At 51.4% G+C, this 57,671-nt stretch carries 42 protein-coding genes, 3 rRNA genes, 2 pseudogenes and 1 other annotated feature (1 of these 48 only partly in view); of the genes and pseudogenes, 36 read left to right on the plus strand and 11 right to left on the minus strand.

Features of this window, described 5'->3' with window-relative positions; genetic code table 11:
* Nucleotides 1–42: 42 nt before the first annotated feature.
* The 3 genes from tig (at nt 43) to yihA (ending at nt 3,365) form a co-directional block, all read left to right on the plus strand.
* Nucleotides 43–1,368, plus strand: a complete 1,326-nt coding sequence (tig, locus tag LJ046_RS05350; protein WP_002879078.1) for a trigger factor — start codon at nt 43–45, stop codon at nt 1,366–1,368.
* Between the two features lie 151 nt (nt 1,369–1,519).
* The gene (gene clpX / locus LJ046_RS05355) at nt 1,520–2,773 is read left to right on the plus strand and encodes an ATP-dependent Clp protease ATP-binding subunit ClpX (protein ID WP_002879077.1); all 1,254 of its coding nucleotides are present in this window, start codon (nt 1,520–1,522) and stop codon (nt 2,771–2,773) included.
* Nucleotides 2,763–3,365 carry a ribosome biogenesis GTP-binding protein YihA/YsxC gene (yihA, locus tag LJ046_RS05360; protein WP_002879075.1) on the plus strand — a complete coding sequence of 201 codons (603 nt, stop codon included), beginning with the start codon at nt 2,763–2,765 and terminating at the stop codon, nt 3,363–3,365. Before clpX ends, yihA begins: the two co-directional genes overlap by 11 nt.
* A 48-nt stretch (nt 3,366–3,413) precedes the next feature.
* On the opposite strand, the gene LJ046_RS05365 is transcribed toward yihA, so the two are convergent.
* Both LJ046_RS05365 and LJ046_RS10175 read right to left on the minus strand, forming a co-directional pair.
* Nucleotides 3,414–5,021 carry an Mbeg1-like protein gene (locus tag LJ046_RS05365; RefSeq protein ID WP_002879073.1) on the minus strand — a complete coding sequence of 536 codons (1,608 nt, stop codon included), beginning with the start codon at nt 5,019–5,021 and terminating at the stop codon, nt 3,414–3,416.
* A gap of 133 nt (nt 5,022–5,154) precedes the next feature.
* Nucleotides 5,155–5,295 carry an SPJ_0845 family protein gene (locus LJ046_RS10175; RefSeq protein WP_002879072.1) on the minus strand — a complete coding sequence of 47 codons (141 nt, stop codon included), beginning with the start codon at nt 5,293–5,295 and terminating at the stop codon, nt 5,155–5,157.
* A gap of 127 nt (nt 5,296–5,422) precedes the next feature.
* Between LJ046_RS10175 and LJ046_RS05370 the strand changes: the two genes are divergently transcribed.
* Nucleotides 5,423–6,085, plus strand: coding sequence for a nitroreductase (locus LJ046_RS05370; RefSeq protein ID WP_002879071.1), 663 nt, complete (start codon nt 5,423–5,425; stop codon nt 6,083–6,085).
* 274 nt (nt 6,086–6,359) lie between these two features.
* On the plus strand, nt 6,360–8,009 hold the full coding sequence (locus LJ046_RS05375; protein WP_002879070.1) for a peptide ABC transporter substrate-binding protein: 1,650 nt from the start codon (nt 6,360–6,362) through the stop codon (nt 8,007–8,009).
* A gap of 59 nt (nt 8,010–8,068) precedes the next feature.
* On the opposite strand, the gene LJ046_RS05380 is transcribed toward LJ046_RS05375, so the two are convergent.
* The gene (locus LJ046_RS05380; RefSeq protein WP_002879069.1) at nt 8,069–8,446 is read right to left on the minus strand and encodes a hypothetical protein; all 378 of its coding nucleotides are present in this window, start codon (nt 8,444–8,446) and stop codon (nt 8,069–8,071) included.
* A gap of 241 nt (nt 8,447–8,687) precedes the next feature.
* Here LJ046_RS05380 and LJ046_RS05385 point away from each other — a divergent pair, with 241 nt between their 5' ends.
* The 7 genes from LJ046_RS05385 (at nt 8,688) to LJ046_RS05415 (ending at nt 16,816) form a co-directional block, all read left to right on the plus strand.
* Nucleotides 8,688–9,680: a D-2-hydroxyacid dehydrogenase gene (locus LJ046_RS05385; RefSeq protein ID WP_002879067.1), complete on the plus strand. Its 993-nt coding sequence runs from the start codon at nt 8,688–8,690 to the stop codon at nt 9,678–9,680.
* A gap of 173 nt (nt 9,681–9,853) precedes the next feature.
* Complete coding sequence (locus tag LJ046_RS05390; RefSeq protein ID WP_002879066.1) at nt 9,854–10,810, plus strand: thymidylate synthase; 957 nt, start codon at nt 9,854–9,856, stop codon at nt 10,808–10,810.
* A 13-nt stretch (nt 10,811–10,823) separates the two neighbouring features.
* Entirely contained in the window at nt 10,824–11,312 is a 489-nt protein-coding gene (locus tag LJ046_RS05395) for a dihydrofolate reductase (RefSeq protein WP_002879064.1), read from the plus strand.
* 33 nt (nt 11,313–11,345) lie between these two features.
* On the plus strand, nt 11,346–13,754 hold the full coding sequence (locus tag LJ046_RS05400) for an HAD-IC family P-type ATPase (protein ID WP_002879062.1): 2,409 nt from the start codon (nt 11,346–11,348) through the stop codon (nt 13,752–13,754).
* 68 nt (nt 13,755–13,822) lie between these two features.
* Nucleotides 13,823–14,070 (plus strand) — a binding site (T-box leader).
* An 83-nt stretch (nt 14,071–14,153) separates the two neighbouring features.
* Nucleotides 14,154–15,014 carry a MetQ/NlpA family ABC transporter substrate-binding protein gene (locus LJ046_RS05405; protein ID WP_002879061.1) on the plus strand — a complete coding sequence of 287 codons (861 nt, stop codon included), beginning with the start codon at nt 14,154–14,156 and terminating at the stop codon, nt 15,012–15,014.
* A 36-nt stretch (nt 15,015–15,050) separates the two neighbouring features.
* Nucleotides 15,051–16,106 (plus strand): methionine ABC transporter ATP-binding protein, encoded by a 1,056-nt coding sequence (locus LJ046_RS05410; RefSeq protein WP_002879060.1) that lies wholly within the window; start codon nt 15,051–15,053, stop codon nt 16,104–16,106.
* A complete protein-coding gene (locus LJ046_RS05415) occupies nt 16,103–16,816 on the plus strand; it encodes a methionine ABC transporter permease (RefSeq protein ID WP_003613663.1) in 714 nt (237 codons plus the stop codon). The genes LJ046_RS05410 and LJ046_RS05415 overlap by 4 nt, the downstream gene beginning before the upstream one ends.
* Before the next feature lie 222 nt (nt 16,817–17,038).
* Here LJ046_RS05415 and LJ046_RS05420 read toward each other — a convergent pair whose 3' ends face one another.
* Entirely contained in the window at nt 17,039–18,262 is a 1,224-nt protein-coding gene (locus LJ046_RS05420; protein WP_072557701.1) for an IS110 family RNA-guided transposase, read from the minus strand.
* A 380-nt stretch (nt 18,263–18,642) separates the two neighbouring features.
* On the opposite strand from LJ046_RS05420, the gene LJ046_RS05425 reads away from it, so the two are divergent.
* The 5 genes and pseudogenes from LJ046_RS05425 to rrf all read left to right on the plus strand — a co-directional run bounded on the left by LJ046_RS05425 (nt 18,643) and on the right by rrf (nt 26,597).
* Complete coding sequence (locus LJ046_RS05425) at nt 18,643–20,040, plus strand: flavocytochrome c (RefSeq protein WP_002879929.1); 1,398 nt, start codon at nt 18,643–18,645, stop codon at nt 20,038–20,040.
* 177 nt (nt 20,041–20,217) lie between these two features.
* Nucleotides 20,218–21,204 (plus strand): annotated as a pseudogene (locus tag LJ046_RS05430) (hypothetical protein).
* A gap of 517 nt (nt 21,205–21,721) precedes the next feature.
* Nucleotides 21,722–23,285, plus strand: a 16S ribosomal RNA gene (locus LJ046_RS05435).
* Nucleotides 23,286–23,502: 217 nt separating this feature from the next.
* Nucleotides 23,503–26,410, plus strand: a 23S ribosomal RNA gene (locus tag LJ046_RS05440).
* A gap of 70 nt (nt 26,411–26,480) precedes the next feature.
* A 5S ribosomal RNA gene (gene rrf, locus LJ046_RS05445) occupies nt 26,481–26,597 on the plus strand.
* The 16S, 23S and 5S rRNA genes sit together here, the layout of an rRNA operon.
* 98 nt (nt 26,598–26,695) lie before the next feature.
* Here the strand turns inward: rrf and LJ046_RS05450 are convergent.
* Together LJ046_RS05450 and LJ046_RS05455 are read right to left on the minus strand one after the other, a co-directional pair.
* On the minus strand, nt 26,696–27,094 hold the full coding sequence (locus tag LJ046_RS05450) for a uroporphyrinogen decarboxylase/cobalamine-independent methonine synthase family protein (protein WP_002879182.1): 399 nt from the start codon (nt 27,092–27,094) through the stop codon (nt 26,696–26,698).
* A gap of 231 nt (nt 27,095–27,325) precedes the next feature.
* Nucleotides 27,326–28,531, minus strand: coding sequence for an aminotransferase-like domain-containing protein (locus LJ046_RS05455; RefSeq protein WP_002879184.1), 1,206 nt, complete (start codon nt 28,529–28,531; stop codon nt 27,326–27,328).
* A gap of 123 nt (nt 28,532–28,654) precedes the next feature.
* On the opposite strand from LJ046_RS05455, the gene LJ046_RS05460 reads away from it, so the two are divergent.
* The 7 genes and pseudogenes from LJ046_RS05460 to recQ all read left to right on the plus strand — a co-directional run bounded on the left by LJ046_RS05460 (nt 28,655) and on the right by recQ (nt 37,297).
* Nucleotides 28,655–29,569 carry a LysR family transcriptional regulator gene (locus LJ046_RS05460; protein ID WP_002879186.1) on the plus strand — a complete coding sequence of 305 codons (915 nt, stop codon included), beginning with the start codon at nt 28,655–28,657 and terminating at the stop codon, nt 29,567–29,569.
* Nucleotides 29,570–29,802: 233 nt separating this feature from the next.
* Nucleotides 29,803–31,500: an arginine--tRNA ligase gene (argS, locus tag LJ046_RS05465; RefSeq protein WP_002879187.1), complete on the plus strand. Its 1,698-nt coding sequence runs from the start codon at nt 29,803–29,805 to the stop codon at nt 31,498–31,500.
* 219 nt (nt 31,501–31,719) lie between these two features.
* Nucleotides 31,720–32,193 (plus strand): arginine repressor, encoded by a 474-nt coding sequence (locus LJ046_RS05470; protein WP_002879191.1) that lies wholly within the window; start codon nt 31,720–31,722, stop codon nt 32,191–32,193.
* An 11-nt stretch (nt 32,194–32,204) separates the two neighbouring features.
* A complete protein-coding gene (coaBC, locus tag LJ046_RS05475) occupies nt 32,205–33,404 on the plus strand; it encodes a bifunctional phosphopantothenoylcysteine decarboxylase/phosphopantothenate--cysteine ligase CoaBC (protein WP_002879192.1) in 1,200 nt (399 codons plus the stop codon).
* 128 nt (nt 33,405–33,532) lie between these two features.
* Nucleotides 33,533–34,502 (plus strand): annotated as a pseudogene (locus LJ046_RS09995) (amidohydrolase family protein).
* A gap of 1 nt (nt 34,503) precedes the next feature.
* Entirely contained in the window at nt 34,504–35,454 is a 951-nt protein-coding gene (locus LJ046_RS05490) for a 2-hydroxyacid dehydrogenase family protein (protein ID WP_002879194.1), read from the plus strand.
* 73 nt (nt 35,455–35,527) lie between these two features.
* Nucleotides 35,528–37,297, plus strand: coding sequence for a DNA helicase RecQ (recQ, locus tag LJ046_RS05495; RefSeq protein WP_002879195.1), 1,770 nt, complete (start codon nt 35,528–35,530; stop codon nt 37,295–37,297).
* Between the two features lie 56 nt (nt 37,298–37,353).
* On the opposite strand, the gene LJ046_RS05500 is transcribed toward recQ, so the two are convergent.
* The gene (locus tag LJ046_RS05500; protein ID WP_002879196.1) at nt 37,354–38,292 is read right to left on the minus strand and encodes a nucleoside hydrolase; all 939 of its coding nucleotides are present in this window, start codon (nt 38,290–38,292) and stop codon (nt 37,354–37,356) included.
* Nucleotides 38,293–38,564: 272 nt separating this feature from the next.
* Between LJ046_RS05500 and uvrC the strand changes: the two genes are divergently transcribed.
* From uvrC to LJ046_RS05555, 11 genes are all read left to right on the plus strand, one after another.
* Nucleotides 38,565–40,367: an excinuclease ABC subunit UvrC gene (uvrC, locus tag LJ046_RS05505; RefSeq protein ID WP_002879197.1), complete on the plus strand. Its 1,803-nt coding sequence runs from the start codon at nt 38,565–38,567 to the stop codon at nt 40,365–40,367.
* A 68-nt stretch (nt 40,368–40,435) separates the two neighbouring features.
* On the plus strand, nt 40,436–41,758 hold the full coding sequence (gene obgE, locus LJ046_RS05510) for a GTPase ObgE (protein ID WP_002879199.1): 1,323 nt from the start codon (nt 40,436–40,438) through the stop codon (nt 41,756–41,758).
* A 52-nt stretch (nt 41,759–41,810) separates the two neighbouring features.
* Complete coding sequence (locus LJ046_RS05515) at nt 41,811–43,754, plus strand: acyltransferase family protein (protein ID WP_002879201.1); 1,944 nt, start codon at nt 41,811–41,813, stop codon at nt 43,752–43,754.
* Nucleotides 43,755–43,790: 36 nt separating this feature from the next.
* The gene (gene rnz / locus LJ046_RS05520) at nt 43,791–44,720 is read left to right on the plus strand and encodes a ribonuclease Z (protein ID WP_002879202.1); all 930 of its coding nucleotides are present in this window, start codon (nt 43,791–43,793) and stop codon (nt 44,718–44,720) included.
* 10 nt (nt 44,721–44,730) lie between these two features.
* The gene (locus LJ046_RS05525) at nt 44,731–45,525 is read left to right on the plus strand and encodes an SDR family NAD(P)-dependent oxidoreductase (protein ID WP_002879203.1); all 795 of its coding nucleotides are present in this window, start codon (nt 44,731–44,733) and stop codon (nt 45,523–45,525) included.
* Between the two features lie 114 nt (nt 45,526–45,639).
* Nucleotides 45,640–45,831: a 50S ribosomal protein L32 gene (gene rpmF, locus LJ046_RS05530; protein WP_002879204.1), complete on the plus strand. Its 192-nt coding sequence runs from the start codon at nt 45,640–45,642 to the stop codon at nt 45,829–45,831.
* Nucleotides 45,832–45,898: 67 nt separating this feature from the next.
* Nucleotides 45,899–47,464 carry a bifunctional metallophosphatase/5'-nucleotidase gene (locus tag LJ046_RS05535; protein WP_002879206.1) on the plus strand — a complete coding sequence of 522 codons (1,566 nt, stop codon included), beginning with the start codon at nt 45,899–45,901 and terminating at the stop codon, nt 47,462–47,464.
* Between the two features lie 86 nt (nt 47,465–47,550).
* A complete protein-coding gene (locus LJ046_RS05540) occupies nt 47,551–49,452 on the plus strand; it encodes an SNF2-related protein (RefSeq protein ID WP_002879207.1) in 1,902 nt (633 codons plus the stop codon).
* Between the two features lie 212 nt (nt 49,453–49,664).
* Nucleotides 49,665–50,228 (plus strand): TIGR01440 family protein, encoded by a 564-nt coding sequence (locus LJ046_RS05545; protein WP_002879208.1) that lies wholly within the window; start codon nt 49,665–49,667, stop codon nt 50,226–50,228.
* A 95-nt stretch (nt 50,229–50,323) separates the two neighbouring features.
* Complete coding sequence (locus LJ046_RS05550) at nt 50,324–50,722, plus strand: UTRA domain-containing protein (RefSeq protein ID WP_002879209.1); 399 nt, start codon at nt 50,324–50,326, stop codon at nt 50,720–50,722.
* A 203-nt stretch (nt 50,723–50,925) separates the two neighbouring features.
* A complete protein-coding gene (locus tag LJ046_RS05555; RefSeq protein ID WP_072557712.1) occupies nt 50,926–51,975 on the plus strand; it encodes an IS30-like element ISL7 family transposase in 1,050 nt (349 codons plus the stop codon).
* 74 nt (nt 51,976–52,049) lie between these two features.
* On the opposite strand, the gene proC is transcribed toward LJ046_RS05555, so the two are convergent.
* The 4 genes from proC to LJ046_RS05575 form a co-directional block, all read right to left on the minus strand.
* Entirely contained in the window at nt 52,050–52,823 is a 774-nt protein-coding gene (gene proC, locus LJ046_RS05560; protein ID WP_002877626.1) for a pyrroline-5-carboxylate reductase, read from the minus strand.
* A 13-nt stretch (nt 52,824–52,836) separates the two neighbouring features.
* Nucleotides 52,837–54,084 carry a glutamate-5-semialdehyde dehydrogenase gene (locus LJ046_RS05565; RefSeq protein WP_002877618.1) on the minus strand — a complete coding sequence of 416 codons (1,248 nt, stop codon included), beginning with the start codon at nt 54,082–54,084 and terminating at the stop codon, nt 52,837–52,839.
* A gap of 38 nt (nt 54,085–54,122) precedes the next feature.
* The gene (gene proB, locus LJ046_RS05570; RefSeq protein ID WP_002877611.1) at nt 54,123–55,199 is read right to left on the minus strand and encodes a glutamate 5-kinase; all 1,077 of its coding nucleotides are present in this window, start codon (nt 55,197–55,199) and stop codon (nt 54,123–54,125) included.
* Nucleotides 55,200–55,315: 116 nt separating this feature from the next.
* A complete protein-coding gene (locus LJ046_RS05575) occupies nt 55,316–55,516 on the minus strand; it encodes a YjzD family protein (protein ID WP_002877609.1) in 201 nt (66 codons plus the stop codon).
* 119 nt (nt 55,517–55,635) lie between these two features.
* On the opposite strand from LJ046_RS05575, the gene dnaE reads away from it, so the two are divergent.
* Nucleotides 55,636–57,671, plus strand: partial view of a DNA polymerase III subunit alpha gene (gene dnaE / locus LJ046_RS05580; protein ID WP_035176460.1) — the 5' portion only. It continues 1,459 nt past the right edge of the window; 2,036 of the gene's 3,495 nt are visible here — the first part of the coding sequence; its start codon is at nt 55,636–55,638; its stop codon lies beyond the right edge, outside the window.

Raw genomic sequence — 57,671 nt, forward strand, 5'->3', positions numbered from 1 at the left:
CAAAGTAGCAAACCCAAAATAGACATTGGAGGTATTTAATTAATGTCTGCTAACTGGAAAACTACCGGTAAGACTACTGGTGAACTTTCTTTTGAAATTTCTCAAGATGAAATCAAGAAGAGCCTGGACAAGGCTTTTGACCGCGTAAAGAAGAGCTTGCGTGTACCTGGCTTCCGTAAGGGGCACGTTTCCCGTGTAATCTTCAACCAATACTACGGTGAAGAAGCTCTTTACGAAGACGCTTTGAACTTTGCTTTGCCAGAAGCTTACAGCGCTGCTGTCAAGGAAACTGGCATCAAGGCAGTTGGCCAACCTCAAATCGTTCCTGTATCAATGGGCAAGAACAAGGCCTGGGAAATGAAGGCAATCGTAACGGTTGAACCAGAAGTTGAACTTGGCCAATACACTGAAATTGAAGTGCCAAAGCAAAACACTCGCGTTTACCAAAAGGACATCGACGCTGAATTGACTAAGCGTCAAGAACAAAACGCTGAAATGGTTTTGAAGAACGACAAGGCTGAAAACGGCGACACTGTAACCATCGACTACGTTGGTACTGTTGACGGCGTTGAATTTGACGGCGGCTCAGCACAAAACTACTCCCTGGAACTGGGCTCAAACACCTTCATCCCTGGCTTTGAAGACCAGCTGGTTGGTCACGGCGCCGGCGAAGAAGTTGACGTTGTCGTAACCTTCCCTGAAGACTACGGCGCAAAGGACCTGGCTGGCAAGGAAGCTCACTTCGCAACCAAGATCCACGAAGTTAAGGCAAAGCAATTGCCAGAACTTGATGACGAATTTGCCAAGGATGTTGACGACTCAGTTGAAACCCTTGACGAATTGAAGGAAAAGATCAAGGCTGAACTGAAGTCCGAAAAGGAAGAAGCAGCCAAGGCAGCTATCCAAGAAGCAGCGATCACTACTGCAGTCAAGAACGCTACTGTTGAAGAAATTCCTGACGTGATGATCCAAGAAGACGTTGACAACCAACTCAACCAATACTTGGGCGACATGCAACGTCAAGGGATTGACCCGCAAACTTACTTCAAGTTGACTAACACGACTGAAGACCAACTGCGCAGCCAATTGTCAGCAAACGCTGCTGAACGCGTTAAGACTAACCTTGTTTTGGAAGCAATCGCTGCCAAGGAAGGCTTCGAAGCAAGCAAGGAAGAAATCGACGCTGAAATCAAGGACCTGGCTGACAACTACAACATGAGCGAAAAGGCAGTTCGCAACGCTTTGAGCGATGAAATGCTGGCTCACGACATCATCGTCCGCAAGGCAATGGACTTGATCACTGACAGCGCTAAGCAAGTAGCTAAGGCTAAGCTTGAAGAAGGCAGCGAAGACGAAGAAGACAAGTAATCGCCTGTCTATAGACTGAATCCCCCAGAAGTGGCAACTGCCCCTTTTGGGGTTTTCTTTTGCCAAGACTGATGAAAAATACAAGGCTAATTTCGCGCAAGTTGCCCGTATTTATGCTAATCTAGTCTTTAGCAAATAGAGGAGGGAATACATGGCTACTAAGTTTACAGATCCAGAAGAAGTGAAATGCTCATTCTGCGGCAAGTCTGCCAGCCAAGTAAAGAAAATGATTGCCGGCAACGGCGTATACATCTGCAACGAGGACATTGAACTCGCCAAGCGGATCATTGATGATGAGCTGCGTCTGGATTCACTGAAGGAAGCGCGCGAGCTTCCCAAGCCAATGCAAATTAAAGAAGAACTGGACCAGTACGTGATTGGCCAGGACCGGGCCAAGCGGGTTCTGTCCGTAGCGGTTTACAATCACTACAAGCGGATCAGTCAAATGGATGTTGATTCTTCAACCGAATTGCAGAAGTCAAATATTGCCTTGATCGGGCCAACTGGGTCCGGCAAGACCTACCTGGCTCAGACTTTGGCCAGGATTTTGAACGTGCCGTTCGCGATCGCGGACGCAACTACTTTGACTGAAGCTGGTTATGTCGGTGAAGACGTCGAGAATATCCTGCTTAAGCTGCTCCAGAATGCCGATTACGACTTGGAGAGAGCCCAGCGGGGGATCATTTATATCGACGAAATTGACAAGATCTCCAAGAAGTCAGAAAATGTGTCGATTACCCGGGACGTGTCCGGTGAAGGGGTTCAGCAGGCCCTTTTGAAGATCCTGGAAGGGACCATTGCTTCTATTCCGCCGCAGGGCGGCCGCAAGCATCCGCAGCAGGAAATGATCCGGATGGACACCACCAACATCCTCTTCATTGTCGGCGGGGCTTTTGACGGTATCGAAGAAATCGTTAAGAACCGGCTGGGCAAGAAGACCATCGGTTTTGGGGCAGAACAAGAATCTGGCAAGGTTGACGATGACAACTGGAACCGTTTCTTGACGACCGGGGACTTGGTCAAGTTCGGCTTGATCCCTGAATTCATTGGCCGGATTCCGATTATCACTACCTTGGACCGGCTGGACAGTGCTGATTTGGTCCGGATCCTGACTGAACCAAAGAATGCCTTGATCAAGCAATACCAGAAGCTGCTTTCCCTTGACGGGGTTGATCTGGAATTTGAACCTGCCGCCGTCAAGCAGATTGCTGACCTGGCTATTGAACGGAAGATGGGGGCCAGAGGCCTTAGAACTATCATTGAAAATGCCATGATGGACATCATGTACCGGGCGCCGAGCGAAAGCGACATCAGCAAGGTCATCATCACGCCGGAAACAATTACCGGGATGGGCGAGCCGAAGGTGGTCCGCCGCGAACTGGAAGAGGTTACCGATGATCATTAACCAATCAGAATTTTCCGTCAGCGCGGTTAAAGCCAGCCAGTACCCCGAAGGCGGCCTGGATGAAATCGCCCTGGCTGGCCGGTCAAACGTGGGCAAGTCCAGCTTCATCAACACCCTTTTGCAAAGAAAGAACCTGGCCCGGACCTCCTCGTCGCCGGGCAAGACCCAGACCTTGAACTTCTACCGGGTGGACAGCGACCAAGCTGACTTTTACCTGGTCGATGTGCCGGGCTACGGCTATGCCAAGGTCTCCAAGAAGCAGAGGGAAGAGTTCGGGGAAATGATCCAGGATTACCTGGAAACCCGGGCCTACCTCAAGGGCTTGATCCTGCTGATCGACGGCCGCCACGAACCAACCGCCGACGACATTGCCATGTATGACTATGCCCAGTATCTAAACCTGCCGATTTTACTAGTGGCCACTAAGATGGACAAGATCAAGAAGAATGCTTTTAACAAGACTGAAGCAGCCTTCAGAAAGCACTTGAACTTGAATAAGGACAATGTGACTTTCCTACCATTTTCATCAGTGACTAAGCTGAACGTTGACCAAGTCAAGGACTGGATCCAAGCCAGATTGGACGAAGAATAGCAGATAAAACAAAAATGCTCAAAGGATTTTCCTTTGGGCATTTTGCGTTTACCGGTGCTTTTTCGGCATTTGCGGCCGGTGGTTGAAGAGCTCAGCCACCAGCTTGAAGGCTCCGTAGATGATCAAGAGGATCCCGATTTCGATGATCGACTGGTGGTTGAAGTATTCTGGGTTGATGATCACGATGATCCCCAGGGCAAAAGAAATAACGGCTTCCGCCCCGGTGATGATCATGCGGAAGACCCCGGTCTGCCGCCTTAAGATAATCTTGCGGCTACGGCCATAGGCGTAAAAGAGCAGGAAGGCCCCCAGGAAGTAGTGAGCCAAAAAGACCAGGAGTTGGTTGCTCGATAAAAGGGCTATAGAGACCGCGAACAAGACCAGGTAGGTAATTAGGAAGAAGCGTTTCTGCTGCGGTTTAAAGGCCGAAACTGAGACCGTGAGGATATGGTTGACGCTGAAAATGATCCCCCCGACAGCAGCTAGCACCCCGAAGGCCTTGAAGGCATAGTTAGGTGCTGTCAGACTGATGATGCCGAGCAGAACCAGGAGCCAGCCGGCCATGGTGTCTCGGCTGAACAAGGCCGCTCCGATCTGCTGGTTCTTGATCAACTGCCAGATCGAGGAAAAGAGATTGCCCAAAATGAATTTGGTCCGCCTTGAGGAGTTAGTCACCGACAAAAGGATGGCCCCGAAGCCCCCGAAGCCGTTCTTGGCCAGCTGGTTGATCTTGCTCGAGCCGCTAGCCGCCAGGGCATCAAAGAGGTCCTGGGTCAGGGCTTCCCGCTCTTCCAGGCTGGCTGACCCGATCCATTGGTTGATCAGCTGGTTGTAGACCCGGGACTCAGGATTGGGCCGCTTGCGGGTCACGAAATGGCTGCCTTTGATCTGCCAGGAATAGGTATCGTGCTGGGCGATATTGCCATTGGTTGAGTAGACGATGACCGGGTCGACCTCTCTTGGTTCAAAGAGGCGGCCGATAATCGAAAAGTCGGGTACGTAGCGGCGGAGGACCCTTCGCAAAAAGTCCTCGTTGTAGTCGACTCCGGCTTCGCTGGCCAGGCCGGGGCTGTCAAAGGTGTAGACGGCCTTGATCCGGGCCCGGTAGTCTTCTGGGAGATTCAAGGCGGCGTATTCAGCCAGGTTGCCCCCCTTTGAGTGGCCGCCCAGGATGTAGTCAGCTGAGTCGCCGGACAGGAGGTCCTTGAGGTAGCGGGCACCTAAGATCTGGGCCTTGGTTTCTTTAAAAGAAATCTCAAAGTCTTCCCGCCAGCCAACCAGGGTGTCGTCGGTCCCTCTAAAGGCCACATAGTGGGTGCCGTCTTCAAGGACGATTTTCAAGGCGCTGAACTGGCACTGGTCAGTCAAAACGGTTTTGAAGTGGGATAAGCGGGCATCCTTAAAGCGGTCGGCTTCGCTCATTAAGTGGAAGAGCTCCTGGTACTGGCTGGCGTCCAGGCCGGTGTAGGAAGAGGCGAAGTATTTCTCGGCGGTTTCGCCAACTGTCACTTCTTTGTTGCCGGAAGGGATGTACTTTTCCAAGTTAAGATAAGAAAAAATTGCTAAGACTAAAGCGTCGATTTCGTTGAAAGGAGACTTTTCCAAGGGAATGTCGCCGCGCCATTCCAGGTAGGTCAGCAAATTGTTGTTGTCCAAGATGCTCACATCCTTAAAGAAAATAATTGCAAATGCTTACAAACTCATTTTAGCCTAAATAGGGCAGGGATGGGCAAATTTACCCGAAAATTTAGCGACTTTTATAAGATATAAAAAGCCGCCAACAAGCGGCTTACTTTGCCTCTTTGCCGGCAGCTTTGTCGTCTTCCTTTTCCTTGCCCTTGCCAGAAGCGGCTTTCTTCGGGTCGGGAATGCTGGCGAATTTGTCGAAGAGCTTGTCTAAGTCGTCTTGTCTTTTAAAGGTTAAACCCATTTGTCCACATCCTGCTTTCCATTGAAGTAAAAGATTTGCTTTTGAGTCAATTATAACGATATTTTTGCTATTCAGTCAATTTTGAACTATACTTAGCAAAAGAAATCAGCTTCAAGAGAGGTGTAAAATGACTGACGCGATTGATACAATTAAGAGCCGCCACAGCACGCGCTATTTTGACCAAGGCAAGGCGCCCAGCCGGGCAGACCTGGAAGAAGTAATCCGCTTGGCCGGCCTGGCTCCGTCTTGGGTAGATTCCCAGCCCTGGCGGGTTTATCTGGCTATGGGGGAAACAGCCAAAAAGATCCATGCCCGCCACCTGGCTTTGGCTGAAGCAGGGACGGCGGCATCCCCAGACTGGGAGACCTGGCACCGGGAGGACTGGGATCCTTATCCAAGAGAAAACATGGCCCGGCACAACCAGGCCAGCCAGGAATATCTGAACACGCCGGAATTGCTGGACCTTAGGACTAATATTTTGCAGAAAAATCTCTACTATGCCCCGGCGATTGCCTATTTAACTATTCCCAAGCAGTCCAATCTTTGGTCAGTCTATGACCTGGGAGCCTTTGCCCAGACTCTAGCGCTTGCCGCCAAGGCCAAGGGGATTGACAGCATGCCGGCCTATGAATTTGTCAAATACCCAGCCAGTGTCCGGGAAATTATGGGGATTCCAGAAGACCAGACCCTGGCCATGGGAATCGGCCTGGGCTATGGCAAAGATGAGTACATCAACGGCTACCAGGCTCCCCGCCGGGATCTGCCTGACTTCTTGACAATTAAGGATTAGGAAAAAAGTTATATAAAATCGTTGACTTATAGTAAGTGAGTCTGTAAGATTAAATTAAATCAAATTGAGAAAGGAGCTAAATCATGTTTGCAATGCAAGAAAACCAAACTATGTGCGTTTGCTGTATGTCACTTATGTCATACGACTGTTTTGTGTTGCCTAAACTGGATTTAGCTCAGACCAAGTAATTTGCCAAGTAATTATTAGCTTAGTGGCAAATGAAGCAGCTGTTTCCTTTAGGGAGCAGCTGCTTTTTTGTCTTAGGAGGAAAAAAATGCAAAAGATCAAGAAATTCACCCTTGCCGCCGTCAGCGTCAGTGCCGCCTTCCTGCTGGCCGCTTGCGGCAGTCAGCAGAGCTCAAGCTCAGCAAGTAAGGATAAGCAGGTTTTAAAGCTCAGCGCGACTGCTCCGCTAGATACGATCGACATCAGTAAGGCAACCGGCTACGGGCAGACGGGGAACGTTTTTGAAAGCTTCTACCGTTTGGGCAAGAACGGGCAGCCAGCCGCCGGCTTAGCCAAGTCCGGCACTGTATCCAAAGACGGCAAGACCTGGACCTTCAAGCTGCGGTCTAACGCCAAGTGGTCCAACGGGGAAAAGATTACCGCCCAGGACTTCGTCTACTCCTGGCGGCGGACGATCAACCCCAAGACTGCTTCGCCTTATGCCTACCTTTTCTCCGGCATCAAGAACGCCGATGAAATTATTGCCGGCAAGAAGTCTCCGTCCAGCCTGGGCATCAAGGCTTTGAACCAGGAAACCGTGCAAGTTAAGCTCAACCGGCCGATTGCCTACTTCAAGGTTTTGATGGCTTACCCGCTCTTTGGGCCGCAAAACGAAGCCTTTATCAAGAAGACGGGCAAGAAGTACGCGACCAGCTCCAAGTACATGCTTTACTCCGGCCCATTTAAGATCACCGGCTGGAAGGGGACCAATGATACTTGGTCTTTTGTCAAAAACAACCAGTACTGGGACAAGCAGGCAGTCAAGTTGAGCAAGATCAGCTACCAGGTCGTTAAGACTACCAACACCGGCTACCAGCTCTACCAGCAGGGCAAGCTGGACCTCACCCCACTGTCCAGTGAACAGGTTAAGCAGCTGAAGAAGAACAAGGACTTCAAGACCTACCCATACTCCTACGTTGCCTTCTTGGCCTACAACTTCCAGGCCAAGGACGCGACGGTTAAGAAGGCTTTGAACAACAAGAACATCCGCCTGGCCCTGTCTCTGTCACTTGACCGGAAGATTCTGACCAGCAAGGTCTTCGGTGACGGGTCAAGCGTGCCAACTGGCTTCGTGGCTTCTGGTCTGGCCTATGATCCGGCTAACAAGGAAGACTTTGCCAAGGAGCAAAAGGTGGCTAATACCGTTGACTACAATGAAAAGCTGGCTGAAAAGTACTGGAAGACCGGGTTGAATGAACTGGGCTTAAAGAAACTGAACCTGACCTTGCTGGCTTCAAACGAGAGCACCAACGCCGACGCTCTGACCCAGTACCTGCAGTCCCAATGGACTAAGGTTTTGTCCGGCATCAACGTGAAGGTTAACTCCATTCCAAGCAAGAACGCCTACACCAAGGCTTCAAGCGGGGACTTTGATATCTATGTTTCCGGCTGGGGCGGGGACTTCAGCGACCCGATGACCTTCATGCAGATCTTGCAGAAGGGGACTTCCTACAACTACGGCAAGTGGAACAATGCGGAATACAACCGCTTGATCAAGAAGGCTTTGACGACTGATGCCAACGACGTTAACAAGCGCTGGCAGGACCTGGTCAAGGCAGCCCAAGTGGCCAACGCCGACCAGGCAGTCAGCCCGATCTACCAGCAGACGACCGCCTACCTGCAAAACAGTAAGGTCAAGGGGATCATCCACAACAATGCTGGTACCCAGTGGAGCTACAAGTACGCCTACATTAAGTAGCTGGTAGTTAGCAAATTAAGATATGCAAATAAAAACGAGACCGCTTGGTCTCGTTTTTTTTAATGCCGGCTGGCCCGGTGGCTGGAGCTGGCCTTGATTTTGTGGGGATGCCGCTTGAATTTGACCTGGCCGCCCTCTGGCAGGAAGCGGAAGTGGCGCATTTTGGCGTTAAAGGGCCGGCCAGAGAGGCGGATGGCGGTCCAGTCCTTCATCAGCTTGATCATCCGGTCCAGTTCCTGGACTCTTTTGGCCTGGCCTTCTGCTTCAGCCGCCTGGTGGATGTCGCCTTCCAGGCGTTCGATTAGGTTCTGGTGGTAGGCAAGAAGTTCGGGAGTCAAGGGAGCCCGCCGGTACTGGTTGAAGAGTTTTTGGATCATTTCCATGGCCTCCAGGCTGTCATGTGGCTGGATATAGCGGGAACCATTATCTTCATTCATGGATTTTGTCCTTTCTATTATTTCTGCTTCTATTTCTTTATCAAGCTTTTTGCCTTTTTCTGGCTTTTTAGTTAAAAATTACAGGAGTATTAAAAATGCGATATATAGAAAATACTCTAGCCATCTTTTAATTTTTTTGTCATAATATATAAAAAGCATGAGGCTTTTAACCTAGGATACCAGAATCAGCATAAACGAGAAGATGTTTGACGAAATTTGTTAGTTATTGAGGAGAAAAAAGATGAAGGCATACTTGTTCGGCGTTACGCCGGTGGAAGAAGCTTTTTTAAAAAAGTGGCAGGACCAGCACCCAGATGATGAAATTTCTTATACCCACAGCCCTTTGACGGCCGATAATTTAGAGCTGGCCAAGGGTTTTGAGGCGGTTTCGACCCAGCAGGCGGAGCCCTTGACGGCGTCTGACCTTAAGCCCTTGGCGGCTGGCGGCGTCAAGCACCTGGCCTTGCGGAAGGTGGGGGCGGACAATATTGACCTGGAAGCGGCAGCTAAATACGGAATTACCGTTGCTAATGTGCCGGCTTATTCGCCGCGGGCAATCGCGGAAAACGGCTTGACCGGGGCCATGTACCTCTTGCGCAAGTGGGGTTACTACCACCGGAAGATGCGGCGGGGAGACTTCACCCGGTCAACGGAACTGATGAGCGATGAGATCTTCAACCAGACGGTCGGCATCGTCGGCCTGGGCCGGATCGGGGCAGCTGCGGCGGAAATGTACCATGCCCTGGGGGCCAGAGTTATCGGCTATGACCCGGTTTACAATGCTTCTTTAGAGCCCTTTTTGGACTTCGTCGATTTTGAGACCTTGATCAAGGAAAGCGACATCGTCCAGGTGCACATTCCGCTGACTCCGGAAAACAAGGGCATGTTCAGCGCCAATGAATTTGCCAAGATGAAGGACGACGCGATCCTGGTTAACCAGTCAAGAGGCGAACTGGTCGATACCGCGGCCTTGATCGTGGCCTTGAAGTACCATGAAATCGGCGGGGCCGCCCTGGACGTTTTGGAAGGGGAAGAAAAAATCTTCGGCCGCAAGTTTGAGGATGTGGGTTCTCTGCCGGACGAGTACACGGAGCTGATCAACCTGCCAAACGTGGTCATGTCCCCGCACTCTGCCTACTATACCAAGATGGCGGTCAAGAATATGTTCTTCCAGAGCATGACCGATATCGAGCGGACCCTGTCCGGGAAAAAGGCCTTTTTCAAGGTGAATTAGCGAAAAAGCAGTAAAATAAAGCGAAAAATGAAGAACATAGACAAGCCCTGGCATGATAATCCTGCCGGGGCTTTTTCCATCTGTTAAGCTTTTTGTAAAGATTAACACCCGGCAAAAAATTCTGTTAGACTTAAGGTGAAGTGAAGTAAAAAGTTTTTGCAAAGGACAAGGAAATGGCAAATCAAGACCAAGTATATTTAGATTTACTGAAAAAGATCATGACGGAAGGCAATGACAAAAATGACCGGACCGGGACGGGAACCAGAAGCCTCTTTGGGGCCCAGATGCGCTTTGACTTAAGCCAGGGCTTCCCGATCCTGACGACCAAGCGGGTGCCTTTCGGCCTGATCAAGAGCGAGCTTTTGTGGTTCTTGCGGGGGGACACCAACATCCGTTTCTTGCTTGAACATAAAAACCACATTTGGGACGAATGGGCCTTTAAAAATTGGGTGACCAGCCCGGAATACCAGGGCCCGGACATGACTGATTTTGGCCTTAGGAGTCAAAAGGACCCAGGGTTTAAGGCAGTCTATGACGAAGAAATGCAAAAGTTCTGCCAGCGGATTCTGGATGATGAAGCTTTTGCCCAAAAATACGGCAACCTGGGCGACGTCTATGGGGCCCAGTGGCGGCACTGGGGCAAGCGGGACGGCGGCTTTATCGACCAGATCGCGGACGTGATTGAGCAGATCAAGACCAATCCCGACTCCCGCCGCTTGATCGTAACGGCCTGGAACCCGGAAGACGTTCCTTCCAGCGCCCTGCCGCCGTGCCATGTCCTCTTCCAGTTTTACGTGGCTGACGGCAAGCTCAGCTTGCAGCTTTACCAGCGCTCAGGCGACATGTTCTTAGGCGTGCCCTTCAACATTGCCAGCTACTCTTTGCTCTTGTCCTTGATTGCCCGGGAGACCGGCCTGGAAGTGGGCGAGTTTGTGCATACTATTGGGGATGCCCACATTTACAAGAACCACTTTGCCCAAGTGGAAGAGCAGCTGAAAAGAACGCCGTTTGACGCGCCAACTTTGTGGCTGAATCCAGAGAAGAAAAAAGTGGCTGATTTTGAAATGGCTGATATTAAATTGGTCAACTACCAGCACGGGTCTACAATCAAGGCCCCGGTCGCCGTTTAGAAAGGGTGAAGAAATGCTTAGCTACGTTTGGGCAGAAGATGAAAAAGGCGCCATTGGCTACCAGGGCCGCCTGCCCTGGCACCTGCCAGCAGATTTAGCCCATTTTAAGGCAAAAACCATGGGCCACCCCATGCTGATGGGAAGAAAGACTTTTGAGTCCTTGCCGGGCCTGTTGCCTGGCCGGCAGCATGTCGTCCTTTCCACCAGGAAATTAGACCTGCCAGCTGGGGTTCTACAGCTGAAAAGCGAAGAAGAAGTTTCCGCCTGGCTGAAGGAGCAGGCGGGGGAAGTCTGCGTTATTGGCGGCTCCAGCCTCTTTGCCCTGCTGGCTAACCAGGTTGACAAGCTGGAAGTGACCCGGATCAAGGGAATTTTTCCCGCTGACACCTACATGCCAAACCTTGACTGGGCGGCTTTTGCCCTGGCAAAGAGTGAAGCCCACCAGGCAGACGGCAAGAATAAGTATGACTATGTCTTTGAGACTTACCTGCGTAAAAAATAGCAGGCAAGCAGTGAAAAGTGAGATGTGAGTGTTATGAAAACAAATTTGGAGACGGGCTTGACCGAGGAGGAGGTCGCGCAGAAAAGCGCGGCCGGCAAGGTCAACACCACCATTGATGATGAGTTCAAGACCAACCGACAGATCATCGTTGAAAACACCTTTACCTACTTCAACTTGATCTTCCTAGTTTTGACCATCCTGCTTTTGATTGCCGGGGATATCCGGGATATGACCTTTTTGCCGGTGATCATTTTGAACACGATCGTGGGGATCGTCCAGGAAATCCGGGCAAAATCTGTTTTAAGCAAGCTGCAGGTCTTAAACCAGACCAAGCTTTTAGCCCTGAGAGGCGGAAAAAGGCGGCAGGTGCCAATCGACCAGCTGGTTGAAGGAGACCTAGTCCTCTTGAAAGCTGGTGACCAGATCCCGGCCGACGCCAAGGTGGTCGACGGCAGCGTCCGGGTAAATGAATCCCTTTTAACCGGGGAAAGCGATGAAATTGCCAAGGAAGTTGGCGACGAGCTCTTATCCGGTTCTTTCGTCGTTTCCGGCGAAGTCATGGTCCAGCTGGTCAAGGTGGGCAGCGAATCCTACATCGCAAAATTGACGGCGGAAGCCAAGGCCATGGGCGGGGGAGAAGAGTCAAAGATGATCCGGGCCATCAACCGCTTGATCAAGTGGGTTGGCATCATCATTATTCCAATGGGGCTAGCCCTTTTTGCCCAGGCCTACTTCCTCAACCACCGGTCTTTTGCTGAATCCATCAGTTCCATGGAAGCAGCCATTATCGGCATGATCCCGGAAGGGCTCTACCTGCTGACAACTGTTGCCCTGGCCCTGGCCGCCATGCGCCTGGCACGCAACCAGGTCATGCTGCACGACATGAAGAGCGTGGAAACCCTGGCCCGGGTCAATGTCCTCTGCGTTGATAAGACTGGGACGATTACTGAGCCGAAGATGGCGGTGGAAAAAGTCGTCCCGGCCAAAAATTACCCGGGAAATGATTTGGAAGACCGGCTTGCCGCCTACGTTTCCAACATGCCTGTCGACAATATCACCGCTGAAGCCTTGAGCCAGAAGTTTGGCCAGGATCAGCCCCTGGTCAATGCCAAAAGGATTATTCCTTTTACCTCAGTCAACAAGTACAGCGGGGCGGTTTTTGCAGGCTACACCCTTTTGCTGGGGGCGCCGGAAATGATCCTGCGCTCGCAGCTGAAAGCCTGCCAGGAAGAATTTGCCCGCTACCCGGAAGAAGGCTACCGGGTCCTAGCCTTTGCCAAGTATCCGGCAGAACTGGCAGATGAAAAAGAGCGCCTGACCCAGGAGGTCGAAGTCCTGGGCTACGTCCTTTTGTCCAATCCGATCCGGAAAGAGGCCAAGGAGACTTTTGCATACTTTGCCAAGCAAGGGGTGGAAATCAAGGTTATTTCCGGGGACAACCCGGTCACTGTTTCCCGGGTGGCTGGCCAGGCCGGGATTGCCGGGGCAGAGAAGTACATCGATGCCCAGACGATCAAGCCAGGCGAATATGAGCAGGCCATGGCTGAATACAATGTCTTTGGCCGGGTTAAGCCGGAGCAGAAGAAAGAATTCGTCCAGGCCCTGCAGAAGATCGGGAAGACCGTGGCCATGACCGGGGACGGGGTTAACGACATCCTGGCCATGAAGGAAGCTGATTGCAGTATTGCCATGGCTTCAGGCAACAGCGCGGCTGTTCAGGCTTCCCAAGTAGTCTTGCTGGACTCAAACTTTGCCAAAATGCCCCAGGTGGTCAATGAAGGCCGGCAGGTGGTCAACAATATTGAACGCTCAGCTGGTCTCTTTTTAGTCAAAAACATCTTCTCATTGCTGATGGCGGTCTTTTCCTTGATCTTGACGATCAACTACCCGATCAAGCCGGCCCAGATCACCTTGATCTCCAGCTTTACGATCGGCCTGCCGTCCTTCCTTTTGGCCCTGGAAAAAAACCATTCCCGGATTCGGGGCAATTTCACGGTCAATATCCTGACCAAGTCGATTCCAGGCGGGATTACCGACTGGCTGGCCGTCAGCATCCTGGTCTTGACCAACAAGTTTACCAATATCGGGGACAATGAAGTCGCTACCGCGTCAACAGCTCTCCTGGTCCTGGTGGGCTTGATGGTCCTCTTCTGGATCTCCCGGCCACTTAACAAGTACAAGCTGGGCGTTTTGGCCCTGTCGGTGGTCTGCATCATCTTGTCAATTATCTTCATCCCTGGCTTCTTCAAGCTGAGTCCTTTGTCAGGCCGGGCTGTCTTCACGGTTGTCGTCCTTTTCTTTGCCGGCATGACCCTCTTCAGAATCATGTCGCGGATCTGCGACGGAATCAAAGACGTCAGCAACGTGCTGACGGAGAAGGGGAAAGACGCCAAGCTGCGGGACCTTTTAGCCGCTTATGGCAAGGACCGGGCCGAGCTTTAACAGTTTTTTTTAGAAAGAGGCTTGACTTGCTTAAAAAATAATGATAAATTTAGAGCGTCAAGTTAAGAAAAGTTATCTCGAAAAGCAGAGTAGTCGGGTGACGATCCTTTACAGAGAGGCGGCGGATGGTGAAAGCCGCCAGGAGAGTTCCGGTGAACATGGGCTTGGAATGATATGCCGCGGTGATATTTAGCCGCTGCCGGGGTTGCTCTCGTTAAACAAGCAAGCTGTTTCTATTTGTCAGAGACAGCTGGTGAGATTTATTACGCAAGTAATGAATGAACTAAAGGTGGTATCACGAGCGCTCGTCCTTTATCAAGGCCGGACGCTTTTTCTTTTCTGTTCGAATTTGACTGCCGCTTTTTCGGGATTGCTGCTGTGTTTCTGGAGGTATTAATCATGAGAAAAAAGAAACAAAGAAACATTATTATCGCTATCGTGTCCGTTGTGGTCCTTGCCGTTATCGCCTTCTTCTCCTTTGGCAAGAAGGGCAGCCAGCAAAGCCCCAAGACGGTGACGGTAACCGTCGGGACTGTCGGGGCAACCAAGGCTGAACGGGCCATCTGGAAGAGTGTGGCGGCAACTGCCAAGAAGAAGTATGGTATCATTGTCAAGACCAAGAACTTCTCTGACTACAACCAGCCAAACAGCGCCTTGAAGTCAGGGGATCTGGACCTTAACGCCTTCCAGCACTACAACTTCCTCAACAACTGGAACAAGGCCAACAAGAGCAACCTGGTTGCCATCGGCAAGACCTACATCGCTCCAATCCGCCTTTACTCACTGAAGTACAAGTCACTGAAGTCCCTGCCTAAGGGGGCAACGATCGCCATTCCAAACGACGCGACCAACGAAGCCCGGGCTCTTCTGGTTCTGAAGAACGCCGGCCTGATCACCCTGAAGGGGACCAGCGCTACCAAGCTGTACTCAGTTGCTGACATCAAGAGCAACCCGAAGAACTTCAAGATCAAGGAAGTTGCGACTGAACAAGTTGCCAGAGTTCTGAAGTCAGTTGACGCTGCTGTTGTCAACAACGACTACGCTAATCCAGCCGGCCTGGGCGACAAGCAAACCATCTACGTTGAACCAATCAACAAGGACTCATACCAATGGATCAACGTCATCGTTGCCCGCAAGAAGGACAAGAACAAGAAGGCTTACAAGGAAGTCGTTAAGGCTTACCAGACTGAAAAGACCAAGCAGCTGTACAAGAAGTACTACGGCAGCAAGCAAATTGCGGCTTGGGACGCCAAGTTCTAAGATTTTTAACTTAACCTAGAAAGAAGCTTTGATCATATGAGCATTATTCAACTGGACCACGTCAGTGTGACTTTTAAGCGGAAAAAGGCTGCCGATGTGCAGGCCGTGCAGGATGTGACTTTGCACATCGAAAAAGGCGACATCTACGGGATCGTTGGCTTTTCCGGGGCCGGGAAATCAACCCTGGTCAGAACCATCAACCTTTTGCAAAAGCCAACGGCCGGAGACGTCGTGGTTGGGGGTGTTGACTTTGTCAAAGACGGCAAACAGGTGATCAGCGGCAAGGACCTGCAGGCCCGCCGCCGGAAGATCGGGATGATTTTCCAGCAGTTCAACCTGCTTAATGAAACGACCGTTATTGAAAATATCGCCTTTGCCCTCAAGCACTCAGACCTGTCTGACGATGAGCTGGAAGAAAAATGCCACAAGCTTCTGAAGCTGGTTGACCTGGAAGACAAGGCCAATGCCTACCCGGCCCAGCTCTCCGGCGGCCAGCAGCAGCGGGTGGCGATCGCCCGGGCCCTGGCTAACGATCCGGAAATCCTTTTGTCAGACGAAGCAACCAGTGCCCTGGATCCGCAGACGACTATCCAGATCCTGGACCTGTTGAAGAAACTGAACCGGGAACTGGGCTTGACCATCGTTTTGATCACCCACGAAATGGCCGCGGTCAAGAAGATCGCCAATAAGGTGGCGGTCATGGAAAACGGCCGGGTTGTCGAAAACGGCAACTTGCGGGATGTCTTCCTGGCTCCAAAGGCTGAATTGACCCAGAAGTTCGTCGGCGGTTCTTTGGCTGTAGTTGACACCTTGAAGAGCCTCAACATCAGCCTGGCTGAAAACGAAGCCCTCTACCAGCTGGTCTACAGCTTGAACAATGTGGCCAAGTCAATCATCATCGAGCTTTACCGGGAAGTCGGCGTGGAAGCTTCGATGCTCTACGGCAATGTGGAAGTCCTGGCTGACGAACCGGTCGGGACCCTGTTGGTCACGGTCAAGGGGGATGCTGACAAGCAAAAGGCAACCTTGAAGTTCTTAAACGATGAGGGTGTCACGGTAACGGAATTAGACGAAAGAGGTAACCGCTTATGATTAATGGTTTGGTACACTGGATCGCGCAGAACTTCCCGAATATTTACAACTTGGGCTGGACCGGGGACACCGGGTGGGGCACCTCCATTCTGCAGATCATCTACATGACCTTCTGGCCGTCAATCTTCGGCGGGGTCCTGGGCCTCTTCTTCGGGGTCATCCTGGTTTTGACCGAGCCAGGCGGGATCTTGGAAAACAAGTTCTGGTTCAACTTCTGCGACAAGCTGATTTCCATTTTGCGGGCCATTCCTTTCATTATCCTTTTGGCCTTCATTTCACCTTTGACCCGCTTGATTGTCGGGACGGAAATCGGGGACACGGCTGCCTTGGTCCCGCTGACTTTAGGGATCTTCCCATTTTATGCCCGCCAGGTCCAGGTCGCTTTGGAAAGCTTGGATCCGGGCAAGGTTGAAGCAGCCCAGAGCTTGGGTGCAAGCAACTGGGACATTATTTTTGACGTCTACCTCAAGGAAACGCGGTCAGAAATCATCCGGGTGTCAACTGTTTCCATCATCAGTTTGATCGGCTTGACTGCCATGGCCGGGGCCGTTGGGGCCGGTGGTCTGGGTACGACCGCCATCCAGTACGGCTACCGCGACTTCGCTAACGACGTGACCTTCCTGGCCACTGTCTTGGTCGTCATCATGATCTTTATCGTGCAAGTGGTTGGCGACTTCCTGGCCAAGAAGCTGAACCACCAGCACCGGTAAGAAATTTTTGGAAAGAATCTTCTCTTTGCAGGAGATTCTTTTCTTTTTCTACTCTAAGTCAAGTGTTATCAACGATTTTAGCAATTTTATTTTGAAATAAGGGCCTAATCGGGAAATGGTTCCCGGAGAATCGAGTTAAATATCTGATTTAGGGCATGATAAATACAGCCACCTTCTGTAATTTCAAAAAAGAGGCTGTTATAATATCTATTGGATCAATTTTTATGACAAAAGTCTTTGGTTATGTTTGGCTACGTCATAGCTATACAATTGATCATTCTTAATTAAAGCGAAGATCGTCCGTAATAATTTATGGATCGATGCGATAGCGGCCTTCTTGTGACTTGCAGTCTCAGAAGACCGTTTTCGTTTCTCGTAATAATCCGCAATATGACAAGGGTTTCCCGCTTTCTTAGCCGACTGAATTTGGTTTATGGCCAAGTACAGCACCTTTCTGCCAATAGCTGTCCCACGCTTTGAAATTGACAGGTGGGCCGTGAGATTGCCAGATTCATAAACTTGAGGATCAACACCAACGAAGGCATTTAATTGGCTAGGGTTGTTAAAGCGTCTGATATCCCCAAGCTCACTAATGATTCTTAGAGCAGTGTTTTCGCCGATGCCTGGAATGCTTGTGAGGATCTCCAGATCCCGTTTAGGAGCCAGCTTAGCCATCTCCTGTAAAGCAGTCTGGCACTCTTCTTCAGCGCTCAGAATGTTGTTAATAGCCATTTTGAGGCCACGAATATGAGCACTGTTCTTTTTGACAGCTGGGCATGCGACTTTAGCCAACCGAATAAGACTTTGCGCTATGTCGTTAGCGCGTTTTTTACCAATACCGGTTAAGCCCTTTAAGAAGTCGATGATATCGACTTCTTTTGTTTCTAGTACGATATCTGGGTGTGGGAATCTGAGGACAATACTCCAGTAGTTTTTCCCTCTCGGATTAACCATTAAGTGCTCAATCTCTGGGAAAGTGAGCTGAATGGCTTTGTGCAGTCTATTCCTGTTGGTTATCAGATCGTGCGAAGCCTGCTCATAGATACGGTTATTGGCCATCAATTCTTGATATTCTTCGCTTTGAACGTAGGCCAGCCGCTGTGGGTGCTCAGATTGCAGCTTGGCAAGGTACAAGGCATCAAGCTTATCGGTCTTGTTCTGGTGCAGGTCATCCTTTGTCTTTCTTTTGGCTTCTAGCGGATTCATCATGACATAGCGCAATTCGTGTATGTCCAAGAATGCCTGGAGTCTTCTGGAATAGACGCCAGTTGCTTCAAAGATAATCTGTGGGTTAGTAACCTGCTTAAGGTCACCTAGCAGCTGATTGAAGCCTACCATATCGTTGGAGATGGCATAGTCATTAACTTTTTGGCCATTGACCATAATGCATACGTTAGACTTTCGGCTGCTAACATCAATACCGAAAACAGTTTTCAATAAATCCATAAGAATAAACCTCCGCTTTACTCGGAGATGAGCTACCTTCACCTAATCCAATCAGATCTAATTTTCTCAACAGGACTTTAACAGCCAACATACTTAGACGAGATTCACAATTGAATGGTGAAGCTGCCCGTTTTGCCTACGACATCGTGTGTCCAGAAAAGGAACGGCATTGGCTTCATCTCCACTTTACATAGTAAAAGAAAAAGTGTTGAACGACTACTCCGTCGAGTAATCATCCAACACTAGGTTAGTATGTTTTGCCTTTTTGAAAGTAAGAAAAGAATTTACATTTTTGAAAAATAGCCTTTTCAATTTTAAAAAGTTAAAAAATGGTTTATAATGTGGAGGTAAGTAATAAATAATTGAGTAGAGGAACTATCATGGCAAAATACGAATTTAAGTCCACTCCAATCGATTTAGTCAACCCAAGCTACGACTTGGTAGTTATCGGGGCCGGTGGTACCGGTTTGTCTGCTGCCTTGCAGGCACATGAACTCGGCGCCAGCGTGGCTGTTTTTGAAAAGAACGAAGTTTTGGGCGGGAATACCAGCAAGGCTTCATCAGGGATGAACGCGGCTGAATCCCTGGTTCAATTCAAGCACGGCATCATCGACAACAAGGCCGACTTTTACCAGGAAACCCTTAAGGGCGGCGGCAACTTGAACGATGAAGCAATGCTGAGCTACTTCGTTGACCACGCTGCTTTGGCAATCGACTGGCTGAAGCAATATGGCGTTGAGCTGGATGACTTGACGATTACCGGGGGGATGAGCAAGAAGCGGGCCCACCGGCCAGCATCTATGGCGCCAGTTGGCGGTTACTTGATCACTGGCCTTTTGAAGAGCATTGAAGCAGCCCGGATTCCAGTCTTCAACAAGACCAAGGTTGTTAAGCTTTTGCAAGACGAAAAGGGCAAGGTAACTGGCATCGACATTGTTGGCCCAGACGGCCGCCGGAAAGTTATGGCCAAGGCTGTTATCCTGGCAACTGGTGGTTTCGGCGCTTCTAAGGAAATCATTAAGAAGTACCGGCCAGACCTGGAAGGCTACAAGACGACCAACCAAGCCGGCGCTACCGGTGACGGCCTGATCCTGGGTGAAGAAGCCGGGGCAGAATTGGTGCAAATGGACTTCATCCAAGTTCACCCAACCGCGCAAACTGATGGTGAAAAGACCTTCTTGATCGGGGAAGCTGTCCGGGGCGAAGGCGCTATTTTGGTCAACAAGGCCGGCCAGCGTTTCATCAACGAACTGGACACCCGGAAGGTTGTTTCAGCAGCCATCACTGGCTTGAATGAAGATGGTGCCTACCTCATCTTTGACCAAGGAGTCCGTGACCACGTTAAGGCAGTTGAATTTTACGACCACGTCGGCCTGGTAGAACATGGGGCTACTTTGGAAGAACTGGCTGGAAAGATCGGCGTTGACGCTGCTGGTCTTGAAGCAACTGTTGCCAGCTGGAACGAAGCAGTCAAGGACCAAGACGACCAAGCCTTTGGCCGGACTACCGGGATGGACCGCGACATTTCAGTTGCGCCGTACTTTGCTATCCACATTCACCCAGCCATCCACTACACGATGGGTGGTCTGCACATCAACCTTGAAACCCAGGTTTTGGGCAAGGACGGCAAGGTGATTGAAGGCCTCTACGCCGCTGGTGAAGTTTCCGGGGGTCTGCATGGCAACAACCGGATCGGCGGTAACTCAGTTGCTGAAACTGTAGTCTTTGGCCGGCAAGCTGGTATTCAAGCAAGCAAGTTCGTGCGCGGCGAAAACTAAGCTGAAAAGAACAAGTTACAAAAGAATACTATTTTAGACAGCAGCTCTTAGGCTGCTGTCTTTTTTTACCAAAAATTAGAAAATTAAAGTTCACTCTTTCACATACCCGTGTTATCATAAAGGAAAATGATTGAAATCGCTTTATGATAATTGATGTGATGATGAAAGGAAGAGATCATGAGTACACGGGAACACTATCAGCAAAGTGAACTGGTCAAGGCGAACAGCAAGTTCAGCCGGGTCCGGGCGACTATTGAATCAGCTTTTTACGGCAACAATGTCCATGAAGTCAAGAGTGTAGCGGAAGCATATGAACTGGCCAAGCGCCAGCCTGGAGTAATTGAGACTGACCTGTCGATCCTGCACACCAGTGATTTGGGTCTGCCGGTCGGGGCCAAGCAATTGGTTTACAACCACGGCAAGATTTTGGGCCGGACGGCATCAGCCCGGCACTTTGTCGATGATTCAGAGGAAGACGCGACTGCTTTAACCAACAGGTTGTATGAAGACATTTATGCTGGCCATAAGCAGAAGTATTTGAAGACGACGGTACTGGTTGGGCTGGACCCGTCCTTTAGCTTAAAGGCCCACTTGATGCTACCGGAGGACCAGGCCTTCAACCTGCTCAGCTACATGCTCAACTTCCGCTTTTTTGATGAAAAGGCGGCTGAGATGTACGGGAAATCCAAGCTTTATGATGAAGGGGACTTGTACTTCTACTTTGCTGCCGGTATTGAAGGTGACTGATCCGGTTTTGACATGAACACTTTGGTCATCGAACCATTTGCTGATCCCTTCAGAGCTTACCCAGTTGGGGGCGACTATGGCGACTTCGAGGAACTTTTTACCAAGAGGGGAGCGGAATGCTACGTTTTAAACACGGATGCCTTCTGCGGGAAAAACATTCCTAAGGAACTGACTTTAGAGATCATTGAAAAGCTGGTGGATGATACTGACCAGTGGCAGGTCTTTGGCGATTTTGCCGGAGTCAGCTACATGCCGCTTGCTGACTATCCGGTTGACCTGGACTCCGCTGAATACAAGCAGAATCTCAGAGTCCGGATGCAGGACCGGCTGAACATGTACAACGGTGAGCATCCAAAGACGCCGCTGCCAGAAGAAGCCAAGGAATGCTTAGAGAAAATCGTTAGTGAACTGAAGTAAGCGTCTATCTATATTAGGCAAATAGCAGCCAATCTTTGAATAGACCTTAGGGTCTGTTTTTATTTTGAAAAAGAAAATAGAAAAAGTTTTATCTTTTTTGCCAGCAGAAATAGAGATAATCCGAACTATCGATTCTTTAAAAAATAATTCCTGCGGAAAGAAAAAACAAAAGAAAGAGTAAGCAAGTTTACTTTTATTACAACGGTCCCTGGTGAACCGGATATAAAACGAATGAAAAAGCAAATTTGACGAATCAAAAAAAGCTAGTATACTAATATTTGTTGCCGCGTGAGACAAGCAAGTCTCGCGGAGGCAAAAAGAAAATATCGAAAACTTGTTGACAAGGAGTCAACAAGCGAGTAAGATATAAAGCCTTGCGTCACTAAGACGCAAGTTGGTACTTTGAAAACTGAACAAAGTTTCGCAGTGTGCGGGTCAAACAATGTTTGATTCAAACAAATAAGCGAAGTCAATTCGCAAGCAAATAATCTGGAGCAGATTAAAAAAGCTCAATTTTCAAATTGAGAGTTTGATCCTGGCTCAGGACGAACGCTGGCGGCGTGCCTAATACATGCAAGTCGAGCGAGCTGAATTCAAAGATCCCTTCGGGGTGATTTGTTGGATGCTAGCGGCGGATGGGTGAGTAACACGTGGGCAATCTGCCCTAAAGACTGGGATACCACTTGGAAACAGGTGCTAATACCGGATAACAACATGAATCGCATGATTCAAGTTTGAAAGGCGGCGCAAGCTGTCACTTTAGGATGAGCCCGCGGCGCATTAGCTAGTTGGTGGGGTAAAGGCCTACCAAGGCAATGATGCGTAGCCGAGTTGAGAGACCGATCGGCCACATTGGGACTGAGACACGGCCCAAACTCCTACGGGAGGCAGCAGTAGGGAATCTTCCACAATGGACGCAAGTCTGATGGAGCAACGCCGCGTGAGTGAAGAAGGTCTTCGGATCGTAAAGCTCTGTTGTTGGTGAAGAAGGATAGAGGCAGTAACTGGTCTTTATTTGACGGTAATCAGCCAGAAAGTCACGGCTAACTACGTGCCAGCAGCCGCGGTAATACGTAGGTGGCAAGCGTTGTCCGGATTTATTGGGCGTAAAGCGAGCGCAGGCGGAATGATAAGTCTGATGTGAAAGCCCACGGCTCAACCGTGGAACTGCATCGGAAACTGTCATTCTTGAGTGCAGAAGAGGAGAGTGGAACTCCATGTGTAGCGGTGGAATGCGTAGATATATGGAAGAACACCAGTGGCGAAGGCGGCTCTCTGGTCTGCAACTGACGCTGAGGCTCGAAAGCATGGGTAGCGAACAGGATTAGATACCCTGGTAGTCCATGCCGTAAACGATGAGCGCTAGGTGTTGGGGACTTTCCGGTCCTCAGTGCCGCAGCAAACGCATTAAGCGCTCCGCCTGGGGAGTACGACCGCAAGGTTGAAACTCAAAGGAATTGACGGGGGCCCGCACAAGCGGTGGAGCATGTGGTTTAATTCGAAGCAACGCGAAGAACCTTACCAGGTCTTGACATCCTGCGCAACACCTAGAGATAGGTGGTTCCCTTCGGGGACGCAGAGACAGGTGGTGCATGGCTGTCGTCAGCTCGTGTCGTGAGATGTTGGGTTAAGTCCCGCAACGAGCGCAACCCTTGTCTTTAGTTGCCATCATTAAGTTGGGCACTCTAAAGAGACTGCCGGTGACAAACCGGAGGAAGGTGGGGATGACGTCAAGTCATCATGCCCCTTATGACCTGGGCTACACACGTGCTACAATGGGCAGTACAACGAGAAGCGAACCCGCGAGGGTAAGCGGATCTCTTAAAGCTGCTCTCAGTTCGGACTGCAGGCTGCAACTCGCCTGCACGAAGCTGGAATCGCTAGTAATCGCGGATCAGCACGCCGCGGTGAATACGTTCCCGGGCCTTGTACACACCGCCCGTCACACCATGGAAGTCTGCAATGCCCAAAGTCGGTGAGATAACCTTTATAGGAGTCAGCCGCCTAAGGCAGGGCAGATGACTGGGGTGAAGTCGTAACAAGGTAGCCGTAGGAGAACCTGCGGCTGGATCACCTCCTTTCTAAGGAAAACGGATGGATGGAGAGCAGAAATGCTAAGAGAAGTCCACCAGTTACGGAAGCACACTGCAAAAGAAACTTTGTTCAGCTTTGAGAGTATCAGCTCTCACTTGTACGTTGAAAACTGAATATCTTAATTCCAAGAAAAAACCGAGAATCATTGAGATCAATGAAAACATTGCAAAGCGACCGAGAGAGTTCGAAAGAACAAACTTGCAAGGTCAAGTGAAGAAGGGCGCACGGTGAATGCCTTGGCACTGGAAGCCGATGAAGGACGCGACTAACCGCGAAAGTCTTCGGGGAGCCGTAAGTAGGCTTTGATCCGGAGGTCTCCGAATGGGGGAACCCAGCATGTGCAGACATGCTATCCTTAAGTGAATACATAGCTTAAGGAAGGAACACGCAGCGAACTGAAACATCTAAGTAGCTGCAGGAAGAGAAAGAAATATCGATTTCCCAAGTAGCGGCGAGCGAACAGGAAAGAGCCCAAACCGGCAGATTTATCTGCCGGGGTTGTAGGACTGAAACATGGCACTTCAGAGGATAGCAGAAGCGTTTGGGAAAACGCGCCAGAGAGGGTGAAAGCCCCGTAAGCGAAATCCAAAGAAGGCCTATCAGTATCCTGAGTAGGGCGGGACACGTGAAATCCCGCTTGAATCCGCGAGGACCATCTCGCAAGGCTAAATACTAACCAGTGACCGATAGTGAACCAGTACCGTGAGGGAAAGGTGAAAAGAACCCCGGGAGGGGAGTGAAAGAGAACCTGAAACCGTGTGCCTACAAGTAGTCAGAGCCCGTTAACGGGTGATGGCGTGCCTTTTGTAGAATGAACCGGCGAGTTGCGTTAGTCAGCAAGGTTAAGTCAGAAAAGACGGAGCCGCAGCGAAAGCGAGTCTGAAGAGGGCGAGCAGTTGGCTGACGCAGACCCGAAACCAAGTGACCTACCCATGACCAGGTTGAAGGCGCGGTAAAACGCGCTGGAGGACCGAACCCACGTAAGTTGAAAATTGCGGGGATGAGTTGTGGGTAGCGGTGAAATTCCAAACGAACTTGGAGATAGCTGGTTCTCTCCGAAATAGCTTTAGGGCTAGCCTCGCAAAGAGGATGCTGGAGGTAGAGCTCTGTTTGGACTAGGGGCCCGTCAAGGGTTACTGAATTCAGATAAACTACGAATTCCAGACATTTATGTGCGGGAGTCAGACTGCGAGTGATAAGATCCGTAGTCGAAAGGGAAACAGCCCAGATCACCAGTTAAGGTCCCAAAATTCATGCTAAGTGGAAAAGGATGTGGAGTTGCGCAGACAACTAGGACGTTGGCTCAGAAGCAGCCATCATTCAAAGAGTGCGTAATAGCTCACTAGTCGAGTGACGCCGCGCCGAAAATTTACCGGGGCTAAGCATGATACCGAAACTGTGGATGTGCGTTTATGCACGTGGTAGGAGAGCGTTCTAGCGGCGGTGAAGCATGACTGAGAAGACATGTGGAGCTTCTAGAAGTGAGAATGCCGGTATGAGTAACGAAAGACAGGTGAGAATCCTGTCCGCCGCAAGACTAAGGTTTCCTGGGGCAGGCTCGTCCGCCCAGGGTAAGTCGGGACCTAAGGCGAGGCCGAGAGGCGTAGTCGATGGACAACAGGTTGAAATTCCTGTACTGCACCGAATCGTTATGAGCGATGGAGGGACGCAGGAGGCTAGCAGCGCGTGGTGCTGGATACCACGTTCAAGCGTCAAGTCTGAGAGCGAGTCAAATGCTTGCTTTCATAAGGACAAGGCGTGATGAGGAGCGAAATTAAAGTAGCGAAGGCTGCGACGTCACACTGCCGAGAAAAGCTTCTAGCCAGAAACGGTGCACCCGTACCGCAAACCGACACAGGTAGTCGAGGAGAGTATCCTCAGGTGAGCGAGAGAACTCTCGTTAAGGAACTCGGCAAAATGGCCCCGTAACTTCGGGAGAAGGGGCGCTGGTCGCAAGATCAGCCGCAGTGAAAAGGCCCAAGCAACTGTTTATCAAAAACACAGGCATCTGCAAAATCGTAAGATGAAGTATAGGTGCTGACACCTGCCCGGTGCTGGAAGGTTAAGAGGAGAGCTTAGCGCAAGCGAAGGTTTGAATTGAAGCCCCAGTAAACGGCGGCCGTAACTATAACGGTCCTAAGGTAGCGAAATTCCTTGTCGGGTAAGTTCCGACCTGCACGAAAGGTGTAATGATTTGGGCACTGTCTCAACGAGAGACTCGGTGAAATTATAATACCCGTGAAGATGCGGGTTACCCGCGACAGGACGGAAAGACCCCATGGAGCTTTACTGCAGTTTAATATTGGGTATCTGTCAAGCATGTACAGGATAGGTAGGAGCCGGAGAAGATAGGACGCCAGTCTTATCGGAGGCGCTGGTGGGATACTACCCTTGCTTGACGGATGCTCTAACTCAGGCCTGTGATCCAGGCCGAGGACAGTGTTTGACGGGCAGTTTGACTGGGGCGGTCGCCTCCTAAAGTGTAACGGAGGCGCCCAAAGGTTCCCTCAGAATGGTTGGAAATCATTCGCAGAGTGTAAAGGCAAAAGGGAGCTTGACTGCGAGAGAGACAACTCGAGCAGGTACGAAAGTAGGGCTTAGTGATCTGGTGGTACCGCATGGAAGGGCCATCACTCAACGGATAAAAGCTACCCTGGGGATAACAGGCTTATCTCCCCCAAGAGTTCACATCGACGGGGAGGTTTGGCACCTCGATGTCGGCTCGTCGCATCCTGGGGCTGAAGTTGGTCCCAAGGGTTGGGCTGTTCGCCCATTAAAGCGGCACGCGAGCTGGGTTCAGAACGTCGTGAGACAGTTCGGTCCCTATCCGTCGTGGGCGCAGGAAATTTGAGAGGAGCTGTCCTTAGTACGAGAGGACCGGGATGGACGCACCGCTGGTGTACCAGTTGTCTTGCCAAAGGCATCGCTGGGTAGCTATGTGCGGACGGGATAAGCGCTGAAAGCATCTAAGTGCGAAGCCCCCCTCAAGATGAGATTTCCCATTTCTTCAAGAAAGTAAGACACCTCAGAGACGATGAGGTAGATAGGCCGGGAGTGGAAGAGCCGTGAGGCTTGGAGCGGACCGGTACTAATCAGTCGAGGACTTGACCAAAAGAGCAAAGCAATGAGGTTTTGACTTGGAAGAGATATTCAGTTTTGAGCGTGCAAGCTCAAGCAAAGAGTGCGGTGGCAATGGCAAGAAGGATACACCTGTTCCCATGCCGAACACAGTAGTTAAGCTTCTTAACGCCGAAAGTAGTTGGTGGGAAACTGCCTGCGAGGATAGGAAGCTGCCGCGCGAATCAAGAGTCAGATGGAAGTCTGGCTCTTTTTGTTTTCTCTCTTTCTTCTTCTTACCAAGTAAAAAGCCCTCCATTTAGGAGGGCCTGAGAGTATATTAGGCATTAAGACTTTCGACCAGTTCATGAACCAGGTTGAGCTTACGCCACTGTCCTTCTTCGCTGATTAAATTGCCGGCTTCTGTTGAGGCAAAAACGTATTGGGTAGCAATGCAGATCTGCTTTGGATCAACATACTTATTGGCTTCCTCCGGGCGCTTAAGCAAGACTTCCTTGTCTTCCAACTCGTCTGACTGGGTGTTGACCAAGCCAAGCACGATCTTTTGCCCCTGCCGCTTTTCTAAAAGTGCGAAGTTACAGTATTTTTCATCATCGAATTCCATGAAGAAGCCGCTGAAGGGTAGCTGGAAGATGGTGTCGACCAGGCCATCATATTTGGCGTCATAGAATTTCTTTGACCGCAGGTTGCCCTGGCAGAAATGCAGGGTGATGTCCATGTCAGCTGGCTTAGAGGCCAGGATTTCCTTGGCAGTTTCAAAGAAAAACTGCCGTACTTCTTCCGAATCAAAGCCGGCCTGGTGGATCTTATTTTTTAAATGAAAATTAAGGTAAGATTAAAAGAATAGAAATTGCTTTTTAGCCAGAAAATAGCCTACAATAGATTGACAGATAGTTATCCGCAAAAAGCCGCCCAAGTCTTGGACGGTTGCAAATAGTATTTACTTTATCTAGATTGACATTTTCAGCTGGGCCGGGCTGAGGATTCTGCCTAAGCGCTCAGCTCCTTCATCGATCTGGCTGAGGCTAGAGCCGGTGAAGCTGACCCGGAGGCCGTTATTCTTGTCCCAGTTAGGATAGAAGCTAGCCGAAGGCACGTAGATGAGGTGCTCTTTTGGAACGGCTTCATTAAGCAAAAGCTGTCTGGTATCAATTTCATCGTCCAGTTCAACCCAGAAGAAGAAGCCGCCTTCCGGCTGGCTGATCTTGGCATCAGCTGGCAGGTAAGTCTTTAAGGCTTTAGCCATAGCATCCAGCTTGACCCGGTAGACCTGCTTCAACTGATCAATATGCTGGTCCAGGTCATTGTCTGCAAGGTAGGCAGCTACGGTACCAGCAGCTAAGTATGGCACTTCCAGGTCAGCTGACAATTTCAGGTTGACCAGCTGTTCCTTGATTTCCAGACCAGCTACCAGCCAGCCTAAACGGAAGGCTGGGGAAAGAATCTTAGAGAAGGTGGACAGGAAAATCACTCTGCCTTCCGTGTCAAAGCTCTTGATGCTTGGCAGACTTTCCCCATGATAGCACAGGTCCCGGTAAGGGGTGTCTTCCAAGATGACGAAGTTGTAGCGGTTGGCCAGGTCAACCAGGCGCTGGCGCTTGGTCAGGGACATGGTGATCCCGGTTGGATTGTGGAAGTCTGGCACCGTGTAGAAGAGCTTGATTGCCGGGTGCTCTTTCAGCACTTCTTCAAAGTAGTCCAGGTTGACCCCGTCGTCTTCCAAAGGAATTTCATGGTAGACTGGTTCGTAATTGTCAAAAGCAGCCAGGGCGCCGACATAGCTTGGTGCTTCAACGGCCATTTCGTCGCCTGCCCCCAGGAAAAGCTTGGCCACCAGGTCGATCCCTTGCTGGCCGCCAGCCGTCAGCAGGATGTCATCAGCGTTAGCCTTGATTCCCTGCTGCCCTGCCCGGTTTGCCAGGTAGTCGCGCAAGTTGCCTGGTCCCTTAACGTCGTGGTATTGGAAGGAGTGGGCCTGTTCCTGGTCAACGGCTTTCTGGTAAGCAGCTTGCAAAGCCTGGCTTGGGAAGAGGCTTTCGTCCGGGCAGCCGCCCCCAAAGGAGATGTTGTCGGAAAAATTGCTTTCCGGGAAGAGCCCTTGCAGGCGGGATGGATTTTGAGTTTTGATTCTTTTGGCAAAAAGCTTGCTTAACATTTTTCTTTGCTCCTAAATTATATTGCCATTTCCGCGTTGACTATATTATAATTGCTGGAGTAAGAATAATAAAACTAAACTTTTTCGGTTTTAAGTGAAATATTTTCATGTTAGGAGGGGCAAATGCTGCCATTTCCATATCTAGTCTTCCAGACAGTGATCGACCAGGGAACCTTCAACAAGGCTGCCGCAGTCTTAAACGTGACCCCGTCGGCCATCAGCCACTCGGTCAACCAGCTGGAAACCGAACTGGGCTTTCCGGTCTTTGTTAGGTCAAGAAACGGGGTTAAACTGACCCCGGATGGGGAGAAAATCCTTCCCTTGATCCAGGAAATCATCAATGACCAGAGCCGGCTGGAGCAGGTCGCCCAGCAGATCCAGGGCCTGGACACCGGGTTGATCCGGATCGGGGCCTTCTCTTCGGCCTGCATCAACTGGCTGCCGCCTTTAATCCGGAATTTTGCTAAAAAGTACCCCCAGATCAAGATTTCCGTCCGCCAGGCTGGCTTCAGTGAAATTACCCAGGCTGTGAAAAGCGGCCAGTTGGACCTGGGTCTGACCATGCTGCCGGAAAATGAGCAGGGGATTAGCTGCGAAAAAATTCTGGAAGACGAAATCTACTGCATTGCCCCCAAAGACTTCCAGGTCAAAAACGGCCACAGCGTCAGTGAGGAAGACCTGGTCAACTGCAACTTTATCCTACAGCAAAGCGACTACGACCTGGATACCAAGGCCGCGCTTGACCACTACTCAATTAAGTCAACGGCTATTCGCTTTTCCATCGACGACCAGTCAATCGTGGCTATGGTGGAAGCGGGCCTGGGGCTGGGGATCCTGCCGGCTTTGGCCCTGCAGAAGATGCAGGGGGAAGTCAGAATCCTGCCTTTCAGCACTCCCTTTTACCGGAAGATCGCCCTGGTAACCTCAAACCAGCAACGGCTGGCTCCTTCAAGCAGGCAGATGATCAAGAACGTGCATGAACTGATCAGACGCCAGTATCCGGGCGGGCGCTTGACGATGGAAGCGGAAAGCGCATAGAATGCATGCAGTCTGTATAAATAGTATAATGAAATTGTTAAAATTTGTTGTTATATCCTCTAATCTCTTGCTATAATATACAGAGTAAAAATAAATGAGACTACAAAGCGTTTTGTCACACTCCATGAGATTAATAGGAAGCATAAACTAAAATTTGCATCAGCGATGGGGCAAGCGGGCGCTGAGTAATTTTTATTCAATTTTTTAGACATAGGAAATAAAGAAGGTATTTTATGAACGGTAAACAACTTGTTGCAGAAGCTTTACAGACGGTTTTGCCTGACTGGTCACTGGATGACATTGATGTCAAGATTGAACGGCCAAAGGACGAAAAGCTGGGGGATTACGCTTTTCCAACCTTTACTTTAGCCAAGACCATGCGCAAGGCGCCAAACCTGATCGCGGCTGAACTGGCTGAGAAGATCGACCAAGGCAGCTTTGAAAAGGTGGAAGCAGTTGGCCCATACATCAACTTCTTCCTGGACAAGAGCCAGACCGGGGCGGCCATCCTGCGGGAAATCCTGGCTGACCCTGAAAACTACGGTGCCCGTGACCTGGGCCACGGCCGGAGCGTTTCAACTGAATACTCATCACCTAACATTGCCAAGCCAATGGGGATGGGTCACCTGCGGTCAACCATGATCGGTGAAGCTATTGCCCGCATTCTGGCCAAGGAAGGCTTCAAGCCGATCAGAATCGACTACCTGGGTGACTGGGGCACCCAATTCGGGAAGATGATGGCTGCCTACAAGATGTGGGGCAACGACGCCGACATCGAAAAGGACCCAATCAACACCCTTTTGTCTTACTATGTCCGAATCAACCGGGAAGCTGAAGAACACCCGGAATACGATGAAGAGGGCCGGGAATGGTTTTCCAAGCTGGAACACGGCGATGAAGAAGCCAAGCGCTTGTGGAGCTGGTTCAGAGAAGTTTCCCTGGAACGGTTCAAGAAGGTTTATAACATGCTGGACGTTCACTTCGACTCCTTCACTGGTGAAGCCTTCAGTGCCCAAATGATGGATGAACCAATCCAAATCCTGCGGGAAAAGGGTCTCTTGGTTAAGAGCCAAGGTGCTGAAATCGTCGACCTTGAAAAGTACAACCTGCCGCCTTTGATGGTTATCAAGAGTAACGGGACTTCAACTTACATCACCCGTGACCTAGCAACTGCCATGTACCGGAAGAAGACTTATGACTTCTACAAGTCCATCTACGTTGTCGGCCAGGAACAGGAAGTCTACTTCCAGCAGCTGCGTGCCTGCTTGAAGGAAATGGGCTTTGACTGGGCTGACGACATTGTTCACATCAGCTTCGGTCTGATGAGCATCAACGGCCAGAAGATGTCTACCAGAAAGGGTAACGTCGTTAACCTGGAAGACGTTTTGAACGAATCAGTTGACCTGGCCCGCAAGCAGATTTCTGAAAAGAACGTCGGCTTGAAGAACGCTGACGAAGTTGCCAAGCAAGTCGGTATCGGCGCGGTTGTCTTCCACGACTTGAAGAACTACCGCCGCAACCCAGTCGACTTCAACCTGGAAGAAGTCGTTAAGTTCGAAGGTGAAACCGGCCCTTACGTGCAATATTCCCGGGCCCGTGGCGAAAGCCTCTTGAGAAAGAGCGGCATTACCGACTTCTCAGACGCTGACTTAACCAAGATCGGTGCTGAAGAATGGGACCTGGTCTCCTTCATGGGCCGCTACGCCGACACCATCCAAAAGGCCATGGAAACCTACGACCCAAGCGCAATTGCCAAGTACGCCCTAGAATTGGCCAAGCGCTTCAACAAGTACTACGCTCACACCAGAATTTTGGTTGATGACGTTGACGAAGATGTCAAGAAGGCTCGTTTGGCCGTTGTCCAAGCGGTCAGCCATGTCATCAAGTCAGCCCTGGACTTGCTGGACGTCAAGGCACCAGACGAAATGTAGTTTTTCATTTTACATAAATGATGTTAAATGCCTTGAACTTGCTTCAAGGCATTTTTTATTGGCTAATGTCAATGTTGTTTGGGATAATTGCAGAAAAAATTGATCGAAGAAAGTCGGATAATTCAAGAAGAATTAAATAACAGCTTTATTGAAATATAAAAGTGCGTTAAAATTAAAGGTATCTAAAACGCTTAAATATAATATTAAGGGGCAATAATTATGAACTACAAAGAAAGAAGACAGCTGATTTACGAACTGATTCAGACCAACAAGATTGAAACCCAGGAACAATTGCTGCTCTTGTTGCAAGCCCATGGCGCGAACGCGACCCAGGCTACTATTTCCCGGGACATTCGCGCCTTGCACATCAGCAAGGTGCCAGATGATGACGGCCGCAGCTACTACGTCAAGGCGCCATCAGCTGCTGTTAACCGGGAAAGGCAGCTGAAAGACGCGATCCGCGAACGGGTGGCAACTGTAACTGCCGTTCAGTTTACCGTTGTCATTCAAACCAGCATGAAATTGACTTACGCGCCAATTTTGGCAGGATTAATTGACGATATTGACAACGATGACGTGGTCGGCACGATCGCCGGTACTGATACTCTTTTGGTTATCTTGAAGGACGCTGAAGCAGCTGCCAGCTTCGCGGACTGGGCACAAGCCATCGTTAAGGAACGCAAAATCTACTAAGGCGAGCGATAATGGCAAGAATTTCGGTCTATATGACTGGCGGCATAGCTGCCTATAAGGCCGTGAGCGTTGTCCGGGGCCTGCAGAAGGCGGGCCATGAAGTCCGGGTAGCGATGACGGCCAAGAGTGAACGTTTTGTTGGTCCGGCAACTTTGGCGGCCTTAACGAAATGGCCGGTTTTGGACGACTTGTTCAGTCCAGGCCGGCAGGCAGAAATCGCCCATATCGACTTGGCTGACTGGAGCCAGCTGGCCCTGGTCGTGCCGGCTGATGCTAATATCTTGGCCAAGATGGCCCAGGGGATCGGGGATGATGCCGTTTCAACCACCCTTTTGGCATTGCACTGCCCGCGCTTGATCGTGCCGGCAATGAATAGCCATATGTGGGAAAATCCTGCTGTACAGCGCAATCTCCGCTTGTTAAAGGAGGGCGGCGACCGGATCATGGAACCGGCCGTGGGCCGACTGGCTGAAGGCTATGCCGGCAAGGGCCGGATGCCGGAAGCTGAAGAGATCCTGGCCTGGGTTAATGACCAGCTTGACTTGCCAGCCAAAGGCAAGCGAATCGTCGTCACTGCGGGGGGCAACCTGGAAGCTATTGACCCGGTCCGCTTTATCGGCAACCGGTCAAGCGGCAAGATGGGCTTCCGCTTGGCAGAAGCCGCGGCCAAAAGAGGGGCCGAGGTGGACTTGATTTACGGCAACGTCTCAGTTTCCCTGCCAAGGGATGCCCGGATTCACCTCCATCCCGCCCTGTCGGCCCAGGCCATGCTGGAGAAGCTGGAAGAACTTTTCCCGGCTGCTGATGCCCTGTTGATGGCGGCAGCCGTCAGCGACTGGCGGCCAAAGGAAGCTGCTGACCACAAGCTGAAGAAGCAGGCCGGGGTAGAGGAAATGACCCTGCAGCTGGTCAAGAATCCGGACCTGTTAAAAACAATGGCCCAAAAGAAAAGGCCGGACCAAGTGGTCATCGGCTTTGCGGCTGAAACTAATGACCTTCTGGCCAATGCCAGCCGGAAGCTGGCAGAGAAAGGCGCTGACTTGATCGTGGCCAATGACGTCAGCGGGGATGCCTTTGGCGGCGACGAGGACCAGGTAACGATCCTGGAACAAGGCAAGGAGCTGGACCCTTGGCCGCGGATGAGCAAGCAGGCCGTGGCTGACCGCTTGCTCGAACTGACTTTGGCTAGGCTGGCAGAAAAGAAGAATTAAAAGAAATGAAGTAAGAGGCCTTTTACCTGGTGAAAGACCTTTTATTTTTTTCTGAAACTTTTACTAAAATGAACCGCTTTCACTATAATAAGGGTAAGAGTTTCGCGAAAAAGATTGGAAGACGAATAATGAAGAAAATTGATGCCCACCTGCACCTGGTGCGGGACCTGGCTAGCTACAAGGGCAATGGCCGCAGCAATGCCTTGGGAAATGGCCTGGTTGTCTGGGACAGCGGCTTTAAGACCCGCCTCTTTCCCGCCGGCTGGGGTGATGACGCTTTTCGAGCAGACGCCGCCAGGAAAGTAATGGAAGACCATGATGTGGCCAAGGCCGTCCTTGTGCAGGGAAGCCTGTATGGCTTTCAAAATTATTACAGCTGGCAGGCAGCCAAGGCCGCCCCGGACCGCTTTGCTCCGGCTTTTTCCGTTGATCCCTTTACCAGTGAAGCGGAAAAAATCGTCAAGCGCCATGTTGAAGACCTGGGCTTTCGGGCTTTGAAACTGGAAGTCAGCCAGGCCGGCGGCCTTATGGGCTACCATTTGCCTTTTGACTTGGCAGAAGCCGACCGCTTGGGCAAAATTTTGGACTATCTCAGTTCTTACCCAGGCTTCGCGGTGGCCGTGGACTACGGCGACAGCAGCCAGCCACCAGCCCCGGTCCTTGGCCCGGCTGGTTAAGCGTTATCCAGATTTGGACTTTGTCCTCTGCCATTTGTCCTTCCCAAAGCCTGGCAAGTTGGACTTGCTGGAAAAAGAACTGGCTCTTTTTGCTCCTTTGCCGAATATCAGCTTTGACCTGGCCGCCCTGCAAGACATCGCGGGTGAGCAGACTTATCCTTACCCCTTCTGCCAGGAAGCGGTGGGCCTGGCCAAGGAAATCGTGGGGGCCAAAAGGCTCTTATGGGGCAGCGACGCGCCCTGGTCAGCCACTTTCAATGATTACGGCCAGCTTTATTCCTGGCTGGAAGACGCAGGGATTTTTTCAGAAGCGGAACTGGCTGATGTTTATTATGGCAACGCGAAAAGAATTTATTTCAAGGCAGGCCACGTGGCGGCTTTAAGGGCCAGCCGCGATCCGCTGTTTGAGGGAGATGCTTAAGATGGAAAATGCGAAAGTTTTGGTGGCGGGCCTGGCGGTCAAGCAGCTGCCCGAATTGGAAAAAGTATGTGAAGTGACCTTTGCTCCGGCAGGTGCCGGCAAGGACTGGTACCTGGCTAACCTAGGGGATTTTGATGCCCTGATCACCGGCAAGCTGCCAGTTGACCAGGAACTTTTGGACGCGGGCAAAAAGCTCAAGATCGTTTCCGCGACCGGAGTTGGCTATGACCATATCGACGTGGACTATGCCAGCAGCCAGGGGATCATCGTCTCCAACTGCCCGGCCAGCGTCATGCAGCCGACGGCGGAAATGGCCTTTACCCTCCTTTTGGCTCTCAGCCGGAAATTGGCCCTCTACAATCAAGAGATGCGGCAAGGGAACTTTTTGGATACAGGCTTGCTCGAAAACCAGGGGCAGAGCCCGGTCGGCAAGACCCTGGGGATCTTCGGCATGGGGAGAATCGGCAAGACCCTGGCCAGCTATGCCCGGACCTTCGGGATGAACATTCTCTACCACAACCGCCACCAATTGCCGGAAAATGAAGAGCGGGCCCTGGGAGTCAGCTACGTGCCCTTTGCCGACCTGCTCAGCCAGGCCGACTATGTCAGCTTGAACGCTCCGGCCACGGCGGAAACCTACCACGTGATTGATGAAGCAGCCTTGAGCATGATGCAGCCGACGGCCTTTTTGATCAATACTTCCCGGGGCAGCCTGGTCGATGAAGCGGCGCTTTTGCGGGCCTTAAAGGGCAAGCGGATTGCCGGGGCGGGCCTGGACGTGTTTGAAGAAGAACCGGACTTCAATAAGGAATTCTGCCAGCTAGACAATGTGATTTTGACCCCGCATGCCGGCAGCGCCACCCGGGAGTCCCGGCGCAGCGTCTTGAAAGAAGCCAGCCACAATATTGTCTCCTTCCTGGTTGACGGAGTGCCGGTCAACCGGGTCAACTAAAAGATGCTTTTGCATCTTTTTTGTTATCATTAAGTGTTAGCTACTGTAAAGCGAATTAAAGGGGGTAGAGAGCTTGCTTGATCCACAGCAGGTCTTAAAGAAGTATTTTGGCTATGACAGTTTCCGGCCGGGCCAAAGTGAAATTATTGAAAAAGTTTTCCAGGGAAAAAATGTCCTGGCAGTCATGCCGACCGGGGGCGGGAAGTCGCTTTGCTACCAGATCCCGGCCTTGATGATTCCCGGTACGACTGTGGTGATCTCACCCTTGATCTCCTTGATGAAGGACCAGGTTGACAGCCTGCGCGAGTACGGGATACCGGCCGCGGCGCTTAACAGCTCCACAGCCCAGGAAGACGTCAATCCCATCTTAAGAGCCTGCTATGAAGGGAAAATCAAGCTGCTCTACGTGACGCCAGAACGGATGGAGATGGACTATTTCCGCTACCAGCTCAACTTTTTGGAGGTCAACCTGGTCGCCATCGATGAAGCCCACTGCATTTCCCAGTGGGGGCATGACTTCCGGCCGGCCTACCGGAAGCTAAAGGACGGGATAAACGCCCTCCATACCCATCCCAATGTTCTGGCCCTCACAGCTACGGCCACTAAGGCGGTCAGAGAGGACATCGGCCAGCAGCTGGACATTTCCGAGGAGAATTTCGTCATCACCAGTTTTGAAAGAAAAAATCTCCACTTCAAGCTGGTCAACGCGCCGAAAAACAGCCGGGCCTATATCGTCAACTACTTGAAGCAGCACCGGGGTGAGGCGGGCATTATTTATTCCAACACCCGGAAAAAGGTGGAGGGGCTGACCAAATTTTTGCGCCGGGAGGGCTTTAACGTTGCCGCCTACCACGCCGGGATGTCCAATGAGGAACGGGCCCAGGTCCAAGACGACTTCCAGTATGACCGGATTCCCTTGATCGTGGCTACGAATGCTTTTGGCATGGGGATCGACAAGAGCAATGTCCGCTTTGTCCTGCATGCAAACAGCGCCAAAAACCTGGAGGCCTATTACCAGGAAGCCGGCCGGGCGGGCCGTGACGGTCTGGAGAGTGAGGCCGTAATGCTTTTTCACCCCAGTGATCTTCGCCAGTTCCGCTGGTTTATCGACAATTCTGAAGCTGATGAGTCCTACCGGCAGGTCCAGTACCAAAAGCTGCAGACGATCAGCGACTATGCCAATACAGACGAGTGCCTGCAGCAATTTATCGTCCGCTACTTTGGCCAGGACTGCCCGCCCTGCGGCAAGTGCAGCAACTGCTTAAACAGCGGCGACTTCCAGGAGGTGACGGCCGAAGCCCAGGCTATAATCGGCATGGTCTATGACTTAGACGGCCGCTATGGCAAAAAAATCGTTGCCCAGGCTGTGACTGGGTCCAAAGTCAAGAAGATCAGTGAGATCAGGGCTGATGAGTGTGTCCACTACGGCCTACTCAAGGGAAAAAAGCAGGCTGATGTAAGCAGCCTGGTCGACTACTTGGTTTCAAAGGGCTACCTGCAGCTGGTGGGGGACCGCTATCCCTTGGTCCATGTAACCAACCGGGGCTGGGACGTTTTGGACGGCAAGGCCAGAGTCAAAAGGCGCCAGGAAGTCAAAAGTGAGCAGCTTGCTGAAACAGGCGGTGACCAGGTCCTCTTTGAAGAGCTCAGAAAGGCCCGCCGGATCCTGGCCCAAAAGCGGGGAGTGCCGCCATTTGTCATCTTTTCCGACTTGTCTTTGCGGGATATGGCAGCTAGGAAACCGCAAACGCCGGAAGAGCTGCTCCAGTGCAGCGGGGTCGGGGATGCCAAACTGGCCAACTATGGAAAGGCCATGCTGGCCGTAATCAAAAAATATGGATAAAAAACCTTCAGAAGGAAATCTTCTGAAGGTTTTAATCGTTATTACTGCTTTATTTTTTATAAAAGCTTGGCCTTTTCGCACAGGTCGTCAAAGCGTTCCCAGAACTTGTCGTAGTTAGCGGAAGTAACCAGGGTCATTGGCCGGCCATTTTTAGTTTCAAAGAAGCGGGCAGCCCGGTCGCCGTCAGTGTAGACGTCAGACTTGGTGTCACGGGTCGTGGCGATTTCCGGGTAAAGGGCGCTCATGGTGGTCAAAACGTCCCAGAGGTAGTAAGTTGAGTCGACTTCAAATGAGTTGACCAGGGCGTAGACATGGCCCAGGAATTCAAAGGCCGGGTACTTGCGGTTGGATGCAAAGTGCTGGCGCATTTCATCGGTCAGAGGCAGTTCTTCGGTTGATTCCAGGCCGACCTGCTGGATCTTGATCTTGGAGTCCCAGACCGTCTTGCAGGCTTCCGGGTCCCACCAGGCATTCCATTCCTGGGTCCCGTCAGCGCATGGGGCATAAACGTTACCGTGGGCGTTCAAAGACCCGCCCATCCAGTAAAGTTCCTCGATCTTGTCTTGGATGCTTGGGTCAATTTCCAGGGCCCGGGCCAAGTCAGTAAGCGGACCGGTAAAGACCAGGGTAACCGGGCCGTCAGCAGCATGGATCTTGTCGATCATGTCCAGGTGGGCCGGCTTTGCGGCAACTGGCGTTTCAACCGTGCCTTTTTCATTCAAGATCGGGAAGTGGTCCACGGAAAAAGCTGACACTCTCCAGGCTTCCGGGAACTGGTGGACTGCCCGGGAGTCGGACTTGGCCACTTCCAGCTTGTCGCCGCGCTGGTTGAAGCGGTCGATCAGCTTCCGGGAAGCGGAAACGCCTGGTTCAACGTAGCCGTCGGCGTCGGTTACCCCGACCCCGATTAGCTTGATTCCTGGTGCCAAAAGCATGAGCAAAAGTGAAGTAAAGTCATCCATGTTGCTGTCATGGTTCAAGTAGAAGTTCTTCATGAAATCTTGCCTTCCTAAATCCTATAGTCTTAACAAGATTATTATACGTGATACAGGGACAAAAGACAGCCGTTTTCCGAGAAAAAAGTTTATTTTGGACTAAAAGTAGAACAAGACTAGCTATAAAAGGATTATTGTTAAGAGGGCCTTATTTTGTCCCGGTTTGGTCATGGAAAATCATTAAAATATTTTTGCGATTATAGGCGGATCGGTGTTAGAATAATACGTTTCGTGATAAAATCGTACGGTAAATGAATCGCGGGGAGGCAGACATGGCGAGTCAATTGATTGAAAACAAATTGAAATTGCTGCCGGAAAAGGCCGGCTGTTATCTGATGAAGGACGTCAAAGGCAAGGTCATCTATGTTGGCAAGTCCAAAAACTTGAAAAACCGGGTCCGGTCCTACTTCAAGAGCAGCCAGGAGGGCCGCCGGGCCGAGCTGGTCAAGAATATTGCCGATTATGATATCATCGTGGTGGATTCTGACAAGGAAGCCTTTTTGCTGGAAGTCACCCTAATCAAAAAGTACCAGCCTTATTACAATGTGGCTCTGAAGTTGGGGACGGGCTATCCCTATATCGAAATCACGAATGAGAAAAATCCCCAGACCCGCTTGACCTCGATCGTCTACAAGGACAAGGGCTACTATTTTGGCCCTTACCCCAACGTCTACGCGGCCAGCGCGACTTTAAAATTCATCCAGAAGGTCTTCCCTTTACGCCGCTGCAGCGGCTATACCGGCCGGCCCTGCCTTTACTACCATATGGGCCAGTGCCTAGGCAGCTGCTTTAAGGAAGTGCCGCAAAGCGAATATGACGAGCAGATCAAGAAGATCAAGCGCTTTTTGAACGGGGACATCCAGGAGGTCAAGAAAGACTTGACCAATAAGATGCTGCAAGCTTCAGCTGACCTGGAATTTGAAAGAGCCGGGGAACTCCGGGACCAGCTCAAGTATATTGAAGAAACGGTTGAAAAGCAGAAGATCATCTCTAATGACCATACCCAAAGAGACATCTTCAACTATTACGTGGACCGGTCCTGGATTTCCATCCAGGTCTTCTTTTTGCGGCAGGCTAAGCTCTTGCGGCGGGAGTCGCACATGTTCCCTTTGACTGATGCAACTGACCCAGAAGACGAATTCATGTCCTTTATTGCCCAGTTCTACGCCCAAAAGAATCGGGTCAAGCCAAGGGAAGTCCTGGTGCCAAAAGGCATCGACCAGGATGAACTGGCCGCGGCTATCGGTATTAAGGTCCGGACCCCGCAAAGGGGGCAGAAGGCTTCTTTGATGGAGATGGCCCGGGAAAATGCCCAGCTGAAGCTGGATGACAAATTCCGCCTGCTGGAGCTCGGCCAGCGCAAGACTAAAGGGGCCCAGGAAGAAATTTTCAAGGCCCTGGGTCTGCCTTACGGGTCATACATTGAAAGTTTTGACCACTCCCATATTCAAGGGGCAGACCCGGTTTCGGCCCTGGTTGTCTTTAAAGACGGAGAACCCTTTAAGACCGGCTACCGGAAGTTCAAGCTGAAGGGGGAAGTTGAGCACCAAAACAGCGCCGATGAAGTCGGCAACACCCGGGAAGTCGTCCGCCGCCGCTACAGCCGGCTGTTAAAAGAGCATGAAAGAATGCCGGACCTGATCTTGATGGACGGGGGACAGATCCAGGTGGAAGCCTGCGAGGACGTCTTAAGAAACGAGCTGAACCTGGATATTCCGGTAGCGGGGATGGTTAAAGATGACAAGCACCGGACCAACCACCTCTTGTACGGTGACCCGTTTAAGGGCCAGCCTTTCAAGCTGATTCCAATGGATCCGAAGTCAGAAGGCTTTTACTTAATGACCCGGATTCAAGATGAGGTTCACCGCTTTGCCATCACCTTCCACCGGCAGACCCATGCGAAAAACTCCCTGGTCAGCCGGCTGGACTCGATCAAAGGTATCGGGCCGAAGAGCCGGACCAAGCTTTTGCGGGAATTTGGCTCTTTAAAGAAGATCAAGGAAGCTTCTATTGATGATCTGCGCAAGGCGGGACTGACTTTAACCCAGGCGCAGGCAGTCAAAATTTCCCTTTAGCTATTGGGCAAAATAGCTTATGATTAAATGGTAACAATTAACGAAAGAAAGAAAAGGTAAAAACAAGAATGCCAACTCCTTCAACATTTGTTGATCAAACTAAAATTGAAGTCCAAGCCGGAAAGGGCGGGGACGGCATGGTGGCCTTCCGCCATGAAAAATTCATGCCTAACGGGGGACCAGCTGGCGGTGACGGCGGCCGGGGCGGGTCCATTATCTTCGTGGCCGATAACGGCCTCAGAACCTTGATGGATTTCCGCTACCGGCGCAAGTTCAAGGCTGAGCCGGGCGAAAACGGCCGCATCAAGGCCCAATACGGCAAGGCAGCCAAGGACCTGTACTTGAAGGTGCCGGTCGGCACGACCGTTTATGACTTTTTCACCGGTGAAGAAATCGGTGACTTGGTTGAAAATGGCCAGGAGCTGGTCGTTGCTAAAGGCGGCCGGGGCGGCCGGGGCAACATCCACTTTGCCACCAGCGTCAACACGGCGCCGGAAATCGCTGAAAACGGGGAACCGGGTGAATTCCGGACCCTGCGTTTGGAATTAAAGGTCCTGGCTGACGTCGGTTTGGTCGGCTTCCCGTCTGTCGGCAAGTCAACCCTTTTGTCAGTCGTCACCAGTGCCAAGCCAAAGATCGCGGCTTATCAGTTTACGACTTTGAAGCCAAACCTAGGCATGGTTCTTTTGCCAGACGGCCGGGACTTCTCCATGGCCGACCTGCCGGGCCTGATCAAGGGGGCCAGCCAGGGGGTAGGGCTGGGGATCCAGTTCCTGCGCCACGTGGAGAGAACCAAGGTTATCCTGCATATGGTGTCCATGGACCCGAACAACGGCCGGGATGCCTACGAGGACTATGAGACCATCTTGCACGAACTGGCCTCATACACGGAAGATGACCTTTCCAGCAAGCGGGAAATCATCGTGGCCAGCCAGATGGATATTCCAGGCGCCGATGAGAAACTGGCCCAGTTTAAGAAGGACCTGGCCGCGCATGGGGTTGACCAGGAAGTTTACGAACTCTCCAGCGTTACCCACCAGGGCGTTGACCGCTTGATGAGTCGGGCGGCTGACCTGGTCAGCGAGGTTGAAGTCCAAGAGGCTGAAGCTGCCGTTAAGCCCAAGGAAGAGGTCAAGACTAAGACCTACAAGTACCACCGGCCTGAAAAGATGGAATTCACGGTTGAAAAGCTGGCTGACCACGAATTTGAAATTCACGGTGAGCAGCTTGAACGCCTGGTAGCCATGACCAACCTGGACCACCAGGACGGGATCATGCGCCTGGCCCGCCGCTTGAAGAAGATGGGTGTCGATGATGAACTGCGGGCGCAAGGCGCTGTCGATGGAGACGACGTTTACATTGGCGACTTCAGCTTTGAATTCGTGCAATAAGGGATAGATTGCAAAAATAGAATAGAGAAACGAAAGTTAGAAAATTGAAAAAATGAAGAAACGATATATTACTGGCTATGCTGGCTTGCGGGCCCTGGCCGTAATCGGGGTAATTTTATATCACCTGGATCCGGACCACTTTGGCGGAGGTTACCTGGGCGTGCCGGTCTTTCTGGTTTTGACCGGTTATCTGGTAACCAACCAGATTATGGCTGCCTACCGCAATCAGGGCTATTTTGACATCAAGTCCTTTTACCAGCGCCGCTTCAAGCGTCTTTATCCCCCGCTGATCGCCATGCTCTGGCTGACCAGTGCATATATCGTGCTCTTTCAGCGCAACCTTTTAAACAAGCTTTACCAGATTGTCGCCAGCAACTTGCTGGGGGTATATAACTGGTGGCAGATATTCAACGGGCAGAGTTACTTTGAGCGTTTTGCCAATAATGAATCGCCTTTTACCCACTTGTGGACGATGGCGATTGACTGGCAGTTCTACCTGCTCTGGCCGCTGGTGATGGCCCTCTTGGTCAAATTTGCCAAAAAGCGGCGGAATATCTTCTGGGTTCTGGTGGGTCTGTCGGTCTTGTCCGCTCTGGAAATGGCCCTGCTTTTCCGGCCGGGCCAGGATACAAGCCGGATTTACTACGGGACTGACACCCGCTTCTTCTCTTTGGGCCTGGGCAGCGCCATGGCAGTTCTCTGGCCTTTTGAAGAGCTGGACAACCGCTTTACCCAAAAAGATGGGGTGATTCTCAACTGGACGGGGCTGGCGACCCTGTTTGGGATGCTTTTGCTCATGTTCTCGCCTTTGATGAACGCTCAGACCGCTTTCCCATATTATGGTGGGATGTTCATCTTCAGCTTCTTCGTGACGGTTTTCGCGGCGGTAATCGCGGCTCCGGTCGGAATCTGGAACCGGCTGATGACCAACCCGGTCTTTAACTGGCTGGGGTCAAGAAGTTATGAAATCTACCTCTACCAGTTCCCGGTCATGATCTTTTTCGAAAGCCGGGTCAGCGACCTGGCCGACCATGTGACTTTTTACCGGGTGATCGAGATTGGCTTGATCCTCTTGATCAGTGAAATTACTTACCGTCTTTTTGAAAAAAGACGCTACACCAGCGAAGTCATCCGCTACAACTTGACCAAGCTTTTTCAGTGGCCAGTCAAGTTGTCCAAAAACTGGCTGAAGACGGCGGCCTTCTTCCTGGTCTTTTTGATCGGCAGCAGCGGGATCATCTTCTCCCCGCTGGCCAAGGCTGACAACAAGGATGGGGCTTTGATCAAGACGATCAATGACAACTCCAAGCAGCAGGCTGAGATGAACAAGAAGGCCCTGGAATTGATCAAGAGCTCGCAAAAAGCGGCTAAGAAGTCATCCAGCAAGAAGAGCAAGCAGACTTCCAAGGCCAAGACCAAGTCAAAAACGACTAAGTCTAAGAGCGGCGGAAAAAAAGTCAACCAGGAATTTGAGAAGTACGGGATCAGCCAGGCTGACTTGCAAGCCGCGCAAAAGCTGCAGGTGACGGCCATTGGCGACTCGGTCATGGCTTCTTCAAGTGACATCTTGCACCAGCTTTTGCCGCACGCCGTGATCGACGCCACGGTTTCCCGGCAGGCCGACGTGGCCCCCCAGCTGCTGCAGTCTTATGCCCAAAAAGGTGAGCTGCAGGACAATGTCTTGATTGGCCTGGGGACCAACGGGCCTTTTACTGATGACGAAGTCAAGCAAATCATGCAGATTGTCGGACCGAAGCGCCAGCTCTTTTGGATCAACGTCGTCGTGCCAACCCGGTCCTGGCAAAACCAGGTCAACCAGCAGCTGCAGACCTTGACCAAGAAGTACAAGAACTTGACCGTCATTGACTGGTACGGCTACGCCCACAGCCAGTCCAGCTGGTTTTACGACGACAAGACCCACCCGAATAATGTGGGGCAAAACTACTACAGCACTTATATCGTCAAAGAAATGGTCCGCGCCAGCGGATCGAATTAGCCTTTTTATATTTGTTTGGAAAAGAATGGGAGTTAAATGGAACTGGAATTTCTTGGCACCTGCTCGGGCCAGCCGTCAAAGCTTCGGAACGTCTCGAGCCTGGCTTTAAAACTATTGGATGAGCTGAACGAGATTTGGCTCTTTGACTGCGGGGAAGCAACCCAGCACCAGATTCTGCGCACCAATATCCGCCTGCGCAAAATCACGAAGATTTTTATCTCGCACAATCACGGCGACCACATTTTCGGTCTACCGGGCCTCTTGTCAACCAGGTCCTTTCAAGGCGACGTCGGCCCCTTGACCATTTACGGGGCAGCAGGGATTGAACAGTTCGTCAAGACCTCTCTCAGGATTTCAAAAGCGAAGATTTCTTATCCAATCAAATTCGTCACCCTGGAAGAAGGCGGCAAGATCGTCAGTGAGCGGGGCTTTGAGGTTTATACTGAAAAGCTGGACCACCGGATCGACAGCTGGGGCTTCCGGGTGGTTGAAGCTGACAAGGCCGGTGAGCTTTTGATGGACAAGTTGGCGGAATTTAAAGTGCCAAACGGCCCGCTCCTTGGTAAACTAAAGAGGGGTGAGCAGGTTGAACTGGCTGACGGCACGGTGTTGAACGGCAAGGATTTCTTAGGCCCGGCCAAGAAGGGGCGGGTAGTGACCGTGATTTACGACACCCGGTCAACGCCGTCAATCCGCCGCCTGGCTGACCATGCTGATGTCTTGGTCCATGAAGCGACCTTTGACGCCAGCGAAGGTAAGCTGGCCAGGGACTATTACCACTCAACGTGTACACAAGCCGCTGAGACGGCTAGCGCCTGCCATGTCGGGCATTTATACCTGACTCATGTTTCGGCCCGCTACGTGGGCCCTCTGGCCAGCCAGATGGTCAAACAGGCGCGGGAGATCTTCCCGGCCACGACTTTGGCCAAGGACCTGGACAAGTTCGTAGTTCCAATGAAAGGTTAACGTGATAAAGATGAGTGATTCATTACGCAATAAAGTTGTAGTTATTACCGGGGCCAGCAGCGGGATCGGCCGGTCAATTGCCCTGGAAAGCGCCAGCCGGGGCGCCACGGTTGTTTTGCTGGCCCGCCGCCTGGACAAGCTGGAGGAAATCGCTGCTGAAGCCAGGGAATTGTCTGCTTCAGCAGCTTTCGCCGTCAAGGCTGACCTGGGCCTGGCCAGCGACATCGAAGCGGCTTTTGACCAAGTTAAGGAAAAGGTCAAGCACATCGACTACCTGGTCAACGCGGCTGGTTTCGGCAAGTTTGAGGAATTCATGGAAGCTGACATGCAAGACGCCACGGAAATGTTCCAAGTTGACGTCCTGGGCTTGATGTACATGACCCGGCTTTTTGGCCGCCTGATGCTGGAGCAGGGCAGCGGGCAGATCATCAACTTTGGCTCCATGGCCGGTAAGGTGCCGACGACCAAGTCAGCGGCTTACAGCGCCGCCAAGGCAGCCGTAATCCAGTTCTCCAACGTTCTGCGCCTTGAACTCAAGCCTTTTGGCGTCAAGGTCATGACCGTCAACCCGGGTCCGGTTTACACCAACTTCTTCAACATTGCCGATGCAAGCGGCCAGTACGTCAAGAATGTCCAGGCCTTCATGCTTGACCCGGACGACGTTGCCTGGGAAGTAGTCCACTACTTCGGTTCAAACAAGCGTGAGCTCAACCTCCCGGTCAGCCTGGCGGCTTTGGCCAAATTGTACAACTTGTTCCCGGGGATCGGGGACAAATTGTCGCTTGAATTTGCCTCCCGCAAATAAATAAAGTAAGGTTTTTCTTGATTTATTTGCCAGGCAATAGTATTATTTAATTACTTGAGTATTTAGGTCACCGACTTGATACTGTGATATTACAATAAAGGAGATCAGTTATAAATGGCAGTTCCTGCAAGACATACTTCTAAGCAAAAGAAACGGTCACGTCGCGCTCACTTGAAGCTCAGCGTGCCAGCAATGCACTACGACGCAACTACTGGTGAATACCGTTTGAGCCACCGTGTTTCCCCTAAGGGTTACTACAAGGGTCGTCAAGTAGTCAGCGAAAACAACGCTAGCGATAACGACTAATTTAAAAGGCACCTGTTTTTCTGGTGTCTTTTTTTATGCCAAAAATTAGGATTGAGGAATTCGAAGAATGAAACTGGTTTTTTTACATTCAAGCGACACCCACGGCTACTTGCTGCCAACTGACTACCAGAGCACGGGCGACTACGACGCTCCTTACGGCCTTAGCAGGGTAGCCAGCGCTATCAAGGCGGAGAAGGCCAAGTGGGGGGCAGACCACGTCATCGTGACTGATGCCGGCGACTGCCTGCAGGGGTCTCCTTTGGCTGCTTACACCCATGGCAGCAAGAATCTGGACAACCTGGCCCGCTTTACTGCTGCTTACAACGCGGTCGGCTACGACGTCCGCTGCCTGGGCAACCATGACTTTAACTTTGGCCAGGAATACATGGCCTACTATGTGGACAACAACAAGGCTCCATTCGTTAACTGCAATATTTTGGATACCGAAACCCAAGTGCCGACTCTGGGCCGGGACTACGTGATCCTGGAAAGAAGCGGGGTCAAGGTTGGCGTTTTGGGGATTACCACCCAGTACATCCCTCACTGGGAAGCAGCTGACCGGATCAAGGGCCTGGCCTTTAAGTCTGCTTACGAACAGATCGCTCATTTTGCCAAGATCATCAAGCCACAAGTCGATGTCCTGGCCGTCCTTTACCACGGCGGCTTTGAAAGTGACATCGCCAGCGGGGAAGCAACTGAACCGCACAACGGGGAAAACGAAGGCTACCGGATTCTGACTGAGATCCCGGAAGTCGACGTCATGCTGACGGGCCACCAGCACCGGAGACTGAACATGATAAGCCCGTCCGGCAAGCCTTGCGTGCAGCCGGGCTACCGGGGCGAGGCGATTGCGGAAGTCGTTTTAGACCTGGAAAAGACGGAAGCAGGCTACAAGGTCAAAGAAGCGACCAGCGAATTGATCGACACCAAGGACTTTGCATCAGACCCGGAAGTTGAAGAAATCGTTAAGCCGCTCGATCTAGCCACCCAGAAATGGCTTGACCAGCCAATTGCCCACCTGGACCAGCCAGCCCCGATTGAAGATGCCAACAAGGGCCGGATTGAAGGGGCACCTTTCATCAACCTGCTCCAGCAGATGCAGCTCTACTTCACCCACGCTGACCTTTCAGCCACGGCTGTGATGAATGACGTGGCCAAGGGTTTTGGCAAGACGGTAACCATGCGGGACATTCTTTTGAACTACCCATATGCCAACCAATTGGTCAGCGTCAAATTGACTGGTAAGCAGCTCCGTCACATTGTAGAGCACACGGCCAGCTTTTTGGAAAAAGACGAAAACGGCAAGATCCACTTTATCGACCGCTACCTCAAGCCAAAGCCGGAACTTTACCACTTTGACGTCTTTTACCCACTGGAATACGAGGCTGACCTCTCCAAGCCGGTCGGCCAGCGTTTGACCAAGCTGAAGTTCAAGGGCCGGGATATTCAAGATGACCAGGTCTACCACCTGGCCGTCAACAACTATCGGGCCAACGGGGGCGGTTTCTACCCGGAATACAGCTTGGACAAGATCGAATTCTCCTTGGACAAGGACTATGTCCAGATGTTCAGCGAATACCTGACTCAAGGAGAGGTCAAGGTCGACACGAAGAAGTACTACCGCTTCTATTAGTGACGAATAACGAAGAAAAAGGCCGCCAGGCCTTTTTTTTCATGCCTTTGTGGCATAATAAAAGCAGCAATTTAAGGAGGTGGAATATGCCAGGAGAAAATGTGCGCGTGCAAGGGAAAGTGGTTAAGAGCCATTTGACTTCCTTCGTTTCAGCCGAAGAATTGCGGCAGGTGCAGGCAGCGGAAAAATTAGCCGGCCTGCCTGTCCACCAAAAGCCCTATGCTTTCGTGACCTTGAAAGACTGGGAGCTGGTTGCCGGCCATTTAGAAAAGAATTTGCCGGGAGCAATTGTTTCTTTTGAGGCGGCCGAAGGGGTCCTGCCCTGGCTGGCCAAAGAAGAAGGCGGCAATCTCAAGCAGATTTTTGGCCAGGAAGTCCCGGCCGGGAAAGTGGTGACTTTGACTCTCAGCCAAGCCGGGAGAAATGGCAATTGGCAATTGCAGCTGGATGGGGTGATCATGGCTGCCCAAAAGCCAAATGAAGCAAATAAAGCAGAAGAAGTAAAGGGAGTTAAAGGAGCTAAAAAAGCAAAAGGAGCAAAAGAAAAGACTGAGTCTTTTGCCGGGAAAATGGTTGATGCCCAGGTTAAATTGGGCGGGCAGACTTTGCCCCTGCATGACTATCAGCTCTACAGCATGAACTTTATTATGGACCACCCTTACTGCGGGATTTTCCTGGATATCGGCTTGGGCAAGACCTTGACGACCCTGGCTGCCCTGGCTAAATTGCGGGAAGAGGGGATGAAGGGGCATATTTTGGTGATCGCCCCAAAGACCGTGGCTAAGTCGACCTGGCAAGATGAGATTGATAAGTGGAACTTGCCGTTTAAGACCCAGTCCTTTTTGACCGATGAAAAAGGCCGCCAGCTGACTCCAGCTGGCCGGCAAGAGCTCTATGAAGCTGCCGCGGCCAAGGCCGCCAAGGGTGACTGGCAGCTGTATTTTGCCAGCCGGGACCTGGTCAACAAGCTGGTTGACCTGGGTCCCTGGCTCTTTAAAAACGTGGTAATCGATGAGTCCCAGTCATTCAAGTCACCGGCTTCCCAGCGCTTCAAGGCCTTAAAGAGCGTGCGGGGGAGAATCCAGCGCCTGATTGAACTGACCGGGACCCCGGCGCCTAATTCCCTCCAGGACCTGTGGTCACAAATCTACCTCTTGGACCAGGGAGAGCGGCTGGGCAGGAGCATCACGGCCTACCGGCAGCAGTACTTTGAGCCGACCTTGCTGGTCAACAACCACCCGGTCAAGTGGCGGCTTTTGCCAGGAAGTGAGGAAAAAATCTACCGGGCCATCGACGATATCGTCATCTCCATGAAAAATACCCGGCTGAAATTGCCGGAACTGACAGAGAGCCTGGACTGGGTGGAAATGCCTCCAAGGGCCAAAAAGAGCTACCAGCAGCTGAAAAAAGACCAGGTCCTGGACCTGTCTGGCCAGGAGCTTAGCGCCGATAACGCGGCTGTTTTAGCCGGCCGCCTGCGGCAACTAGCCAGCGGTGCCATCTATGAAGAAGACGGGGAGCATTACCAGGAGATTTTTGATGAAAAAATAGAAAGCTGCTTCTACTTAACCAGCAATACGGCTACGCCCAGCCTGGTCGCTTATTATTTCAAGTCAGACGCCTCCCGCCTTTTAGCCTTTTACCGGAAAAACGGGGTTAAGGCTGAGCTTTTTGACGGCTCACCTGGCATGATCCGCCGCTGGAACAAGGGCAAGATCCCGGTTATGCTGGTCCAGCCGGCCAGCGCCGGGGCGGGCCTTAACCTGCAAGAAGGGGGCCATACCCTGATCTGGTTTACCCTGCCCTGGAGTCTGGAGCAGTACCAACAGATGAATGGCCGCCTTTACCGGCAGGGACAGAAAAAGCCGGTCATCATTCACCATCTTTTGACGAAGGGAACGATTGACCGGCATGTATTAGACAGCTTGAAAAAGAAAGACCTCTCCCAGCAGGCCTTGCTGGCGGCGGTCAGGCGGACGCTTGCCTAGTCGCCCGGGCTGTATTTCTTGAAAAAGATAAAAGAAAATTTGAGGGCCAGACTTTGTTTGTGCATGGCATTGAACACCTCACTAATTATGAACAGAAATTTTTATTATTTTTTCTATATTTTAACAGATTTGCTTATGCTCGCAGCAGAATCTGCTGACTGAGTTACAATAAAGGCAGCAAGCAAAGCAAGAAACAAGATTGGAGGAAAAAGATGGATTTAGCAGAAATTCAAAAGCAGGCCAAGCAGGCCGTCAGTGAAATTGTCGAGGCATCCGGGATCAAGGCCGGCCAGTTTTTCGTGGTTGGCTGCTCTTCAAGCGAGGTCTTAGGTGAGGCGATCGGCACCAATACCAGCACTGATGTTGCTGAAGCCCTTTACCAGGGGATCAATGAAGTTTTGGCAGAAAAGCGGATATTCCTGGCCGCCCAGTGCTGCGAGCACTTGAACCGGGCCCTGGTGGTCAGCCGGGAAGCGATGGAAAAGTATGACTTAGAGCAGGTCAACGCTATTCCCCAGCCAAACCATGCCGGCGGGGCTTTCGCGACCGTAGCCTACCAGAAAATGCCAAATGCGGTACTTGTAGAAGACATTGCTGCCCGGGGGGAAGCCGGGATTGACATTGGCGGTACCTTGATTGGGATGCACCTGCATCCGGTGGTCGTTCCCCTGAGAATTTCCCTGGACAAGATCGGGGAGGCCAGAATCATCTGTGCCCGCCGCCGGCCAAAGTATGTCGGCGGCCAGCGGGCCATCTACGATCAGGCTTTGATGTAAGAAAATATTTAATTTTTTCTAAAAATAATAGACGCCATACTATTAATACATAGGCTTAGGAGTTTTCGGTTAGCAAGATTACGGTCAAGAGCGCTTTGGACTTGCTGGAGCAGGAAGGCTTTGTCTATAAGGAGTCAGGCCTGGGAACCAATGTCTTGTCCAACTTGACCCTTTTGGACGACGAGCCTCTGGTGATTGAGCATACCTATATGCCGGTCAGCCAGGTGCCGGCCCTGTCCAAAAGGATCTTGGAAGGGTCGATCTATTCTTACCTGCACAAGAAGCTGCATATCAAGTTTGGCGGGGTCTTCCGCCGGATCAAGGCTGATCTGCCAGATAAATATGACCGGCAGTACCTTGGGGCCAACGAAAGCACGCCGATTCTGGAAATCGAGCAGATCGTCTGGACCAATTCCGGGGTCAACCTTGAATATTCTCGGTCAAGAAACCTCTACAGCAACCGGTCTTATATCATGGTCGAAACCAGCCATTAAACTTACGAAAAAATACCCACTGAAGGAAAGCAAATCTTCAGTGGGTATTTCTTTGTTATCATATTTACGCCGATTGTAAAATTAAACTGAACACTGTTCCGATCCAGTAAGAAAAATCGTTTTCACTGGATTAGAGCACAAAAAATCCATTTCAACCATCTGGTAGAATATGAATTACCACAAACATTTCTAGAGAGGTTAAAATGGATCATTCTTATTCTAACACTAAACTACACCAAAAAGGCAAGCACCTTAAGCTAAACGACCGGACTACAATCCAGGAGCTGCACTCTAAGGGCTACTCTAATCGTGCTATAGCTAGAGAACTTAACTGCTCACCAAGCACGGTCGGATATGAGCTCAAAAGAGGCACAGTATCCCTGTATACCGGCAATGTGAAGCGGTATAAAGCCGTCGAAGGGCAAAGCACTTACGAACTACATAGAAGCGAATGCGGCCGCAAGAGCTTGTTTCTTCGCAGAAATAAGTTCATCGACTATGTTTCCCACTGCTTCCATAATCGAGGCTGGTCTCTTGATGCTTGCGTGGGTTATGCTTTGGCCAAGGGAATCTTCCAGAAGGATCAGGTCGTATCAACCAAAACTCTGTATAACTACGTTGACTTGGGCCTAATGGATATCAAGAACGGTGATCTTCCAGAGAAGGTCAAGCGCAATACCAAGACTCGTCGTGCCCGTGTAAACAAGCGTATCTTGGGACGAAGCATCGATGAACGTAGTCCTAGAATCGAAAGCCGTAAGGACTTTGGTCACTGGGAATGCGATCTGGTTCTTGGACACAAGACTAAGGACGATGATGTGTTGCTTACTCTGTGCGAACGAAAGACGCGTCAGTTCTTCATGATCAAGATCGAGGATAAAACCTCAGCTAGCGTTATGAAGGCATTTGATAAGCTTCGAGAGTACTACGGATCCAAATGGAATCAAATCTTTAAGTCTATCACAACCGACAATGGATCTGAGTTCGCAGATCTATCCGATCTTGAGCAAGTTTCCAAGACTCTTGTGTACTACGCTCACCCTTATACATCCTGTGATAAAGGCAGCGTAGAACGGCACAACGGGCTTATCAGACGCTATATTCCCAAGGGAGACCGTATGGATAAGTACAGTGTGGAAGATATTGCTAAGATCGAGGTATGGTGCAACTCTCTTCCTCGGAAGATCTTAAACTACAAGACTCCAGAAGAGTACTTTGACACCGAACTTGACCGCATTTACCGGCGTAGATAGTCAAAATCTACCAGATGTTATGGTAAGTGTTCAATTTATTCTTGCAATTGGCGGTTATCATATTTATTAGCTCTTTAGCCCAATTCCTGGTTCCGCTTAAGAGCCGCGTTAACTGCGCTGATGGCCGCGTAGCGGAAACCATTCTTCTCCAGTTCAACGACGCCGGCAATGGTTGAGCCGCCTGGTGAAGTTACGGCATCTCTGAGCTGGGCCGGGTGCTGGCCGGTCGCCAGGACCATCTGGGCTGAGCCCAAAACCGTCTGGGCGGCCATTTCAATGGCTTGGGAGCGGGAGAGGCCGTTTTGCACGCCAGCGTCGCCCAGGGCTTCAATAAACTGGTAGACGAAGGCCGGACCGCAGCCAGCTACTGCCGTAGCGGCATCCATCAAGCCTTCCTGGATTTCCACGACCTTGCCGGAGTGAGCCATTAATTCCTTGAAGACATCTTTGGCCTGGCTGCTCTGGCTGGTGTAGCTGGTCATGCCCTGGCCGATGGCTACTGGGGTGTTGGGCATCATTCTGACCAGGTCGTGGCCGGGCAAAAGCTTGGCCAAAGTTTCCAGGCTGACCCCGGTCGCCATGGAGATCCAGATGCTGCCGTTATTGCTGTTTTCACCAATTTCCTTGATGGTGCTGGCCACCTGGTAAGGCTTGACGCCTAAAAAGACCACGTCGCTTTCAGCAGCGACTTGCGCGTTATCTAAGAGCTGGCCGCCGATTTCCGCCTGCAGCTTGCCGGCTTTTTCCGGGTTGTGGCTGCTCAAAAGCAGGCTGACGTCATCACACTTGGCAACTGCTCTGGCGATCGCGCTTCCCATGTTGCCTAAACCGATAAATCCAACTTTCATAAAAAACTCCTTGCTATTCTCTGACCTGGCCCTGGCCACGGACGATGTACTTGTAGCTGTTAAGTTCGTTTAAACCCATTGGCCCCCGGGCGTGCATCTTCTGGGTGGAAATGCCCAGTTCGCAGCCCAGGCCGAATTCACCCCCGTCGGTAAAGCGGGTAGAAGCGTTGACGTAAACAGCGGCTGAGTCGACGGCTTGGGTAAAGCGGTCAGCGGCTGCTTGGTCTTCAGTCACGATGGCCTCGCTGTGGTGGGTTGAGTGTTTGGCGATGTGGTCAATCGCTTCTTCAATTCCGTCCACGACCTTGATAGCCATAATGTAGTCCAAAAATTCCGTGTCGAAGTCGTCCGGGCCAGCTGCTTTAGCTTCTGGCAAAAATTCCTTGGCTCTTTCGTCAGCCCGCATCTCAACCTTGCCGGCAAAAGCTGCAGCTAAACGGGGCAGGAAGTCAGCGGCAACTTCCTGGTCAACCAGGCAGACTTCAGCAGCGTTGCAGACTGATGGTCGGCTCATCTTGGCATTGGCCGTGATCTTGACTGCCTCGTCCAAATTAGCGGCCTTGTTGACATAGATATGGCAGATCCCGGTCCCGGTTTCAATTACCGGAACTTTGGCGTTGTCAACAACCGCTCTGATCAAGCCCTTGCCCCCGCGCGGGATCAAGAGGTCGATCTTGCCCCGGGCCGTCATCATTTCGCTGGAAGACAGCCGGCTGGTGTCTTGAACCAGTTCAATCACCTTTGGGGAGATCTTGCTTTTGGCTAAGCCTGCCTTTAAGGCCTGCATGATGGCGTTAGCAGAATTAAAAGCATCCTTGCCGGACCGCAAAAGGGCGGCATTGCCGGACTTAAGAGCCAGGGCCGCCACGTCAGAAGTGACGTTTGGCCGGCTTTCATAAATCATCCCGATCAAGCCAAAAGGCACGGACCGCTTTTCAATCTTAAGGCCATTGTCAGCCGTGTGCTCGCCTAAAAGGCGGCCCACTGGATCTGGCAGGTCGATCAAGGCCCGGATGCCGCTGGCCATGCCGGCTAAGCGGTCTGGGGTGAGGCGGAGCCGGTCCAGCATGACGTCAGGAATCTGCCCCTTGGCCTTTTCCAGGTCAAGCTGGTTGGCAGCAATGATCTCTGCTTCATGATCCAGCAGGCTGTCAGCCATCAAGGCTAAGGCTTCGTTCTTATCGGCAGTATTTGCCAGGTTGACAGCCGCCTTGTTTGCCAGCAGGCTGTCCATCAGTTGCTGAGTTGAGCTTTCAGTCATATTTTCTTTTTCCTTTCTTATCTTTTTCCTTTCTTAGATCAAAGGGTGGTAACCCAGTCGTCACGGTGGATGAAGATGCCTTCAGGGTGCTTTTGCTCCAGAATTTCTTCAAGAACAGGCCGGGAGAATCGGGCCTTGCCCTTGCCGATCAGCTTCTTGCTCTTCAAGCTGTAGACTTCCACGATGTCATCTTTCTTAAAGTTGCCCTGGACCTGTTTGATCCCGGAAATAAGGAGGCTGGAGCCTTCCCTGGCCATGGCGTGGACGGCTCCGTGGTCGATGTAGACCCGGGCTTTGGCCGGGGCGTAGAAGGCCAGCCACTGCTTCTTCTGGTTGAAGGCATTTTCGTTGGCTGTAAAAAGGGTCCCCTGGTTCTTCTGGTGAACGGCGTCAACCAAGGCAGTGGAGTCTGCTGAACAGATGAAGACCGGGACGCCGGACTTGGTCGCCATGTCAGCGGCTTTGATCTTGGTGGCCATGCCGCCGGTTCCATTGCTGGACCCGGTCCCGCCGGCCATTGCAAAAATTTGCGGGGTAATCTCGTTGATGATCGGGATCGGCCGGGCATCAGGGTTCTTTCTGGGGTTGTCGCTGTACAGGCCAGGCACATCTGTCAAAAGGACCAGGAGGTCAGCCTTTAAAAGGGAGGCTACCTGGGCTGACAGGGTGTCGTTGTCACCGACTTTCAGTTCATCGATGGCGATGGTGTCATTTTCGTTGATGATGGGAATGACCCGCCGGCTCAAAAGAACGTTCAAGGCTGTCTGGGCATTTTGGTAGCGGCGCTGGTCAGCGAAGTCGTCCTGGGTCAGGAGGATCTGGGCGGAAACCACGCCCTGGACCAAAAGGCTGCGGGTGTATTCCTCGATCAAGAGCCCCTGGCCGACAGCGGCCGCAGCCTGCTTGTCGGCCACCTTCCTGGGTCGTTTGTCAAAGCCGAGTCGGCGGAAGCCAGCCGCGATGGATCCTGAAGTTACTAGGACCAGCTTGTAGCCGGCCTGGTGCAGCTGGGCCAGCTGCCGGGTAATTTTTTTGATCTTTTCCGGATCCAGGTCGCCGGCCGGGCTGGTCAGCGAGGAGGTTCCTACTTTAAAAACGATTAGGTTATCTTTCATTAGTCAACTTCCTTAATAAAATTAGACTAGGTAAATCATAGCATCTTTTGCCCGTGGATAGAAAAATTACAACAAAAAGGGCTAGCCGGTTAGGCTAGCCACTGTGGTCTTCTGTTTTATTTGCTGTACGTGGAGTCGTCATTGTATGACTTGGCCGTGATCTTTGGAATAGTCAAAGAGAACAGCAAGCCAAATACGGCACCGACGATCAACAAAGTAACAGGGTTATACGTGCTCTGGGTCAGAGGGGCTCCGATGAAGCCGATGATGAAAGTATAAATCATCCCCCAGACGATGCAAACAATGTAACGTCCCATAGTATCTTCCTTCTTTCGCTCTGCATTTTACCAGAATCGGCAAGCAAATTCAATTGGTGGAAAAAGGACTTTGCTATAATTAAAATAACTAGCAAAAAGCGAAAGGCAGGGCGAGCAAGGTGAACATAGCAGCATTGCAGACTATCTCGGCCAATACCATTCTGGCCAGCCCAATGAAAACGGCTGACCTGGTCCAGGGGGCAAAAGAGCGGGGTTATAGCGCCGTGGCACTGACGGACATCAATGTAACTTTTGGCCTGGCCGACTTTTATCAGGAAGCCATAAAAGCAGGGATCAAGCCCCTTTTGGGCCTGCAGGGCCGCTTTAAGGGAGTCGAATTGGAAGAAGCAGAATATGACCTGGTCTTTTTGGCTCAAAGTCAAAAAGGCTACCAGTCCTTGATGCGCCTGTCCAGCTTTTTAAATATCGCTTCTGGCGACCTTGCCGGCCCGGCGCCTAGCCTGGCTGACCTGCCCGAATTGTCTGACTTGACCGTGATCGTGCCGGCCGGGCTGACCAGCGAACTGCGCCAGCTTAATAAACTGAGGAACAGTGGTGAGGAATATGTTAAAAAGCTCCAGGCCTTTTTGCCAAAAGGCCTGCCCTTATACTTAGGCGTTTACCCGGCTGAATCCGCGGCCGCTTATGATGCCTATGTCAAAAAGCTGGCAGAAATTTCAGCCTTGCCCATCACGGTTGTTGAGGACGTCCGCTACTTAGACCCGGGCGACCAGTTTCTTTGCAAGGTCCTGCAGGCCATTAAGGAAAGACGGGTCCTGGATGAGCATGAACTGACCTTGATGGCGGAGGGGCAGGGGTCACATTGGCTGCGGCCCGCGCCTGTCCTGGAAGATGCCTGCCGGGAAATGGGCTTAGAAGAAGCTTTGGCCAACAGCGGCAAAATCGCGGCCAGCTGCCATGCTAAGATTCCTTTTAAGGAGCCACAGCTGCCGGTCTTTCCGCAAGCAACAGGACTTTCTTCCGACCAATATTTGGAAAAGCTGGCTTTTGCCGGCCTGGAAAAATTAGGCCTTAAGCAGGGAATTTACCACGCCCGCTTGCAAAAGGAACTGGCCGTCATCCAGCAGATGGGCTTTGCTGACTACTTTTTGATCGTCGGCGACATCGTCAATTACTGCCGGCAAAGAGGCGCCCTGGTCGGCCCGGGCCGGGGGTCAGCTGCCGGGTCCTTGGTAGCCTATGCTTTAGGCATTACCCAAATTGACCCCTTAAAATACGACCTGCTCTTTGAGCGCTTCTTAAACCCCGCCCGGGCCGACATGCCCGACATCGACCTGGACTTTACCACAAGCGGACGAAAGCTGGCTTTTGCTTACGTGCAGGAAAAATACGGTGCTAAAGCACACTTTGGCGAGGGCTCTGACCTGGTGGCCCGGATTTTGGCCTTGACGACCATGAAGGCCAAAAGCGTCCTTGAGCGGACCGGCCAGGTCTTTGGCTTAACCCTGCCGGCTATCGCCCGCCTCAAGCAGGCCATGGGGGCAGCCAAAACTTTGGCCGAAGCTGGCCAGCAGGCTGAATTTAAGGCCCTGGTCGCTGCCAGTCCCTTGACCCGCCTTCTTTATCAAACCGCCGTAAGGCTGGAAGGGCTGCCGGAAGACACGGGCACCCACGCTCCCGGCCTGGTCATCAGTGAAGAGCCCCTATCCAGGCAGATCGGCTTGATGACTGGGAAAGAAGCCCCTCTGTGGACGGTTGAGCAGACCAAAAAGTACGTTGAAAAGTATGGTCTCTTAAAGATCGACTTTCTGACCCTGGACAATTTGGAACTTTTGGAAGGCGTTTTAGCAGAGATTCAAAAGTCCAGCGGTCCCCTGGATTTGACCCGGCTGCCCCTGGATGATCCGGATACCTTGCGCCTTTTTGCCCGCGGGGAGACCCAGCAGATTTTCCAGTTTAATTCCAGCGGGATGCAGGAGGTCTTAAGAAAAATCCAGCCTCGGACTTTTGACGACTTGTCCGTCGCCGTGGCCCTTTACCGGCCGGGCCCGATCGCCAGCATCCCTTTGTACGTCGCCCGGAAAAACGGGACCAGCCCGGTTCAGTATCCTGACCCCAGCTTAAAAGAAGTCCTGGGACCGACCTATGGTATTTTCGTCTACCAGGAGCAGGTCATGCAGACGGCCCGGATTTT

The organism is Lactobacillus delbrueckii subsp. jakobsenii ZN7a-9 = DSM 26046, from assembly GCF_001888925.1.
Lineage (GTDB): Bacteria > Bacillota > Bacilli > Lactobacillales > Lactobacillaceae > Lactobacillus > Lactobacillus delbrueckii.

Coding starts and splice junctions, on each gene's coding strand:
- LJ046_RS05450 (WP_002879182.1), bottom strand. CDS start 27,094: ATGGACATCACCCTGCATTTCTGCCAGGGCAACCTGCGGTCAAAGAAA.
- rpmF (WP_002879204.1), top strand. CDS start 45,640: ATGGCAGTTCCTGCAAGACATACTTCTAAGCAAAAGAAACGGTCACGT.
- LJ046_RS05415 (WP_003613663.1), top strand. CDS start 16,103: ATGATTAATGGTTTGGTACACTGGATCGCGCAGAACTTCCCGAATATT.
- LJ046_RS05575 (WP_002877609.1), bottom strand. CDS start 55,516: ATGGGACGTTACATTGTTTGCATCGTCTGGGGGATGATTTATACTTTC.
- LJ046_RS05490 (WP_002879194.1), top strand. CDS start 34,504: ATGGAAAATGCGAAAGTTTTGGTGGCGGGCCTGGCGGTCAAGCAGCTG.
- rnz (WP_002879202.1), top strand. CDS start 43,791: ATGGAACTGGAATTTCTTGGCACCTGCTCGGGCCAGCCGTCAAAGCTT.
- LJ046_RS05470 (WP_002879191.1), top strand. CDS start 31,720: ATGAACTACAAAGAAAGAAGACAGCTGATTTACGAACTGATTCAGACC.
- LJ046_RS05375 (WP_002879070.1), top strand. CDS start 6,360: ATGCAAAAGATCAAGAAATTCACCCTTGCCGCCGTCAGCGTCAGTGCC.
- LJ046_RS05540 (WP_002879207.1), top strand. CDS start 47,551: ATGCCAGGAGAAAATGTGCGCGTGCAAGGGAAAGTGGTTAAGAGCCAT.
- LJ046_RS05500 (WP_002879196.1), bottom strand. CDS start 38,292: ATGAAGAACTTCTACTTGAACCATGACAGCAACATGGATGACTTTACT.
- LJ046_RS05455 (WP_002879184.1), bottom strand. CDS start 28,531: ATGTTAAGCAAGCTTTTTGCCAAAAGAATCAAAACTCAAAATCCATCC.
- coaBC (WP_002879192.1), top strand. CDS start 32,205: ATGGCAAGAATTTCGGTCTATATGACTGGCGGCATAGCTGCCTATAAG.
- clpX (WP_002879077.1), top strand. CDS start 1,520: ATGGCTACTAAGTTTACAGATCCAGAAGAAGTGAAATGCTCATTCTGC.
- LJ046_RS05380 (WP_002879069.1), bottom strand. CDS start 8,446: ATGAATGAAGATAATGGTTCCCGCTATATCCAGCCACATGACAGCCTG.
- LJ046_RS05395 (WP_002879064.1), top strand. CDS start 10,824: ATGCTTAGCTACGTTTGGGCAGAAGATGAAAAAGGCGCCATTGGCTAC.
- LJ046_RS05390 (WP_002879066.1), top strand. CDS start 9,854: ATGGCAAATCAAGACCAAGTATATTTAGATTTACTGAAAAAGATCATG.
- uvrC (WP_002879197.1), top strand. CDS start 38,565: ATGGCGAGTCAATTGATTGAAAACAAATTGAAATTGCTGCCGGAAAAG.
- LJ046_RS05370 (WP_002879071.1), top strand. CDS start 5,423: ATGACTGACGCGATTGATACAATTAAGAGCCGCCACAGCACGCGCTAT.
- LJ046_RS05535 (WP_002879206.1), top strand. CDS start 45,899: ATGAAACTGGTTTTTTTACATTCAAGCGACACCCACGGCTACTTGCTG.
- proB (WP_002877611.1), bottom strand. CDS start 55,199: ATGAAAGATAACCTAATCGTTTTTAAAGTAGGAACCTCCTCGCTGACC.
- LJ046_RS10175 (WP_002879072.1), bottom strand. CDS start 5,295: ATGGGTTTAACCTTTAAAAGACAAGACGACTTAGACAAGCTCTTCGAC.
- LJ046_RS05460 (WP_002879186.1), top strand. CDS start 28,655: ATGCTGCCATTTCCATATCTAGTCTTCCAGACAGTGATCGACCAGGGA.
- LJ046_RS05425 (WP_002879929.1), top strand. CDS start 18,643: ATGGCAAAATACGAATTTAAGTCCACTCCAATCGATTTAGTCAACCCA.
- tig (WP_002879078.1), top strand. CDS start 43: ATGTCTGCTAACTGGAAAACTACCGGTAAGACTACTGGTGAACTTTCT.
- LJ046_RS05385 (WP_002879067.1), top strand. CDS start 8,688: ATGAAGGCATACTTGTTCGGCGTTACGCCGGTGGAAGAAGCTTTTTTA.
- LJ046_RS05410 (WP_002879060.1), top strand. CDS start 15,051: ATGAGCATTATTCAACTGGACCACGTCAGTGTGACTTTTAAGCGGAAA.
- yihA (WP_002879075.1), top strand. CDS start 2,763: ATGATCATTAACCAATCAGAATTTTCCGTCAGCGCGGTTAAAGCCAGC.
- LJ046_RS05565 (WP_002877618.1), bottom strand. CDS start 54,084: ATGACTGAAAGCTCAACTCAGCAACTGATGGACAGCCTGCTGGCAAAC.
- LJ046_RS05555 (WP_072557712.1), top strand. CDS start 50,926: ATGGATCATTCTTATTCTAACACTAAACTACACCAAAAAGGCAAGCAC.
- obgE (WP_002879199.1), top strand. CDS start 40,436: ATGCCAACTCCTTCAACATTTGTTGATCAAACTAAAATTGAAGTCCAA.
- LJ046_RS05545 (WP_002879208.1), top strand. CDS start 49,665: ATGGATTTAGCAGAAATTCAAAAGCAGGCCAAGCAGGCCGTCAGTGAA.
- LJ046_RS05420 (WP_072557701.1), bottom strand. CDS start 18,262: ATGGATTTATTGAAAACTGTTTTCGGTATTGATGTTAGCAGCCGAAAG.
- LJ046_RS05515 (WP_002879201.1), top strand. CDS start 41,811: ATGAAGAAACGATATATTACTGGCTATGCTGGCTTGCGGGCCCTGGCC.
- LJ046_RS05400 (WP_002879062.1), top strand. CDS start 11,346: ATGAAAACAAATTTGGAGACGGGCTTGACCGAGGAGGAGGTCGCGCAG.
- LJ046_RS05405 (WP_002879061.1), top strand. CDS start 14,154: ATGAGAAAAAAGAAACAAAGAAACATTATTATCGCTATCGTGTCCGTT.
- proC (WP_002877626.1), bottom strand. CDS start 52,823: ATGAAAGTTGGATTTATCGGTTTAGGCAACATGGGAAGCGCGATCGCC.
- argS (WP_002879187.1), top strand. CDS start 29,803: ATGAACGGTAAACAACTTGTTGCAGAAGCTTTACAGACGGTTTTGCCT.
- LJ046_RS05525 (WP_002879203.1), top strand. CDS start 44,731: ATGAGTGATTCATTACGCAATAAAGTTGTAGTTATTACCGGGGCCAGC.